The sequence below is a fragment of the Bacillus seohaeanensis genome, assembly GCF_042684945.1.
Taxonomy (GTDB): domain Bacteria; phylum Bacillota; class Bacilli; order Bacillales; family Bacillaceae_B; genus Rossellomorea; species Rossellomorea seohaeanensis.
Map to the genome: position 1 here is coordinate 1 of NZ_JBHUMF010000011.1, position 46,871 is coordinate 46,871.

The window sequence follows — 46,871 nt, forward strand, 5'->3', positions numbered from 1 at the left end:
AAGTTAAGCTCTTCAGCGCCAATGGTAGTTGGGGGATCTCCCCCTGCGAGAGTAGGACGTTGCCAGGCGATTATTATTTTAAATATTTAATATAGAAGATATTATATCGTCGCGGGGTGGAGCAGTCTGGTAGCTCGTCGGGCTCATAACCCGAAGGTCGCAGGTTCAAATCCTGCCCCCGCAATACCAGGTTTTCGTTAAAATGCTTTTAGCGAAAACCATTTTATTGGTCCGGTAGTTCAGCTGGTTAGAATGCCTGCCTGTCACGCAGGAGGTCGCGGGTTCGAGTCCCGTCCGGACCGCCATTTATATGTAAAACGCAAACGAAACCTAGTTTCGTTTTTTTATTTGCTTAAAACTAAGCATCTAAATAAAGAATTATGCTTTTAATCATATATGCAATTTTGTCATTTACTTTACTCCTAGATGGGAAACGGGTAAACTACATATAGACTTAATTCCTTAGGGTGCTATCATATCCTAAGGTTTTTTTATACTCTTATAAATTTGAGGAGATTACGATGAATCAGTTTGAAATCATAACATATAGCCCTGAAGAAACAAATTTGTTTGCTGATAAGTTAGCGCAGTATTTAATGCCAGGAGATGTATTGACATTAGAAGGAGATTTAGGTGCTGGGAAAACGACTTTTACAAAAGGGTTAGCGAAAGGACTAGGAATAAAGAGAAATGTGAACAGTCCTACGTTTACTATAATAAAGGAATACAAAGGAAGATTACCTTTATACCATATGGATGTTTATCGACTAGATGATTCTGCGGAAGATTTAGGGTTTGATGAATATTTTAACGGAGAAGGTGTGACGGTGGTGGAATGGGCTCATTTAATAGAAGAGCAGCTGCCAGAACAATTTTTGGGTCTGTCTATTTTACGAGAGGGAGATTCAGAAAGGAAAATTTTACTTAAACCGCATGGAGAAAGATATGAAAAGTTATGTAAGGATGTGTTATCGTGAAAATTCTAGCCGTTGATACTTCCAATTATCCACTTGGTGTTGCTCTCATTGATGGCGAAAGGGTGTTGGGGGAATACTGTACCAATATTAAAAAAAATCATTCTCTACGAGTGATGCCTGCTATTGAAATGCTTATGAAGGAATGTGAAACAAAACCTGAAGACCTTACAAAGATTGTTGTTGCGAATGGACCTGGATCCTACACGGGTGTAAGGATAGGAGTGACGATTGCTAAAACGTTAGCTTGGTCTTTGAATATTCCACTTGTACCGGTTTCGAGTTTAGCGACGTTAGCAGCATCTGGAAGGTATTTTAATGGCTATATTTGTCCAATCTTTGATGCAAGAAGAGGTCAAGTTTATACTGGTCTTTACTCATTTGATCAGGAGTTAGTGAAGCCAGTACACGATGACTGTAATATTCTTTTGACGGATTGGCTAGATAGTTTAAAGAAGTTCGACAAAGACGTTCTATTTGTAGGTAATGATGTTCGTCTACATCAAGAAACGATAAAAGAACATTTAGGTGATCAGGCTCAGTTTGCATCATTTGTTAGTCATAATCCCCGTCCTTCTGAGCTTGCTTTTCATGGACGGACGTTAGATGGGGTTCATCCTCATGAAGTTGTCCCTAATTATATTCGATTAGCAGAGGCTGAAGCTAAATGGCTAGATGCACAGAAGAAGTGATAAAAATGAAAAAGGAAAAAGTAAATATGGATATACGATTTATGACAATTGATGATCTGGATGATGTTATGGAAGTAGAAGAAAAATCATTTTCTGTACCGTGGAAAAGAGAGGCATTTATTAATGAGATAGAGAAAAATCACTTTTCCACGTATATTGTAGTAGAAGATGAGGGAAAAGTGATCGGTTACTGTGGTGTTTGGCTTGTTATTGATGAAGCGCATATTACTAATGTTGCGGTTCTTCCAAGCTATCGAGGTCAAGGCTTGGGGGAGCTATTAATGAGAAAAATTATGGAAGTATCTATTGAGTTTGGAGCGAGGGTAATGACGCTTGAAGTTCGTAAAAGCAATGAAACGGCTCAACAGCTATATCGCAAGCTTGGCTTCCAAAATGGTGGGATACGTAAGCGATATTACTCTGATAACCAAGAAGATGCTTTAGTTATGTGGGTGAATTTATGAATAAAGATATTTATGTGTTAGGTATGGAAACGAGTTGTGATGAAACGGCTGTTGCTATTATTAAGAATGGAACGGAAATTGTGACCAATATAGTTGCGTCTCAAATAGAAAGTCATAAGCGATTTGGTGGTGTTGTTCCTGAAATTGCTTCTCGGCATCATGTTGAACAGATAACATTGGTAATAGAAGAGGCACTTCAGGAAGCGGAGATGACAATGAATGACATTGATTGTATTGCAGTAACGGAAGGCCCTGGTTTAGTTGGGGCACTTCTTATAGGCGTTAATGCGGCAAAGGCACTTGCATTTGCACATAATAAGCCGCTTATTGGTGTTCATCATATAGCAGGGCATATTTACGCGAATCGATTGGTAAAAGAAATGTCCTTCCCTTTGCTTTCTTTAGTTGTTTCTGGTGGACATACGGAATTGGTTCTAATGAAGGAACACGGGAAGTTTGAAGTAATTGGTGAAACACGGGATGATGCAGCTGGGGAAGCGTATGATAAGGTAGCGAGAACATTGGATCTTCCTTATCCCGGAGGACCACATATTGATCGCCTTGCTCATATTGGGGAACCAACAATTGATCTTCCTAGAGCATGGCTTGAAGAAGGCTCCTATGATTTTAGTTTTAGTGGTTTGAAATCGGCAGTAATAAATACGCTTCATAATGCGAAACAAAAAGGAAATGTCATTGAGCCAGAAAATTTGGCTGCGAGTTTCCAACAAAGCGTAATAGATGTTTTAGTAACGAAAACGCTGAATGCAACGAAGGAATTTAACGTAAAACAAGTGTTACTTGCTGGAGGAGTAGCAGCTAATAAAGGATTACGTAGTGAGCTAGAGAGGGCTTTCAAGCAAGTAGAGGAAGTAGAACTTGTTATTCCTCCGCTAGCCTTATGTACAGATAATGCGGCGATGATAGGTGCGGTAGGGACTATTCTCTTTGAAAATGGAAAAAGAAGTGACTATTCAATGAATGCCAATCCGGGATTAGACATTGAACAGAATAATTAAGAAGAGTGTACCTAGATGCTTACTGTATAAGCACTAGGTACATTTTTGTGTTATACAAACGTTTTTACATTTGTGTCTAGTTCCGGTATCGAGGTCCAGCTGCTTTGGCTTTTCCTAATTAACAATGTGGATAACTATTGTTTTGGAACAAATTTCTATTATTTCTAGAGAGTAGAAGACGGATTCAGATCTTTTCTTACAATAAAAGGTAGTAGAACGTACGTTTTATACACAGGTTGTGAATAAGTTGTGTATAACATTTAATATATTGTGAAAAAGGTGTGAAAAAGTAACTATTAATTTTCACAGGTAATGTGCATAAGTTAATGTTTTCTTGTGGATATTGTGGGAAACTAATATAAATGACATAATAACAAGGTGGTATATGTGGATAAAGTTGTGGATATAAAAAAGGCAAATCCAAAAGTATTCTAACCACTTGTGGATATGCCTCTTTATTAAGCCTCTTCCTGTAAATATTCCTCTAATTCTGTCCATTCTTCTAAAAGTACATCTAATTGTTCTTTGGATGCTTCTAGCGTATTATTGATCTCTTGGACTTTCTCATGATCTTGGAAAATTTCTGGATCACATAATTCTTCTTCTTTTGTTTGAATGATGTTTTCAAGCTCTTCCATTAATTTTTCTATTTCTTCTACTCTTCTTCTTTTTTGCCGTTCAATTTTTTTTGCTTCTTTATCAATCCGATGGTTTTGCTTATCACTAGAGACCTTGGGAGTAGTTGTAGTTGTTTCTAATTGGGCTAATTCTTCTTTTTCTCTAAGTTTCTCCTGATAATAATCATAGTCACCAAGGTATTCTGTTGTCCCTTCTTTTGCTAGTTCTATTACCTTCGTTGCAATTCGATTGATAAAGTAGCGATCATGGGAAACGAATAGGATGGTTCCTGGATAATCAATTAATGCAGCCTCGAGTACTTCTTTGCTTTCTAAATCAAGATGGTTTGTAGGTTCGTCAAGGATTAGGAGGTTTGCTTTTTCCATCATTAATTTCGCAAGTGCTAGTCGAGCTTTTTCCCCTCCACTAAGTGCTGTTACTGGTTTAAGCACATCTTCACCGGAAAAGAGGAAGTTTCCTAGGACAGTACGTATTTCCTTCTCATTTTTCATTGGGTAGTCATCCCAGAGCTCATTTAGTACCGTTTTATTTGATGAGAGATTTGCTTGTTCTTGGTCATAATAGCTAATCGCTACATTAGAGCCGAATTGGAATTCTCCCTGAATAGGAGATAGTTTGTTTACCAATGTTTTAAGAAGTGTTGACTTACCAATCCCATTCGGCCCTACAAGGGCAATGCTATCCCCTTTTTGGGCATGAAGAGATATATTTTGAGAGATAACGTCTTCTGGAGTATAGCCTATCGATAGGTTTGCGATTTTTAATACATCATTCCCACTTTGTCGCTCAATTTGAAAAGAAAAATTTGCGGATTTTTCATCTCCTAATGGTTTGTCCATCATCTCCATGCGTTCTAATTTTTTTCTTCGACTTTGAGCCATTTTTGTAGTAGAAGCACGAGCGATATTGCGCTGAATAAAATCCTCCAGTTTAGCGACTTCTTGTTGTTGTCTTTCATATAATTTTACGTCTTTCTCATAGTTTTCAGCCTTTTGTTTTAAGTATTGACTATAATTACCATGAAATTTCTTTGATTTATTTCGAGAAACTTCATAGACAGAATTTACGACACTGTCCAAGAAATATCGGTCATGGGAGACAATTAGTACAGCACCTTGGTATCCTTGCAAGTAGCCTTCAAGCCATGAGAGAGTTTCGATATCCAGATGATTAGTAGGCTCATCCAAAATTAATATATCTGGTTTCGTTAATAATAGTTTTCCGAGTGCTAGCCTCGTTTTTTGCCCTCCACTAAGAGTGGAAATCTTTGTTTCATAATCAAAATTTGCAAAGTTCAAGCCATGCAGAACAGAACGAATATCGGCTTCATACTGATAACCGCCTGAATCTTTGAAAAGGACTTGAAGTTCGTCGTATTCCTTTAAAACCCTTTCGTAAACATCATTGTTTTCGTATACAGCAGGGTCAGCCATTTTTTGTTCAAGAAGGCGTAGTTGCTTTTCTTGTTTGCGTAGCGTTTCATATACAGTCAGCATCTCATCCCAAATAGAAAGGCTTGATTCCAACCCTGAATGTTGCTCAAGATAGCCAATGGAAACATCTTTTGGCTTCATTATTTCCCCTTCGTCATAGGAAAGGTGTCCAGCAATTATTTTTAATAAAGTAGATTTTCCTGCTCCGTTTCTCCCTACAAGAGCAACTCGATCCTTTGATTGTACCTCTAGTTTTATATTAGATAGAATTATTTCTGGACCAAAAAATTTTGTTACCTGATTCACTTGTAAAAGAATCATAACGTTTCACCTCAGTTTCTTACTAATAGTTTATCGTATTTTTTAGGAAAACAGCAATCTTTCAAGAAAAGGAAGTAATTAGGATGACTATTAATCAGGACAGATATAGTATAGAATATAGTGTAGGATAAAGATATCTAATTCCAGTGGATAAGCGCCTCAAAGTCATAAGTCAAGCGTCTTAAAAAGGTAAGCTCGCCTTATGTTTTGTCTGAGTCTGCTTAAGCCGCTTCCGCTTTTCAAGTAGTACGAGCTTTGCAAAAGAATTATTTGCTTTTGGAAGCGTTAACAGTGTGGTTTAATAGATAACATATAGAAATTGGTTTAATAGATGTGGGGGAAAAGGTATGAATCAAGAAACAGCAAAAATTCCACAAGCAACGGCAAAGCGCTTGCCGCTTTATTATCGCTTTATAAAAAATCTATCCTCTTCTGGGAAGCAAAGGGTGTCTTCTAAAGAGTTGAGTGAAGCAGTGAAGGTAGATTCTGCTACTATTCGCCGAGATTTTTCTTATTTTGGGGCGTTAGGAAAGAAAGGGTATGGATACAATGTTAATTATCTGTTATCCTTTTTTCGCAAGACACTCGATCAAGATGCTTTAACGAAGGTTATTTTAATTGGTGTAGGTAATTTAGGCACGGCATTTCTTCATTATAATTTTATAAAGAATAATAATACTAAAATAGAGATGGCATTTGATGTTGATCCGGGGAAAGTCGGCACAGATATTGGGGATGTCCCCGTTTATAGCTTAGACGAACTAGAAGAAAGGCTCGAAGGGGAGAATATAGAAGTAGCGATACTAACTGTTCCAGCAACTTCTGCACAAAATATTACCGATCGTTTAGTTTCATCCGATATAAAAGGAGTGTTAAACTTTACTCCTGCACGATTAAGTGTACCAAATCACATACGAATTCATCATATTGACTTGGCAGTTGAGTTGCAGTCACTCGTATATTTTTTAAAGCATTATACAGAAGAAGACACGGAAATGTCACAAGATGAATCGGTGACGGAATAGAAAAATAACTTGTAATAAGTTATGATAGTAAAGAGGAGGTGTCACATAATGCCAATAGGTCCAGGTAGCCTCATTTTAATAGCGATCGTTGCTTTACTCATCTTTGGCCCGAAAAAATTGCCAGAGTTAGGGAAAGCAGCTGGAAATACATTACGTGAATTTAAAAATGCAACAAAAGGCTTAGCAGATGATGATGATGACAATAAGAATAAAGACGCTAAGTAGAGTAGGATGAACGCCATGAGTCAAAATGACATGACGCTTTATGAACATATAGGTGAATTACGAAAACGACTCATGTTTGTAGTCGTTTTCTTCTTGTTAGCTTTCATTGCTAGCTTCTTTCTAGCAGAACCGTTAATAAGATATTTACAGCATGCAGATGAAGCAAAAGAATTGACGATGAATGCTTTTCGTATTACAGACCCACTTAAAATTTATATGGAAATGATGATATTTATATCACTTATTGTGACATCACCAATTATTCTTTTTCAGCTTTGGTCTTTTATTAGTCCTGGTTTATATGAAAAAGAAAGAAAAGTGACATTGAGTTACATTCCAATCTCACTTTTACTTTTCTTAGGTGGTCTATCTTTTGCTTATTTTATCCTTTTTCCATATGTAGTAGAGTTTATGATGGGGTTGTCGGATACGCTTGAAATTGAGCAAGTGATTGGAATTAATGAATACTTTCATTTTCTTTTTCAGCTAACTGTCCCGTTTGGGTTTTTATTTCAATTACCTGTTGTAATGCTGTTTTTGACTAGACTTGGGATTATTACGCCAATGTTTATGGGGAAAATGAGACGTTATGCTTACTTTGTGCTTTTTGTTATTGCAGCGCTCATTACTCCGCCAGATATTGTTTCTCATTTAATGGTTACTGTACCGTTATTTGTACTTTATGAATTGAGTATCTGGATTTCCAAAATTGGATATAAAAAGGTATTAGAAGCAGAACAAAAACGTGAAATTGAAGAAGTTGAAAATGAAAATAGGGATTGATCAAAATGATCAATCCCTATTTTTTATTATTCATTGCGTTTTTAATTTTAAAATGGATACCTATCATTCGAAATCCTGATCCAATATCAAGAGTCGCTAAAAATATCAACATATAAGTGAAAAATCCCCATCCGCTGTCATTCACTGTTTGAATGGCAATATACGTAAAAAGTACTCCAAGAAGGAGATAGATCACTCCAGAAAAAAGTGGTGATCTTCTCATAGTAATCCTCCTATAAATCCTTGTATTTGTTCTGCCTCTTTTATCATGTCTTCTAAATCATCTTTGAAAATACTTTGAATAAGAACAACCATGGAATTCATTGCAACATGAGCACAAATTGGAACAATAATCCGCTTTGTTTTCACGTATAGAAAAGCAAAGGTAAAGCCCATTGCAGAATATAAAAGGACATGTTCAGGTTCAAAGTGAGCTAGCGCAAAAATAACAGAGCTAATGAGACCAGATAAAAAGAAGTTTAGCTTTTCATATAGTGAACCGAAAATAATTTTCCGGAAAACAATTTCCTCTAAAATCGGTCCAATAATAGCAGCAACCATCATCATAAGCGGCACTTGTTCAATAATGCCGATAATATTCTTTGTATTTTGAGAGCCCATTTCAATACCTAGTGCCTGTTCAATTCTAATAGCGAGGGATTGGGCAAAGAAAGCCATAAATACACCTAGAATTGCCCAGATGAAAGAGTTGAAAGCATTTAATGGGGCAGAACGATCTAACTTTGTCGTTCTATCGTCTTTACGTAAAATCATCCCAACGATCAGAAGTGTCGCTGTAAAACTAATAACAAGCCAATAGCCTGGCACAACTGCTTTCACCTGTTCTTCAGGCTGAGCAAGGACATCCACACCTATTTTATATAGAAGCGGTACGCCAACAATGCTAGAAAGTTGCATTACTACGTAGGCAATCAGTATGTAGCCATAGTGTTTTTTCAATTTTATATCTCCTTTAAACGACTAGATATTAAAGTCTATTCTTTTAGAATACCTTATACAGTTCAACTAACAATCAGTGGTTTTACTGGTAGTTATCTCCCACTAATACTTCTTTGATGCCTTTAAGTCCTGAGGTGGGGATTACATCCAGTTAATGCAGGACAAACTACCTTTCAATTCTACTAGTAAACATCGGCACGTTCAAATATAAGGTCCCAGCAATGAAGTATAAGAATAGAGTAGGGAAGGTAATATAGAATAGTGCGAAAAAAAGGAGATTTTGACGAATATTTTTTGAGCAGCCCCCTTGCAAAATGAAAGCGAATTAATTATTATAATAATTGTGTTAGCACTCACAGATAAAGAGTGCTAATAAGAAAATCTTACATAATTTCGAGGAGGTTGTTTCACTTGTTAAAACCACTAGGTGATCGCGTCGTTATCGAGCTAGTAGAATTAGAAGAAAAAACAGCGAGCGGTATTGTGTTACCCGATTCAGCAAAGGAAAAACCACAAGAAGGTAAAGTTATTGCTGTAGGTTCAGGTCGCGTTCTAGACAGCGGTGAGCGCGTAGCTCTTGAAGTGTCTGTCGGCGATCGAATCATCTTCTCTAAATACTCTGGTACAGAAGTGAAATACCAAGGCACTGAATACTTAATTCTTCGCGATAGCGATATTTTAGCTGTTGTTGGTGAGTAATAATAGCTTTGGATAAAGTGAAACTTCCATCAGTGAGGTTTTTCCACTGATGGTTAGTTGAACCAATTGGGCGTTTACTGGCGGTGTTCGAAGAATAAGGGCTACCGACAGTTAATCCGGAATGAATTGATAATAAGAGGAGGACTTTGAAATGGCTAAAGAAATTAAATTCAGCGAAGAAGCTCGTCGTTCCATGCTTCGTGGTGTAGATCAATTAGCAGATGCAGTAAAAGTAACTCTAGGACCTAAAGGACGTAACGTTGTTCTTGAAAAGAAATTTGGTTCACCATTAATTACAAATGATGGTGTAACAATTGCAAAAGAAATCGAACTAGAAGATGCATTTGAAAACATGGGTGCAAAACTAGTAGCAGAAGTAGCTAGCAAAACAAATGAAATTGCTGGTGACGGTACAACAACTGCAACTGTTCTTGCACAAGCAATGATTCGTGAAGGACTTAAAAACGTAACTGCAGGTGCTAACCCTGTCGGCGTACGTAAAGGTATCGAAAAAGCAGTTCTTACAGCTATTGAAGAGTTAAAAACAATCTCTAAACCAATTGAAGGTAAAGAGTCTATTGCTCAAGTTGCATCAATCTCTGCAGCTGACGAAGAAGTAGGTCAATTGATTGCAGAAGCAATGGAACGCGTTGGTAACGACGGCGTTATCACAATCGAAGAGTCTAAAGGCTTCACTACAGAGCTTGATGTAGTAGAAGGTATGCAATTCGACCGTGGCTATGCTTCTCCATATATGGTAACAGATTCAGATAAAATGGAAGCTGTTCTTGAAAATCCATATATCTTAATTACAGATAAGAAAATTGGTAATATCCAAGAAATCCTACCTGTTCTTGAACAAGTTGTTCAACAAGGTAAACCACTATTAATTGTTGCTGAAGACGTTGAAGGCGAAGCGCTTGCTACATTAGTATTAAATAAACTTCGCGGTACTTTCAATGTTGTAGCTGTTAAAGCACCTGGATTCGGTGACCGCCGCAAAGCAATGTTAGAAGACTTAGCGATTCTAACTGGTGGAGGAGTAATTACAGAAGATCTTGGATTAGATCTAAAATCTACGAATATTGACCAACTAGGTCGTGCTGCAAAAGTTGTGGTAACAAAAGAAAGCACAACGGTTGTAGAAGGTTCAGGAGAAGCGGATCAAATCGCAGCTCGTGTAAACCAAATTCGTGCTCAATTAGAAGAAACAACTTCTGAATTCGATAGCGAAAAACTACAAGAGCGTCTAGCAAAACTTGCTGGTGGCGTTGCAGTAGTTAAAGTTGGTGCAGCTACGGAAACAGAATTAAAAGAACGTAAACTACGCATTGAAGATGCATTAAACTCTACTCGTGCAGCAGTAGAAGAAGGTATCGTTGCTGGTGGTGGTACAGCTCTAGTAAACGTATACAACAAAGTATCTTCTATCACAGCAGAAGGTGATGTTGCTACTGGTATTAACATCGTACTTCGTGCACTTGAAGAGCCAATTCGTCAAATCGCTCACAATGCAGGGCTTGAAGGTTCTATCATTGTAGAACGTTTGAAAAAAGAAGAGGTTGGTGTTGGGTTCAACGCAGCATCTGGCGACTGGGTAAACATGATCGATTCTGGTATCGTAGACCCTACAAAAGTTACTCGTTCCGCACTTCAAAACGCAGCAAGTGTTGCAGCAATGTTCTTAACTACAGAAGCAGTAGTTGCAGACATTCCAGAAGAAGGCGGCGCTCCTGCAATGCCTGATATGGGCGGCATGGGTGGAATGGGCGGCATGATGTAATAGGCTTTTAAGCCTTTAAATCATGAATGCCTGATTTAAATCTCATCATAAATAGCAAAAAGAGGCTTTCATAAGTTGAGTAAACTTTTGAGAAGCCTCTTTTTTATGGTTATATAAAATGGAGATACAAGACTAATATAAAAAACATTTTCTTGAATTAGGTGCGAATGGGGAAGTAGTTTTCAGTGTTACAGGCAGTCTCAAATGGGGTGACTCAAGGGCTATCACTTGTTTTGGTCGAGTTACTGGAATATAATGGCGTAGGTCTTATTTATTGGTTCCTTAGTCTGATTATTAATACTGTAAGGTTAAAATTCTCTTAGTGTACTTAAAGAATAGTATGCATCTAAGAGAAAGAAGGGAGAGTAGACATGATAGTCGTAGATAAAAAGAAATACAAAATGGAAATTGTGGAAGCTAAGCAGGAAGTACGTGTGCAGGTGCATGGGTTAATTAGAGAGGGAGATGCGGCAAGTTATTTAGCCGATTTACAGGAAACGATTAATAAAGTATCAAGAAGGGACTATGTGTTTGTTGTTGATGCAACTCATCAAACGCCGGTCCCATCAAAAGTCGTACCGCAGTTAGAGGAAACGATGCAATTTTATTCTGGCCTAGGCTTTAAGGAGGTTTTTGTAGTAAAACCTTCATCCAAGATTGCTCAAGTGCAAATTAGAAATGTGTTAGAAAGAATTCAGTTCACTGGTTCATTGGTGGATAATGTTCCTCATTCTAACGTGCATTAAACTTTAATAAGGAAACCTATATTTTATCGTTTGAAAGGAAGTCAACAAATGCAAGCAACAGAAGCGTTATATACTTATGAAATTTTAACAATGGAACAAACAGATTTAATTCATAAAGCAGCTGATTGTCTAACACGTTCGTTTGTTGGAATTGATGTTAATGGAAATTGGATACAGGAGCCGATGGTAGGGCAGCTAAATCTAGCTTATGAAGACTTTTATCAATTTACCAAGGATTATTTGGACTCGACAGTAGATCAAGGATATTGTGCAGTTGCTAAAGATGCTGACAATAATGTTGTTGGTGTACTTGCCGGAGATACAAATGCACCAGAGATTATTGGGGAGGATATATTTGAAGGGTCTTTTTATGATATGAATGTAATCTTGCGTGTTTTAGAAGATGTCGATAAACGTTTTATGGAAGATTATAAACAACGAAATGGAAAGGAATTAATAGACGGAGAGTTATTACATATATTCATGTTGGGTGTGACAGCCGAGCATGATCGTCACGAAGTTATTCAACAATTAGGGAATAAACTGATAACAAAGGCATCTTCACAAGGTAAGAAGGTCATTTTAGCTGAAGCAACAAATAATAAGTCCATTCGGGTAATGGGAAAATACTATGGTATGCAGAAATATAAAGATATAGAAGGAAATTTTATTGTTCATACCTATCAGGATAATAATAAGTTAAATAGTATTCCTTTAAACATAGCGGATGGAACATATATTATTATAAAAGAACTTTAATGTACTGAAATTGGATTTAATTAAATAATTAGTAGAAGTAGGAGTAGGAATTTTATTATGGAAGCTATTATGTTAGGTATTATTATTATTTTAATTGGAACAACGGTGTATTTTGCTTACAGGTATTTTGCGTTGAAACATCATCCTCATATGAGTAATGAAACGATAAATGGAATGAAAGAGCTATCAAAGGGTAATTTCGATAGTAAGATTGAAGAAAGAAGTTCGGAGCATTCTATATTTAATCAACTAGTTGAGTTTTTTAATCATGTAAGGGAGAATGTTCTTCTATTTATACAAAACGTACATAACAAAGGGGAACATCTAACAGAAAGCGGTGAGTACGCTTCTGAGAAAGCCGATATTGTAAGAGCAGCAATGGATGAGGTAGGAAGAGGCTTAAAGAAGCAATTAGTAGCTACTAAAGAAAGCTCTGCTTCTATGGAAGAAATGACAAAAGCTATCGAAGAGCTATCGGAGAGATCTACTCAAATTTCCGATCAATCGATTACAACATTAGAATTGACGGAAGAAGGAAACGAGAGATTAAAAGATTCTGTGGATAAAATGAATCAGTTTAATCAAACAGTGAATACAACCCATAATGCTATAAATAAATTAGGAGAAAAATCACACGAGATCGGTACCATTGTAAAAGTGATTACAGATATTTCAGAACAAATTAATTTACTAGCTTTAAATGCCGCAATAGAAGCTGCCCGTGCTGGTGAACATGGTAAGGGGTTTGCGGTCGTCGCTGATGAAGTTCGAAAATTAGCTGAACAATCTAGGCAGTCCTCCTCTGAAGTGTCAACTATTGTGAAGAGTATCCAAGGAGAAACAGAAGTGGTTGTAAAATCAATGGAGCAGGGGACAGTAGAATTAGAAGAAACAAATAAGAACATAGAAGAAGTTGGAACCATGTTTGAAAAGATTTTATCTACTACAAAGGTGATTGCGGAAAACAATACAAATTCTTCCGCAGCGACAGAAGAATTATCTTCTAGTTCTCAACAGATTATGGCAACGATTAAAGAGATAACGTTTATCTCTCAGGAGTCTGTTGAAATGTTTGAGGAACTAGTAGGAATTAGCGATGACCAACTAGATACAATGCAAGAACTAGTGCAGGAAGCAAAAAATCTCGTGGAGCTAAAAGACGGTGTAGATAAATTATTGTTTGCATCGAACCATGCTGTTAAAACAGAGGAAAATCAAGTGGATAAGGGTGTTGAAGAGGGGGGAAGTATAGCGGTATAAAGATATTCAATCCCATAGTAGTTGCTGGCTTAAACCTAAAAGGCTAGTCAATCGTTCACAAGGACGATTGACTAGCCTTTTTTCTTTAATCAAGACACTTCCTCAAGCTTAACTGTTACACTTTTACGATTTTCATAAACAGAATAGAAATAAATTATAAGTTCAAAAAATACAAGAGAGAAGATAATCCATATGCATGTTCTTTTTACAAAATGTTGAATAGTCGTGATCACGATGGAGTGGGTATCAATAAGGGTAAAAAAAGTATAAAACATCGAAAAGGTAAAAACCCTGCTCCATTGTGTAACATTGTAAGTAAATATTGCCTTCTTCACCCCGTAAAGTTTAATCCGCGTTATTAATCGATAGCCTTCTACCACCTCAACGAATAGCAGTATGGTGACTGTGCAGAACCATATAAATAAAATAACAGTCTGACTAACAGCATCTGAAACAATACATGCTAGGCCTGTTATGGAAATTGCTCCATGCAGGATGCAATTTGTATTATTCCAATCGTTTTCAATCGTCCAAGTATGACGGCAATAACGTTTGATAATAAAGAAAAGACTTATGAGATACAGGCATATACCAAATGAAATTAGTGCAATATCGAACAGGGCAGGAACCTGATGATAAATAGTATTAAATAATATAACGATTGATTGGGTGCTTACCGTTGTTAAAAGGAGGATACCGTGAACTTTTGGAAATTGATTTGTTTTATGTATTTCAATAAATCCTTTTAACGCAATGATGATAAAAACAAACCAAAGAAATAAATTTAAATAGGAAATAATAATAGCAACATACTCCCATTTTACTAATTGTTCGTATAGTAGTATTCCACAAAGAGAAGTTCCTGCAACCCATGTTCCAATCCCAAATCGATTAACCGGGTTAGTATAATGAAGCTGTTTAAACTTCCTTATATTAAAGCCAGAAATAAAAAAAGAGAAAGAAAAATAACCCCATAAAAGTAACGTAATCCACGATAGAAGCTTTCCATAGTTCCCATAGAAAAAATCCTCACCAAAACAATTCAATATTACCCCCTGTACCGTAATGCCAAACGCCATCACAATCGCCATACTAGAGGTTTTTATATGGCTTTTTTTAAAAAAATAGGAGAACATATAGTACCACCTTGCAAGTTAATAACTATGATTAATAGTAACATTACCAACTTCATTATGAAATAAGGGGAATAATACTTTCATTCGTTCTCAACACCAAAAGTCATTATAACTAGGAATAAAATCAAGATAATGGAAATGACCACACCTTTACGGAAGTGATTATTTCCTCGTTATTCTGTACCTATGTTTTCCAGTGAAAATGAAGAATTGTACTTAGTCAACCATGACAAATGATATTTTCTTTTTCGTTTTTTATAAGTCATTTGTAGCCTATCTATATAGAAAAAGGTTAGGGGAAAAGGGGTTGGTACATAAATTGAGCCAAAAGACTTACCAAATTTAATATTTGTAACATTTCCTCGAATTTACCACTATTAATTTTATATGCAATCAAAAACAAATCATATTAACCATTCTCAAATACCCATAAATAGACACAAATAAATTCCCATCATAGGTACAATTTAACAGACAAAATTCGACATGTTCTGAGCGCGATTGACGAAATTATTTTCCGATGATAGTAAATATATAGAAATAAAGTATGAATAATGTGTGAAAACGGAGATTTAAGAAGAAGGATGTACAAAACAGGCTCTTTCAATTTATTACAATCGAATCATTTTCAGATCATACTAACATCATCTTTATATGTTTTACGTGTCTAGTTTTAGTGATTAACCCCTCGAGGTTTCACTATTCGTATGTAAAGCAAAGGAAAGAAGGGAAGGACCAATAGATGCTGGAGTCAAAAAGGAAGGCTATTATATTTATTGTTTTATCGGTACTTTTGGCATTAACTGCAGGGTTTTTAGTGCTAAAGAAGGTGCAGGCACTGAATACGAACTTAGGAACATCTGTGCAGATTTATGTAGCAAGTAAGGAGATATCGTCGCGTATGCTTATTACGCCCGAGAATATTAAAACGGAGGAAATACCGAAGAAATTTTTAAAAGATTACCATATTACAGATGCGAAAGAGCTAGTGAATAAGGTGTCGGTAGTACCGTTATCTTCCGGTGATGTAATAACCAAGAATATTTTAAAGCAAGCTGCTTCGGTAGTGGAGGAGAATAACCGGCTCATTACATTGATGAAGTCAGAGCGAGTTTTCTTTGATGAACCATTGGAAGCATTGGATCGGGTAGATGTTATTGTTTCCCATCGTTTTAGTGGCAAAGAAGAAACTTCTATTTTCATGAAGGATGTAAAAGTCGCACGAGTTGCTAAAAAGGACGATGATTTTCAAGGTGTACAACTAGAAGTCCCACTAGAAAAGGCACCGGAACTAATACATATGCAAAATTATTCCGATAGTTTGCGAATTGTAAAAGCAAATGTCGGTAAAAAAGAAGAACAAGAAGCAGCTACTAAGGAAGAAAAGGCTCCAGCGAGGGACGAAAAGGAGCAAGTAAAAGAGCAGGAAAAGAAAGAACAAGAAAATAAGCCAGCAGAAAAAGAAACGAAACCAAAAGAAGAGCAGAAAAAGCAGCAATAGTAAGTTTCTAGAAGAAGCGGATCGGCCAAGTATGCGACTCAGTGAATAACGGTCCAAAGAGAAACACGGAGGTAATGTATGAGTAAAGAAAATCAACTTTTTCTCATTGGCGAGAAAAATGAACTATATAAGACTATCACCGGGACATTGAATTCCTATGAGTTAACTTTTATTCCAGCAGAGCAGTGGTCTACAGAGCTTCGAAAATATGAGCCAACGATGATCATTCTGTATACAGTGGAGGACAACATTTCGACAACCTCCATCATTCGAGAGATGAAAAACGAGTTTCCTAATGTATCTGTTTTATATGTTCATAATGAACAAGACTTTTCTCTTTTACGGGAAGTGACGCGTGCTGGTGCAGAGGACTTTCTTGTCGCACCGAATGAAATGGAAACGTTAGAGAAGAGAATTGACTTTCTATGGCAAGACCGTCAGTCCAAGATGGAAACAGCTGTTTCTTCTGGAAATTATAAAAAAGGGAAAGGGCAAATATTTGCTTTTTATAGTGGAAAGGGCGGAACAGGCAAGACGTTTCTCAGTACTTCTTTTGCCCAAACGCTAAAACTAGAATCTACTGCACAAGTTATACATATCGATTTTAACTTTCAATATGGTGGGGCAGAGACATATTTAGGGATTGAAAGTAATCGTTCTTTAGTTGATTTAAAACCGGTTATCAACGAGCTTAACGAACATCATATCCGGAATGTTTCCGAGAAAGAAGAACATTCTAAACTCGAACTTCTAGTCAGTCCGCGTGACGCAGAAATGGCGGAGAGCATTAATGAGGAATTTATTATTCGTCTCTTGCGGGCATGCAAAAGAAGCTATGACTTTATTATTGTTGATTTACCATCCGGGATGGATGAACAGACATTTACTGTTTTGGAAGAGTCGGACCGTATTTATTATGTCATGACAATGGATACGCCTGCTATTCGCGTACTCAAGCATGTAGAGGAATTGTTTAAAAGACTTGGATTACAAACGGAAGATAGGCTCGAGCTCATCATTAATTTTAAAGGTCGAGAAAATGAACTAACGAAAAAGGACTTGGAGCGATTTATCCATTTTCCAGTGTCAGTAGAAGTCCGAAGGGATATAAAAGGGGTTCAAGCGGCTGTCAATCAAGGGATGCCGTTAAGGAAAGAAACGAAAGAGAAGAAGTTAATTCCTCCTGCGAAGGATATTCAAAAATGGGTTACGTCGATGTTGAAATAGTAACCAAAAAAAGAAGGGAGTGATCCCATGTCGTTATTTCAAAAAAAAGCAGAGAAAAAGGTGGAACAAGAAACCTATTTTGAAAGCAGCGTTTCTACATCAAATCCATATATTGATGAGCTTGTTGAGCACTATAAGACAAGGTTACTGACGGAGACGAATTTAGAGCAATTAACCAACCTGTCTGATGGTGAGAGAAGGCTATCTATTGAAAGGTTAATCAATCAATTTATGTCCGAGGAGAAAGTGGTTATTCCAAGGCATGAACGAGATTCGATGCTATCACGCTTAATAGATGAGAGTGTTGGTTTCGGTCCTTTGGAGGCCCTATTGAAGGATGACGATATTACAGAAATCCTCGTTAATGGCCCAAAGGAAGTTTTTATTGAAAAAAGAGGCCAACTGCAAAAGTCGGATGTCACGTTTAAAGACGAAGAGCACGTAAGGCATATTATCGACCGAGTTGTTGCACCGCTTGGAAGAAGAATTGATGAAAGCTCCCCGATGGTGGATGCCAGGCTTCCTGATGGTAGTCGTGTGAATGCGGTTATCCCTCCTATTAGCTTAAACGGAACGCTCATTTCGATAAGGAAGTTTCGAAAAACACCTTTTGAAATGGATGACCTTATTAGCTATAGCACGCTTACCGAGGAGATGTCCGAATTTTTACAAGCTATCGTGGAAGCGAAAACGAATATTCTTGTTTCAGGAGGAACCGGTAGTGGGAAAACGACTTTTTTGAACGCAGTGGCGAAGGCGATTCCACTACGGGAACGGGTTATTACGATTGAAGATTCCGCTGAATTAAGGCTCAATAGATCAAGTGTTGTTGGAATGGAAGCTAGACCATCAAACGTGGAAGGGAAAGGAGAAATTAGCATTAGGCAGCTTGTAAAAAATGCTCTTCGTATGAGACCCGACCGTATTATTGTTGGAGAGGTCCGAGGTGCTGAGGCATTTGATATGTTGCAAGCGATGAATACAGGGCATGAAGGTTCTCTCACAACGGTCCATGCGAATACTCCGAGTGACGCGATCAGTCGTGTCGAAGGGATGGTTGTAATGGCAGGAATGGATTTACCAACCCATATTATCCGAGAGTATATTGTCGGGGCACTTGACTTTATTGTTCAAGTAGAAAGGTTAACCGATGGTACCAGGAAATTAATGAATATCTCAGAAGTGTACGTGGACCATGAAAGTAAAATACAAGTTCAGGATATTTTTAAATTCCAACGTACAGGTCTTGGGGAAAAGGGAGAAGTACTTGGAATGTTTACAGCAACAGGGATTCGCCCTCGATGTCTTGAAAAGCTGAAAATGTATGGAATTAATTTGAATGATGACCTTTTCGAGCCAAAGGAGGGAGCGAACGTTGACCATAAGCGTATCTATTCTGTATAGCCTAGCGGTACTTCTTTTATTATGGGGACTCTATTACCTATTAGGCTATCGAACGCAAAAACGTGAATGGAAACAAAAAATCCAGAAGTGGTATCCCGAAGAAAAAAGGAAAAGTGCCATAAGCGTGCTTGGAGATCGTTTTGATGAATCGAACTCTGCTAAACCATTAAGTAATAAACTGCAGAATGCGAATATTGCTTTGCTTCCTTCTGAGTATATTGGGATTCATTTGCTAGGTTTTCTGCTTTTATTTGTATTGTTATCCAATATTTTTAAAGTTCCAGCTAATATTACATTGCTAATCTCGCCACTATTGTTATTGGCATCCCATTATTTACTGTTCTTTATGCGGAAAAATAAATATGAGGAACGTTTCAACAATCAGCTAGCAGATATTTGTAGATTGCTAGGAAACTCAGCAAGGTCTGGTTTAACGATTAATCAGGGGATTGAAATGGTTGCTAGAGAAGTTTCCGCACCTGCAGGAGATGAATTTAAGCGAATCGCAAACGAATTGAAATTAGGTGTCCCGCTTGAGACTGCACTACGGTCCGTTCAAAAGCGAAATAAATCACGAGAATTTCAACTCTTTATTGCGACAATCCTAATTCAGAAGAAAACGGGTGGTAATTTGGCCACAACATTGGATACTATGTCCAATACGTTGGAAGACAGGAAGGTGCTCAATCAAACGATTAAAACGATGACATCCGAACAGCGATACATCTCTCTCATTGTTCCGGCACTTCCGATATTCATTCTGCTGATGATGAATAACATTATGGAGGGATTTACCGATTCTCTTTGGACTGGGCCAGGTATGGTCATACTTGTATTATTTTTAGGCGGAATTGTTTTATCGTTCTTTTTAATTAGAAAAATCACAAATATAAAGGTGTAATGTATGGATGCATTAATTATTCTCGCGGTTATTATCTTTTTGTTTACCTTTGTCCTCGCACTTCGTCATTACTCCGTATACATAAAAGAAAAAAGAATGCTACTTGGTCATATATCGGATGTCACGGAGATTGACGCATTTGAGAAAAAAGCGAAAAAGAAAAACCGGAAAGCAGAAATTGTACAGAAATTAACGAAATATGCAGATGAATTTGCAGACTTAGGACAACGAATTAACTTTTTTAGTGAAAATCACGATGTTAGTAATTGGCTTCGAAAGTCAGGGAATCCGTATCAATTAACAGTGGAAAGGTTTCAAGGATTGAAGATTTTCTTTGCTGTTGTTGGTTTTTTCGCTGGGATGCTTTCCTTTATCATTGGTCTGCCATTCTCACAATATGCAATTATCTTTAATCCACTCATTGGTTATTTTCTACCAATCATTGTGGTAAAACAGCAAGCAAAGAAAAGGCAAGAAGCATTAAGGCATGAATTGCCCGACTTCCTAGACACGATAAGTACCAGCCTTCAAGCTGGTGTCAGTCTAGATCAAGCCTTAAGGGAGGTAATCCGCTTCTTTGACGGCCCACTTAGAGAGGAATTCTCTCGATTCAACTATGAAATTGATCTAGGTGTCCAAAGAGAAACTGCTTATCGAAATTTACTAGAGAGAAATGATAATCCAGAGTTTCAAAGTTTAATAAAAGCTTTGCTTCAAGGGTTAAAACTTGGGGTGCCTATTGCGACTACTTTTAAAGTGCAGGCAGAGGACATGAGGCAATTCCGAGAAGAGCAAGTGAAAGAACTTGCCGCAAAAGCGTCGCCAAAAGTGACACTGGTTACAACCTTTGTCGTCGCACCAGTATCAATCTTAATGATTGCTGGACTTATGATACTTAATCTTATTTATGGGGAAAACAGTCTTTTTGACTTGTTAAAATAAAGAACTATTTTAGGAGGAAATGAAAATGATGAAAAAATTAAATGAAATGTATGTGAAGAGTTCTATGAAGATTCAAGGGATGATCAAGAATGAAAGAGGATCACAGACGTTAGAGTGGATTGGAATTGCGGCTGTTGTTGTTATTGTTGTTGGACTGATTTCTACTGCTTTTGCTAACGATGATACACTTGGTAAGGCTGTCTTGAAGAAGATTAAAGGCATGATCGAACAAATTGGTGGAGGTGGAGAGGGCTAAGCCACTCTTGAATAATGTTTGGAGGTAGTAGCGAAGAATGAAAAAAAAATTCTATTTACTAATTTTTATCGTATTTTCATTGTTGTTAGTAGGTTGTAGTGATACAGGGGAAACAACTAAATCAAAAGAACAGGTAAACGAGGAAGAGGAATTAGGAAAACAGGAAAAGGATAAAGTAAACGATAAAACATCCTTAGTTGATAATAAGGCTTTTGAAAATCTACCTAATCTTCCGGAAGATACGATGGGGTTAGTTCAGCAATTACCGGGAGAATACGCAAACGAAGATGTATTAACAGATGAAAATGAACAAGAGATTATTGAAAAAATAAAGAACTTACCTTCACTGCCTAAGAATGCAACAGAAGATGAGTACAACAAATACTTTCAATATATCTATTCATTGGCTGCAACAGATTTCCCTAATCCTGAAGACATAGTGAACAAATGGGAGTTTTCTATGTATGGAAACCCCGATTTGCCGGATTCAAAGTATCAATTTAAAGATAACTACAATATTGAAATTATTTTAGATTCTAGTGGAAGTATGGGGTTTCAAATTGATGGGAAAACACAAATGGAGTTAGCTAAAGAAGCTATCAATGAATTTGTATCCAATGTTCCAGAGGAAGCAAATATTTCTTTGAGAGTATATGGGCATAAAGGAACAGGGGACGACTCAGATAAGGCGATGTCTTGCTCGAGCACTGAGCAAGTGTACGGTTTTAAAAAATACAACCAAGAAAGCTTCAATCAAGCACTTAATCAATTTCAACCTAGTGGATGGACACCGATTGCAGGTGCGCTAAAAGAATCGATGAAGGAATTTAAGGACTATAACAAAGAAACAAATACAAACCTTATCTATTTAGTGAGCGACGGGATTGAGACATGTAATGGGGACCCAGTGGAAGTTGCGAAGTCATTTGCGACTTCTAACATATCACCAATTATCAATGTTATAGGATTTAATGTAGATTCAGAAGCCCAAGTACAATTGCAAAAAGTAGCCGAAAGTGCAAAGGGAATTTACACAACCGTTTCAAATGGAGAACAACTAAAGAATGAATTTGAAAGAGCACAAGAAATCCTTGAAAGATGGGAAAGTTGGAAAGGTGACGCTCTAAGCGACGCAGAAGCCGAAGAAATTGATAACAGTTTTGATATTTTGGGCTTTTCAAATGACTGGAACTACATAGCGGATGGGCAATCGTTAAATATTAGTTATTTAATTACCATTTTCAGAGAACAAGGAAAGTTAACCTTTGAACAGGCAGACCATTTAAAAGATAAGGCTAATCAAATGGAACAACTAATAGAGAATTCGAGGGAAGAAATACTAAAGGATTTGAACTCAGTAAATGATACAAAAATTGAAGAGTTAAAAAGACAAATCAACGAAAAATACAACACTAATACTCAAACATAATTATCGATAGGTAAAGAGGTTGAATAATAGAAAGGGAAAGAACGATGATAGAAAAACTACTGAAAAAAGGTTTGGTTATTGCAGCTCTAATCATCGTTCTTTTCCAATCATTTTCTGTTCCAGTACTAGCTACCATACAACCTTGGACAGGAAATCCTTGGTCCGGAGATAAGTGGGAAGGTAGTCCGTGGGATGGTGCTGACCTTGAGTGGAAAGGGGACTCATGGGAAGGCAAGCCGTGGGAAGGTTCTACAACAGAGGGAAATGATTGGGATGGAAACGGTACAGAGGGGAATGGTATCCAAGGACAGGATTGGAGCGGGTATGATTGGTCGAATGCACCTTGGTATATGGACCCTTGGTTAAATAATGGCTGGAGTCCAAATGGGTTCAGTGGAAACGGAACGACTGGAAATCCATTTAGCGGAAGTGGAACCAATGGTAATGATTTTACAGGTAATGGAACAAACGGGAGTTCATTTTCCGGTGATTACTGGAGTGAAAATCCATTTTTAAACTCACCATTTCCTCCATACTCACCCTTAGCATATAGCTATAACTACTCTCCAGAAGACTTTGAAGGAAACCCGACTGATATTAAATTGCCTATGGGGTTTGAAGTGGCCAAGTACATTTCAAATGATGTTATTGGTGGGCAAGTGAATATGATTGATGGGTATATGAAGTTTGATTTTGAGAATAATCCTAATGGATATAAGCCTGGGGGAACTTTCTATTCCACCCTATTACTAAATGGGGTAAAGGTAGGTTTAGGAGAGAAAACGCCGGGGTTTGTTAATGGGGTTTCGGGTGCGCATGATTTTGCATTAAAGTCAATTGATGCTGTAGGAGCGGTAAAGGATTATAAAATACTTAAGGATTTTAGAGATGCTTCTAGAGCAGCGGGTGGAGTAAGAGGAGCCGCAGAAGTTGCAGACAATGCCAGCGATGCGTTGTCTGGTTTAACAAAAGTTGGAACTATCTCAAAGCTTAATGTAGCAACAGCAGCCTTAGGAGCTGGGTACTCAGCCGTCGAGTTGGGGTTTAATGGTGCAAAGGCATATGAAGTATTAAATTCAAACGCTGCTGGGAATGAGAAGGTTTCTGCGGTAGCAGAGGCAACTGGCAATTTTGGTGACCTTTTAATGAATGCCGGAGTTATTACAGCAGCTGTTCCAGGTGGTCAAGCGGCTGGTGCTATAATGATTGCCGGCGGAGCAGCTGTTTGGGGGGCATCGAAGCTTACAAAATTAGTAGCTGATAATTGGAATGGAATTAAGAAATTTGCTAAAGATCCAGTTGGTAATTCGAAAAAAGCAATAAAAAAAGGTTGGAATAAGATTAAAGGTTGGTTTGGGAAGTAATATAAGCTAGATACGTAATAAAAGGGGGGTACTCCCCCTTTTTATCCTTGAATTTAGAAAAAAGGACGGTTTTATATGGATGTAAAGGCATTGTCCAAGAAAGCAAATAAGTATAAAAAGTGGTTAGAAAATTCTGTCCTTATTAACCCATTTAGTTATGAAGTTAATGGAGTTGATTACTATATAGTTATCTATAAAAGAAATTCAAATGTAAAAGGGTACTCTGTAATATCAGAAGGATTTTACTCTAGTAAGGATGCTATAAAGGCATTTGAAACCTTAGTACTGTATACAGTCTTTGCGAATAATTTTTTTGAAGGTGAAGAAACAAAAATGAAACTATCACCGGACTATTTTTTTGAAATAGCCGACAAGATAAATCATTTTTTACAGAGCAGTACCGAGAAGAATAAATTTCTTTTGAAAGGAAAAAACACTTTAATTGAGCTTGGAGATATACTAAAAGATTTACAAAAATATATTAGAGATTACTCTAATCATTATGATGAACATATTTTAAAAACCAATAGAATTGATGAACGAGAATATGAATCCATTCTTGAAACGCTATCCCATCTAAACCGCCTTCAATACCTACAGGGTAAAGTATTTTTAGATTCATTTGAAGATTTAAAGGGCATGGAAAGGGAAATGAAGAAACAAAAAATTGATCAACAACTTTCACGTGATCAACAGATTGTATTAAAAGAATTATTGAATGGAACGAAAGAAACGAAACAAAGTATAAAGGCTTTAGACATCGAGAAAAAAATCGCTCATCTACCAGTGGAAGAACAGATTAAAATTTTAGTTGAGGAATTTAAAAAGGCTGGAAGAAATAATCTCGATCGTCATAAAAGGAATTTGCGCTACCCGAAGCTATAAGATACAAAGGTATATAGCTGATTTTGGAGTGGGAATATAATGGATTCAAAAACTTTATGAAGGAATGCTGAAAAGTACAAGAAATGGTTTGAGAATGTATTCATTAATCCTTTCGGCTATGAGGTTAATGGCACTTTGTATTACTTATCCATTTACAAAAAAATCCAAAGTAAAAGGCTAATCGGTTGTATCTGCTGGAGATTATTCTAATGTTGATGCATTAAAAGCCTTTGAGAAACTAATACTCTTCACTGCTTTTTCTAATAAATTTTTTTCAATAGGGGAACAAAGGGCAAAGATTAGTGAAGATTGTTTCTATACTCCTGCCAATTACATAGCAGATTATTTACAAAATGATAATCACAATATTTATCTCTCGAAAGGTAGAGAGATTTTAGTGGAGTTTGGGGATATACAAAAAGAATTAAAGGAACTAATTAAAGAATATTCTCATCATTATGATCACCATATATGCAAGATAAACAGGATAGACGATAAGAAGTATGAACGTTTAATTGAAGCTCTTGTACATCTAGATAGAATTCAATATCTACAAGGCCATAAGCTTGTAGAAAACGTTCAAGATTTAAAACTGGTGAAAAAATGAAATGGAGAAGACAAAAATCTTGTCATTAATTCCTAAAGATAATGAAATTTTCCTGACAGAATTTCTGAGTGGAACAAAAGACATGGAAAGGTCAATGAAGGATTTTGAAGATCTAAAAACAACCTCTCATTTGCCTATAGAAAAGCAAGTGGAACAATTAAAGCAGTCGTATTATGAAAAAGGATTAGTAAAACTTCCTAGGTACAAACAAGATCTACGTTACCCAAAACCCTGAGGTGAAATCATGGATAAACCATTAAAATACACCTTTTCCTTTATTGCGGAAAGGTTTGAAAAGCTTCTTATTATTGTTCTTTGCGTTCAACTACCATTGTTGATTCTGCACTCTATCATAACAAACTATACTTATGCGATTACTCCCAATGTTGGAACCATCTATTCTGTAGCAGATATCTATTACGCTCTCTTCACGATTTTGTTCTTTCTATATGCTCAAATTCCATTTGTAAAATATACATTCAATGAGCTTGAAGGGCGAGAAGGTTCTTTGAAGAATGCCTTGTATACATTTGTAGTTCAAGGGTTTCCGATTTTTGTGTTTTCTTGCCTGATAAGTATATTAATTATTATCGGTTTTTCCTTTTTTGTTGTTCCAGGAATTATTATTCTTTCTTTATTTATAACAGCTCCTATTATTTCCATCATCGATAATAAATCAGTCTGGAAATCTATTAAAGAAGCACGATTATTATTTAAAAAGCATTTTATTAAAATTATTCTATTAATCTCCTTGTGGGGAACAGTTGAAATGGTGATAGGAATTATAGTTAATTCCTTTATTTTAAATATTACTAGTTCTTATGCTGCGTTAGCAGGAGTTCAAATTTTAACAAATATGTTGTTCTATCCATTATTTATTGTGCTTTTAACGACAAGCACGTTGAAGTGGAGAGAAGGGCTTAGGAAACTTACATAGTTGGCAAGTGGGGAAGACAACCTACTTTTGTAGTCTTGAGAGAAAAATAAATAGATTTAGAAAGGAAAAGAGCGATGACGGAAAAACTACTGAAAAAAGTTTTTGTAATGGCTGCCTTATTTATCATTCTTTTCCAATCATTCTCGATTCCAGCGTTCGCGGCTATTCAACCGTGGGAAGGGAAGTCATGGGAAGGGAACCCATGGACTGGAGACCCATGGGATGGAGCGGATCTCAAATGGGAAGGGGACTCATGGGAGGGCAATCCATGGGAAGGTTCCAATACCGAAGGGAATGATTGGGATGGAAAGGGTACTGATGGAAATGGTACAACAGGAGAAGGTTGGAATGGATACGATTGGTCTAGTACACCATGGTATTTGGATCCTTGGCTAAATAATGGCTGGAGTCCGAATGGATTTACTGGTAACGGAACAAATGGCAGTCCATTTACTGGTGATGGAACAAGTGGTAACCCTTTTTCCGGGAACGGTACAAATGGGGAGGCTTTTACGGGTGATGCCATAAATGGTAGTCCGTTTTCCGGCAATGGAACAAATGGTAATCCATTCACGGGCCTTGGCACAAATGGATATCCCTTTTTAGGATATGGAACGAATGGTCAGCCATTTCTTGGTTATGGATCGAACTATAAATTAACAGAAGTGTCACCGTCGGATAGCCCAACTGCCGATGATCCAATTTATTCAGGGTATGATTGGATGAAATTTGCAGTGAATGACCTTGGGATAGCGGGGCTTCAAACACTCGGTCAGAGTAATATTGACCTAAGTGATTTAGGGACATGGAATACGAAATCAAAAACATTTTATTTGAAAATGTTAGAATCAACGTTTAAATTTTCTTCTAAAGATATTGCCATGTTAGAGTTAGGGGCAGATTCCTTAGATGTAGGGAAAAATGTTAAAGACTTTAGAAATAACATGCGGAACCTACGAGATACATCTGTTTTATTAAGAAATGGAGTATCTCCGTATTTGTCAAATCCTCAACTTCTACTAGATGGGGTTAAAAATATCAAATTATCAACCATTGCTACTTCCACCGCACAACTTGGATCTAATACTTACAACGCATTTAAGTCAATGGCTCCGTTAGGAAAATTAAATGTCATCGGGGCAACTGTTGGGGCAGGTTTTTCTGCGGTAGATACTTTTCAAAATACAGTAAAACTTTTTAATGCGGATACTGGAAAAGAAAGAGTTGCTGCTGGAGCAGATTTAGGCCAAAGCACAGGAAGTTTACTTATGAATGTTGGGACAGGGGTTGCGGCTTTCCCAGGGGGCCAAGTAGTTGGTGGAGCATTGATTGCAGGTGGAGCTGCTTTATGGCTTGGTGGAACAGTAGTAAAACATTGGGGAACAATAAAAAATGCTGTCAAACATCCTGTTAAAACGGTTAAAAAGTTAGGAAAAGGAATAGCGGACAAAGCGAAGAAAGGTTGGAAAACAGTAAAAGGATGGTTCTCATAAGGGAGAGAGCCATCTTATCCTAGGTAGTAAGAGTATTTAAAAAGCGTATTACATAAACGTAAAGTGAAACGCGATTCCTTGGGACTAGTTATACAATGGAGGGTAAATAATGAGCACAGAAGAAATTTCAAAGATAGCTCAAAAACATAAAAAATTCGCAGAAAGAATCGATATTTTTCCATATGAATATAGAACGGAAGATACAACTTATCGAATGGCCCATTTTTATAGACTGACGTCAAAGTTATACGGGAGTTATGTTTATACTCCATATGACCTTTCTTATCAAGAAGTGAAATCTGTGTTTTATAAATTTATTTTGATGGAGGAATACCTCAAAAATAAATTATCAAAATTGAACGACTATGCTTCGCAAGATTTAACGAAAAGTTACTTTGATTATAGAGATCTTTTAACGGAATTAGATCCTATCGTGTTTTCCGATGTTCAAAATGAAATAGATAAAATTCTTGAGTCCATTGTCTTTATTGACAATTCTTTAAGAGAAGTAAGAGAGAGATATCAGGAATTTCAACAGATTTGCAAGACTATTAAATCAGAAAAAGCCTTTACTAATGAACAGCTAGAAAGAATAAGGAGAATTCACGGTGAATCACAAGCCATTCTATTTAATCAAACATTAGAGCAAAAGAAAATATTAGAACCCGCTAAAAAACTATTTAGGTTTATGAAGGAAAAAGACTTACATAAAAATCCAACATACAAAGAGGAGTATGAAAAGACAGATGTTATTGTAAACGATCAATCTGTTTTAACCTTAGATAATTCTTTAAGAAAGTTTGGAAAAGTAGAAGAAATGAAGGCTCTATCATATGAGCAACTAGTTCTAAAACAAATTGAGTGGTTTGAAAAGGCCTTTTTTAAAGCATTAAACGAAGATTTTATTAAGAGAAGAGTTAGAAATCCATCTGTTCAGGGGAGTTAGCAATGATTAATTCATGGAAAGAAGCAATGAGAATTTATACAGGAAAGTTTGAGGGGGTATTATTACTCTCTCTCACTATTCTTCTTCCTTTGCTGTTAATCGATTGGTTCATTATCAATATTGTTTACCTTTTTGTATTTAATGATTTTACATCATCACTAGCAGATTTTTACTATATCTTTTTAACGTTTATTTTTCTCGTTATCGCGCAAATCCCATTTGTGCAGTTTGTAAAGTCATACGAGAATTCGGGGGAAATCGAGTATAAAGATATTTATTATGTTTTTATCACGAATGCATTCTCGTTATTTGTTTTTGGTGTATGTTTTTCGTTCGTAACATCTTTAGGGGTACTCCTTTTTATTGTACCTGGGCTAATTTTCTTACTGTTTATGTTTGTTGCTCCATATGAAGCAATCCTAGAAGAAAAGTCGGTTTGGAAATCAATGAAGACATCTATTTTCTTTGCGAAGAAAAAGTTTTTTCCATTATTCTTTGTTATTTTAATTATTAGCTTGACTGAAATTATTATCGGTTGGGTAAGCATGTTTCTTATTCATACGGTAACATCGTCGTTGTTGGCCCAAATAACAGTCCAGATGCTGTTGAATCTATTAATCTTTCCTTTTCTAGCAATATGGGTTACATACTTTTATATTGATTGGAAGAAAAAATACCAACTTTCTTAGAGAGGACTTAAGCCCATGGGGAGAGGTGAATGAAATGCTAAATATTATAAAAAAAATAAAAAATGAAGAAGGCTCATCGACAATAGAGTTTCTTGGTATTTTGCCTTTAGTGTTCATTGTCCTAATGATTATGTGGCAGCTAATTGTCAGTGTGCAGGCTGTAATAGTGGCGCAGTCGGCAGCAAATGAAGCTGCTAAGGTTTACTCTGTAACAGAAAATAGCAGCGAAGCAGAAGCTGCTGCATCTAAGATTGTATCAGCTGGTGGGTCTTATCTGACATTTCAAGGAGCATCAGGTATGAATGCGAAAGACTTTACAGCAACCGTTAATGTCAATATAGATTTTGTCTTTTTACCAGAGAAATTGTTTGCCAATAATCAAGCTCCTTCTTACTCCTTCTCTTCAACTGCTAGCGGTAAGGTGATTAAAAATGAAATTGAAGGTTAAAGAGACTCTTCAAAATGAACGTGGGAATATTGCTCTCTTTGTTATTGGAATATTAGCTGTAATGATGATTTTATTTGTTTTTGTGTTGAATCTTTCAAAAGTATTTGCCGTAAAGGAACAGGCAGACTCTACAACTCAACAGGCGAGTATAGCTGCTACAGCGGTAATGTATGAAGAACTGGAGGGTGTAATTGCGGAATATGAGACGTGGCTTATCGGTAAACTAGATTCCTATCCAGAAACGATCGGTGAAAAGGTAGATGAAAAAATAATTGATTTAAATAGCGATCCTGACTATAACGATTATTCAGCAAACGAAATATCCATTGAGGCATTGGATATGGTACTTATAGAAGAACTAGAGCATGGGTTTGGAAAAAAAGAGCTGGCTGAAAAGCTTGAAGATGAAATAGAACACGATATCGTAAAAAAAATGAAGAATAAAGCCAGACAAACAATAGTAGAAAATGGCGGTAATCTAGAAGGTGCAACACTTGAAATAGAGAATGGGCAAGTATATATAAAAGCTTCTAATACAGTAGAAGGTACGAGTTACAAAGGATTTTTTGATAACTTTTCTGATGAGTTATTTCAGCAATCGGGTGGCCCTAAAATGGACTTTCTGGAGCATATTCCCTTTTTTGATGTAGGGGTGGAGTCGTTGGAAAGTTAAATTCTCTGATAGTTTAATCAAACGTTTGTTTAATAGAAAGAACGTTGATTTAGCAATATTTCTAGGATTTGTTCAAACGTTTGTTTACATCGTATCTAGTAGTCTTGTGCTTGTTTTTTTGGGGGGGGGGGAGGTTTGTCCAAAAAGTAAAGACAGTGCTGTCCAGCTTTAACAAAAATTGCACCAACATTATATATGGAGGGATAGTATGTCGAAGAAGGAAAAGCGCTGGAGAAGGTTTTATTTAATTTTGATGATTTTTTTTCTATGTTATTTTTGTTCCTGTATCTGTTTTAGAATGGATCGGAGCAGATGGAGGGTTCCCAATAACTGCGATTGCCGTGGGAGTTGCACTTCCTTATATGCGGAAAAATCATTTAAATCAAATTCAGGTGAGAGAGGGTACGAAAGCTTGAGGAAACTCAGGCTTTCTTTTATATGGGGGAATTTTGAGGAAAGGCTTAATATCGGAGAAGGAAGGCTCAATAAAAAGGGTGTAAAGATACTCACTATACCAATCCAGGTCTTTGATAGTCTCTAACGACTAATTTATTCCTTTAATCTGCTTATTGCAGCGAAAAAATAGCCCTCGCTTTATTTAAGCGGGGGCTTTTGAATGGGGGAATACGTTATCATTATGGTCAATCCTCTAAAATAATATACATCTAGTTTTAAATATTGATAGTCAGCTCTTGTATGAAACCCTACTAGAATTATCCTTCTACATTTATATAATCCTGTTTACTATTTATAGGAGAGTATCAACAAAATGCAAGCATTTAGAAAAAGTACAATAAAGTTCAATCAAACGTTTGTTCAAACTTATTTTAAAATGGAGCGGAAATATATTACAATAGGTGGAAAAGTGTTAATTCTGTAGTAATCTTGACTAGAGGTCTTTTATAAAAGAGATAAAGAAGTAGCATGTGTACAGTTGCTTTCACATTTTAAGGGGAAAGTTCCCAACAAACGATTGCTAAAGAGAGGGATTCCAATGTCTATTGTAACAGAAAAAGGTGAGCATACGGAGGCTTCAGAAGAGATAAATCCATGGCTTACCATTTGGGTTCAGCCTAGGAAAACAATTCGTTTTATGATGGAAAACAGTAAATTTGGTTGGGTATTTCTGTTAGTGTGTCTGGCGGGAATTTCAAATGTATTGGATATTGCCTCTAATGCAAACATGGTTGATAAAGTTTCTACATCCATCGTAGTCATTGTGCTTACTGGTATTTTTATAGGAGCCATTCTAGGGTTGGTCGTTTGGAGCTTGTCTTCTCTTCTGTATTGGTCTATTGGCAAGTTATTTAAAGGAACAGGAACACTTAAAGAAATAATGACTGCATCTGCGTGGGCATTTATCCCGATAGTTCTATCTTTGATTTTGTGGATTCCAGACCTTCAAATTTTAGGAGAGGGTGCTTTTTCAGCAATCCCTTCAGCCATTACGCCATTTGAAGGAATAGTAGTCATTTTTTCTGCAATTGTAGAATTAGTGTTTTCAATTTGGTATGTGGTTATCTTGGTAAAAGCAATTGCGGAAGCTCATCAGTTCTCCGCTTGGAAAAGCGTTGGAACGGTATTTATTCCTGGGTTTACTATTTTCTTTTTGATGGTTTTTACTATAGTTATCCTGCATTAACGGGCAGGGCCCCTGCGTTCCCCACTTTAAATTCGGAATTTCCCCCACAATTGGTTAAAATAAGAAGTAAATCATCTAGAAACGACTGTTGGATAGTTAAAAGGAGCGAGTGTTGTGAGAAGATATGCAGATGATAGTTTGGCGTTACATACAGATTTGTATCAAATAAATATGGCGAAAGCGTATTGGGATGATGGTGTTCATAATCGTAATGCGGTGTTTGATTTGTTCTTTCGGAAGTTACCATTTGGGAATGGGTATGCTGTTTTTGCAGGGCTGGAGCGGATTATTCAGTATCTTGAGGGTTTCGGTTTTTCGGAAAGTGATATTGAATACTTGCGAGAAGAAGTTGGATATGAAGAAGAGTTTCTTCACTTTTTAAAGGATATGCGTTTTACTGGTACGGTTCGTTCAATGAAAGAGGGAGAGTTGGCATTTGGAAATATGCCGATGGTTCGGGTGGAAGCACCATTGGCACAAGCACAGATTTTAGAAACGGCTTTACTAAACATTGTGAATTACCAAACATTAATTGCGACGAAAGCAAATCGTATTAAGCATGTGGTAGAAGATGGTGTGGTAATGGAGTTTGGATCAAGACGTGCTCAAGAACTGGATGCCGCTGTTTGGGGGACGAGGTCTGCTTATATCGGGGGATTTGATGCAACAAGCAACGTCCGTGCAGGAAAGATATTCGGTATTCCTGTTGCAGGTACTCATTCTCATGCAATGGTACAAGCCTATCGAGATGAGTATAAAGCTTTTCATAAATATGCAGAAAGTCATAAGGATTGTGTTTTCCTTGTGGATACGTACGATACGCTAAAGTCTGGCGTTCCTACCGCAATTAAAGTAGCAAAAGAGCTTGGAGATAAGATTAATTTTACAGGGATCCGTCTTGATAGTGGTGATATCGCGTATTTATCCAAAGAGGCACGGAAGATGCTCGATGAGGCAGGCTTTACAGATACGAAAATAATTGCGTCTAACGATTTGGATGAGTATACGATTCTTAACTTAAAGGCCCAAGGAGCCGAAATTGATATATGGGGAATAGGGACAAAGTTGATAACTGCCTATGACCAACCAGCATTAGGTGCAGTATATAAACTAGTCTCTATCGAAGGTGAAAATGGAGAAATGATTGATACAATCAAAATTTCAAGCAATGCGGAAAAGGTCTCCACTCCTGGTAAGAAAAGAGTGTATAGAATAGTTAATACCATTAATCATAAATCAGAGGGAGACTATATTGCACTAGAGCATGAAGATCCGCAATCAGAACAAAGATTGAAAATGTTCCATCCTGTGCATACCTATATTAGTAAGTTTGTCACTAACTTTGAGGCGAGAGAACTGCATGAAGAAATCTACTCAAATGGAGAGCTTGTCTATAAGATACCTGATTTAGTTAATATCCGGAAATTCGTGGATGAAAATCTTCAGTTATTATGGGATGAATATAAGCGGTCGTTGAACCCGGAAGAATACCCAGTTGACTTAAGTGATGAATGTTGGACAAATAAGGTGGAACTTATTAAGCAAGTGAAGGAAGAAGTGAAGGACCGGTTTAACCAGAAGCAAGCATAAATATTGGTTGTATTGTGAAAGAATCGCTATAATGTTATGTAATAAATTCTAACATGGAGTGTGAAATGATGGATGCTTTGCAAAAACAAATAGTAGATGAGTTGCTTGTAAAACCAACTATTGACCCTAAGGAAGAGATTCGCCGCAGTGTAGACTTTTTGAAAGCGTACTTAAAAAAACATTCGTTTCTAAAAAGCTTTGTACTTGGTATTTCTGGCGGACAGGACTCCACATTAGCTGGTAAGCTTGGACAAATGGCTGTGAATGAATTAAATGAGGAAACAGGGTCCAATGATTATGCTTTTTATGCAATTCGACTCCCCTATGGTAAACAAGGGGATGCACAAGATGCGATTGACGCTGTAGAGTTTATTCAGCCTTCTGTTTCCCTTACAATCAATATTCAACCCGCGGTGGATGCTAGTGTAGATACATTGAAGCAAAATGGTATTGAGCTAACTGATTTTGTGAAGGGGAATGAAAAAGCACGTGAACGAATGAAAGTGCAGTACAGTGTAGCGGCAATGCGAAACGGTGTTGTACTCGGAACGGATCATTCGGCAGAGGCATTAACAGGTTTTTATACGAAACACGGTGATGGCGCAGCAGATCTTGTACCACTTTTCCGCTTAAATAAACGGCAAGGGAAAATGCTTCTAAAAGAGCTTGGTGCCCCAGAGCACTTATATAATAAAATCCCAACAGCGGACCTAGAAGAAGATCGTCCACAGCTTCCTGATGAAGTAGCACTCGGAGTTAGTTATGATGAAATTGATGATTATTTAGAAGGAAAAGACGTCTCATCTGAATCAAAGAAAACGATTGAAAGTCTTTATTTAAAATCACAACATAAACGTCATTTACCAATCACTGTCTATGATGATTTTTGGAAATGAATGAAGCAGCCGGCCCTCTATAGTAAAGAGGCTGGCTTTTTATTTTTCCAAACTCCGAGATTAACTAGTTGTACTAGGATGGAGTGTTTAAAACTTGGATTGATTATCTTAATTTTAGACCATTTCCTACTCCTGTTGGATCACTTTTCTTTCCATCCGGACTGACTTCTAATCATCCCGAATCACATTATCTTCCTGTCCAGACCAATTCTATCTTTAACAGATTTAGTATCTTTAGAAAGAAAGGAGCAATCGTTCATAAAAGACAAAATTCCTAATTATTCTATTAATTTTTTGGGATTCTTAAAGGTATTTTAGCGATATAAAACGAAAGTATTAGTAGTTGATTAGAAATATTACAGGGTATGAGGTTGGTGCAAATCGATTGTTCCCGTTCACATCAAAATAAATAGAAAAGATAGATAGGGAGACTTTCCTGTTTCTCTTCTAACACCAAGATTCTAGGAGGGTGAAAATGACTAGTGAATTAAAGAATTCGAAGTTACAAGAGGTACTTGAGAATATAGATAAAGTAATGATAGGAAAGCGTAAGTCGGCAGAGCTTAGTATCATCGCTCTCTTGGCAGGGGGGCATGTTTTATTAGAAGATGTGCCAGGTGTAGGGAAGACAATGATGGTAAAGGCACTTGCAAAGTCAATTGGTGCTAGCTTCAAGCGAATTCAGTTTACACCTGACTTGCTTCCGTCGGATGTTATTGGTGTATCGATTTACAATCCGAAAGAGATGGAATTCGTTTTCCGTCCGGGTCCGATTATGGGAAACATTATTTTAGCGGATGAAATTAATCGAACTTCTCCTAAAACACAATCAGCACTACTAGAAGGGATGGAAGAAAGCAGTATTACGATTGATGGGGTAACGAGAAAATTAGAACGACCTTTCTTCGTTATGGCTACTCAAAATCCCATAGAATATGAAGGGACCTATCCGCTTCCTGAGGCGCAACTTGATCGCTTCTTGTTGAAAATAAAAATGGGTTACCCTGAGCCTTATGAAGAGATGGAAGTATTACAACGTGCCCAAAAGACTCCGCCGATTGAAAACTTGCAGCCGGCTATCACTATCGAAGAATTAAAAACTATACAACAGGAAGTGAAAGAAGTTTTTGTAGACGATACGATAAAAAAATATATTGTCGATATTGCTAATAAAACGAGAATTCATACGAATGTTTATTTAGGTGTAAGTCCTCGTGGTTCCATTGCTTTAATGAAAGCTTGTCAAGCTTATGCGTACATACAGGGAAGGGACTTTATTATTCCAGATGACGTTCAGTATCTAGCACCATTCATTTTTGCTCATCGAATAATTCTTAAGTCGGAAGCAAAATATGAAGGGATTACAACAGAAGAAGTGATAGATCGTGTTATTGCTAGAATTCCAGTTCCTGTTCAAAGGCTTGTGAAATAAATGAAGGATAAATTACAGCTGTTTTTTCAAATAGGGAAGTTTCTCTTATTGCTATTGTTAATAGGGGTAACCTTCTGTTTTGCTATGTTTCAAGGTGGTTTTCTAAGTTGGTTTTTATTCTACAGCTTCCTTCCGTTCGCTCTTTACTCTTTAGCTGTATTCCTATATCCTATGTCCGATATAGTGGTGGAAAGGGCATTTGAAGCAGTAGATTTTAAAGCGGGAGACGAACTGAAAGTCACAATCACCATGAATAGAAAAATACCTATTCCAATATTTTACATGGTATTGGAAGATGTTGTGACAGAGTCTGTTTTTCATCATACAACTCTCCAAAAAGCGAAAGCGATGGTTTATCCAGGGTTTAGGAAGCAGATTAAACTGACCTATTCTATTAAGGAGCTTCCGAGAGGAGAACATATTTTTTCAGCCGTTCGATTTCGTATGGGGGACTTTTTCGGTGTTTTTGAAAAAAGTGCGACCGTTACATGCGAAAATCAATTATTAGTGTATCCGTCATTTGTTGATGTTGCTTATCGCCCATTAGAGAATCGCTATGATCAAGGTCTAACTTCTTCTACTGTAAAAATTCAAAAGGATACGACGATGGCAACAGGTGTAAGGGAATACCAACCAGGAGATCGCTTTTCTTGGATACATTGGAAATCGTTTGCCCGCACAAATAGTTTAATGACGAAAGAATTTGAAGAAAGGCAGTCTCATGATGTCCTTCTTGTTTTAGACCGAGAAACATCTGCTACCTTCGAACCGATGGTCACGTTCACTGCATCTGTTATCCGTTCTATTATAAAAAAAGGCGCGCAAGTAGGGCTCATATCTATTGGGGAGGATCATGTTTCCTTTCCAATTAGAGGCGGAGAGGAGCATCAGCGGCATCTGTATTACCACCTTGCAAAAGTGCGTGCAGATAGTCCCTTTGCATTAGGAAAAGTACTTCAAGGAGAAGGGATAAATTATCAACAATCAGCGACTGTAATATTTATTACCGCCACGCTTTCGAAACGGATGGTTATGAGCATCAGTAATTATGCAAAGCGAAACAGCGCCGTTGTTATTTTTCTTATAAAAGCAAAAGGGGCAAGCTTTACACAAGAAGAGAAATCGCTTAAGGCGTATGCCGCTGCAAGAGGAATATGGGTAAGACCTTGTTTTGAAGGAGAGTTTGGGTCGGCCTTTACGGAGGTGAAGCGAGCGTGATAGAAAATACTCCGACACATAGAATACAAACGATCATTTTGTATGTATTAGGCTTCCTTTTACTATGGGAATGGTTAAGGCCATTACAAGTAGTCACGGATACTAGTAGCCTGCACTATTTTCTTGTTTTTATAGCACTAGCAATGATTCTATCTTATTTTAGAGTAAAACCTTTTATTTCGGGATCTATTAAAGTAGTATTTATTCTTTTTTCACTACAATCACTCTACTTCGAAGGCTCTTTTTTTAGCCTACTATGGATTGGTCCTTTTTTAAAAGATCTCACCTACAATTTAGAATTAACTTTAGGTAGGGAATGGTCAAGTCTGTCCTTTATGTATCGAAGTCTTTTGTTTTTCGTCTTGCTTTGGCTTATGACCTATCTCTTATATTACTGGTTAAGCGTGAAGAAAACGATTCTACTTTTCTATATCATGACAATTGCTTATATTAGTGTGTTGGATTCTTTCTCAAATTACGATGGCGATCAAGCAATTATTCGGGTTGTTATTTTTGGTTTTTTACTACTTGGTTTGCTTGCCTTTGAACGGATTGTTATGAAAGAAAGAATTCTTCCGACAAAAACGAATAAGCAGCGTTGGATTATCCCGCTAGTAGTAATGGTCGGGGCCAGTTCTTTTTTTGCATTTGTAGCACCGAAAGCAGATCCGCTTTGGCCAGACCCTGTTCCATATTTTAAGTCCTATGCGGAAGGGGCAGGAGGCAGTGTTAGTAAAATAGGGTATGGTACAGATGACTCCGAGCTTGGAGGTCCTTTTATCGGTGACCCCACTGTCGTATTTAAGGCTGAAATTGAGAGTGAACATTATTGGAGAATTGAAACAAAGGATGTGTATACAGGGAAAGGTTGGGAACAGTCGCTTACAGAGGATCAATCGTTGATGAGGTTCCAATCTGGGGAGCCAGTGCCATTAATGCTAAACTTGCAAGAGTCGGAAAGAGAAGCGACAGAAGAAAGAATTCTTATTGAACAGCCGTATAATCATGTGGTCTATCCCTATGGTGTAGAGACGGTTACTGGAAACGAAGATGGCTACTTTATGCTTAGCAATAATAATGAAAAAATCAAGAGTTATCGGAATCAAGAAGAAGTGGAATTGGATGAGTATAGTATAACGTACCGAAAACAGGTATATTCCCAGAAGGCAATGACAGCGGCGAATGATACTGTTGATTTATCTCAGTTGGATCCGTATTTAGATCGTTACACGCAACTGCCGGAGGCTCTTCCAGAAAGAGTAAAAGTTCTTGCGGCGGAAATAACGGAAGGTAAGGAAAACTGGTATGACAAGGCAAAAGCGGTAGAGCAATATTTTGCACAAGAAGGATTTATGTACGATCAGTTTGATGTCCCTGTACCGGAGAAAGGTCAGGATTATGTTGATCAATTCCTTTTTGAAACACAAAGAGGTTATTGTGATAATTTTTCTACTTCGATGGTTGTAATGATGAGGTCTTTAGGAATTCCTGCACGTTGGGTGAAAGGATACTCAGAGGGAGAATATAGCAGTCAAATTGATAGCGATACAATGCTGTATGAGGTGTCTAATAATAATGCCCACTCATGGGTAGAGGTATTTTTCCCGGAAGTTGGTTGGGTACCATTTGAGCCGACTGTAGGTTTTAGTAATAATGTTATTTATGACTATGATTTTGAACTGCCAGAGACAGAAGAAACGCAGGTTTCAGAAGTATCGGAGCAGGAAGAACCAAAAAAAACATTTCAGCCTGAGGAGGATGTGGCTACTTCAAGTGAGGAGGAGTTTTCCTTCGAGCAGTTCTGGGGAGATACAAAAGTATTTTTTAAGAAAAATTGGGGGAAGGTGCTAGTTGGTTTCGCTTTGCTTCTCGCTTTAGTAGCAGTGCTTTATGGAATACGTAGGCGTTGGTTGCCATACTTTCTCATCTTTTATTATCGCAAGAAAAATGAGGAGCGTATTTTCTCTAGTGCTTACATTTCGTTAGTGAAACAACTAGAAAGATATGGATTGAAAATAGAAGATGGGCAAACATTACGAGCGTACGCTAGGTATATCGATTCGTTCTTCGGAACCAGTGAAATGACTAGACTAACAAGAAATTATGAAAGCATTTTGTACGGTCAAAAACTTTCAGAAGAAGACTGGGAGAAGATGAGGGAATTGTGGGAAAATTTAATTAAAAAGACAACTGGTTGACCCACAAGTAAACAAAGTTTAAAATAATGTCAACTTAATAGAGTTCGTTAGCATCCTTCGTATATCCTCGATAATACGGTTCGAAAGTCTCTACCGGGTCACCATAAATGACCTGACTATGAAGGCAGCGTTTCTACTTCTATGACATTATTTATGTTTTAAAAAGCTAGAATCCTGCCTTTTTTATAGGCGGATTCTAGCTTTTTTTATTATTTATGGACCGAAGAAGGGAATACTGCTGTTTATAGGTTCTCTATAGGATGCTAATAATAGGTAAAAAATATGACCAATGAGGTGACCGAGAATGACTGGAAAACAAGAACTGCACAATCAGGAAATGATCCTTGTGCTGGACTTTGGAAGTCAATACAATCAATTAATTACAAGAAGAATTCGTGAATTTGGTGTGTATAGTGAACTTCATCCCCATACAATCACATTGGAAGAGATTCAAGAAATAAACCCTGCCGGAATTATTTTTTCTGGGGGACCAAATAGTGTTTATGGTGATGATGCGTTCCGTTGTGATGAGCGTATCTTCGATTTAGATGTTCCGATATTTGGTATTTGCTATGGGATGCAGCTAATGACAATGCACTTCGGTGGCAAAGTAGAGCGTGCTAAGCATCGCGAATATGGAAAAGCGGCTATTAATATCGATAAGACTTCTAAGTTATTTGGTGGTTTGCCAGAAGAGCAAGTAGTGTGGATGAGCCATGGCGACTTAGTAATGGAAGCGCCAGAAGGGTTCGACGTCAATGCCACAAATCCTTCTTGTCCAATTGCATCAATGAGTAACGAAGAAAAAGGTCTATACGCTGTTCAATTCCATCCAGAAGTCCGCCATTCTGTATATGGAAATGAAATGCTTAAGAACTTTGTCTTTGATGTTTGCGGCTGTAAAGGTGACTGGTCGATGGAGAACTTCGTTGAAATAGAAATGGAGAAAATCCGTAAAACTGTTGGAGATAAACAAGTTCTTTGTGCATTAAGTGGTGGAGTGGATTCTTCTGTTGTAGCTGTTCTTATTCATAAAGCAATAGGAGATCAGTTGACATGTATTTTTGTTGACCATGGACTTCTACGTAAAGGTGAAGCAGACAGTGTAATGAAAACTTTCGCTGAAGGTTTCAATATGAACGTTATTAAAGTGGATGCTAAGGATCGTTTCTTGGATAAGTTAAAAGGTGTTTCCGATCCTGAACAAAAGCGTAAAATTATCGGTAACGAATTTATTTACGTCTTTGACGATGAAGCGACAAAACTAAAAGGTATCGATTACCTAGCTCAAGGTACACTTTATACGGATATTATTGAAAGTGGGACGGCTACTGCACAAACAATTAAGTCCCATCATAATGTTGGTGGCCTACCAGAAGATATGCAATTTAAGTTAATTGAGCCACTTAATACTTTATTTAAAGATGAAGTAAGAGCGTTAGGATCCGAGCTTGGCATTCCTGACGATATTGTTTGGCGTCAACCTTTCCCAGGACCAGGACTTGGTATCCGCGTGCTTGGTGAAATCTCGGAAGAAAAACTAGAAATTGTACGTGAATCAGATGCCATTTTACGTGAAGAGGTAAAAAATGCAGGTTTAGAACGTGACATTTGGCAATACTTCACGGTACTTCCTGATATCCGCAGTGTAGGAGTGATGGGAGATGCTCGCACATATGATTATACAATTGGTATCCGTGCTGTTACTTCCATAGATGGAATGACATCTGACTGGGCAAGAATCCCATGGGATGTACTAGAGAAAATTTCGACTCGGATTGTAAATGAAGTCGACCACATCAATCGTGTTGTGTATGATGTTACGAGTAAGCCACCAGCAACAATTGAATGGGAATAACTACAGAAACGAACGATTTGTTAGATGTAAATAAATAATGTTCGTGTTTTCTGTTGACGATGGTTCTATATACTGATAAAATAGTACTGTAATTATTAATAGATACTATTTTCACATTACGTCGTATAATTTCGGGAATATGGCCCGATAGTTTCTACCAAGCTGCCGTAAATGGCTTGACTACGAGATAATGGGTGTATAGACCTCTCTTTTTCTTTTTTATGGTCTTTTCCCTTACCTAATAGTCAACGCTCTGAACTTCGGCAGTTCAGAGCGTTTTTATTTTGCCAGGAGAAATGGTTTAAGAAACTGTGATTATATTAATGGAGGGAAAAGGAGAAATGAAGAACTTCTTTCAGTTTGAACAACTAGGAACGAATTATCGCCGTGAATTCATCGGTGGATTAACAACATTCTTATCAATGGCTTATATTTTGGTTGTGAACCCTATTACGCTTTCCTTGCAGTCTGTACCAGATCTTCCGGATAGCATGCGTATGGATTATGGAGCGGTATTTGTTGCCACTGCACTAGCTGCTGCGTTAGGTTCCCTCATTATGGGCTTAATTGCAAAGTATCCAATTGGGTTGGCACCTGGTATGGGATTAAATGCATTCTTTGCCTATACGGTTATTTTAACAATGGGAATCCCTTGGCAAACAGCGTTAACAGGGGTTTTGATGTCAGGACTTATTTTTATTTTACTAACAGTTACTGGTCTTCGCGAAAAGATAATTAATGCGATTCCCGCTGAATTGAAGTTCGCGGTTGGAGCTGGTATTGGTTTATTTATTACTTTTGTAGGTTTTCAAAATGCAGGAATCATTGTTAATAACGATGCTACACTAGTAGGTTTAGGAGATTTAACGGACGGAAATGTTTTATTAGCTATCTTTGGGATTTTTATAACAGTAATTTTGATGACAAAAGGTGTTAAGGGCGGTATCTTTATCGGAATGGTAGTAACGGCAGTAGTTGGGATGATCTTTTCGCTAGTTAATGTCCCAACGCAGGTAGTTGATGCGGTGCCTAGTTTAGAACCAACATTTGGAGCGGCGCTTTCTCCGCTATTAAATAGCCCTTCTGACATTTTCACAGTACAAATGCTTGTTGTTATTTTAACATTCTTATTCGTGGATTTCTTTGATACAGCGGGAACGCTTGTAGCGGTTGCCAATCAAGCGGGCCTAATGAAAGAGAATAAACTTCCGCGCGCGGGAAAAGCGTTATTTGCAGATTCTGCAGCAACGGTAGTAGGAGCGGTACTAGGAACATCTACAACAACATCTTACGTTGAATCTACAGCAGGTGTTGCAGCTGGAGCTCGTTCCGGATTTGCCTCTGTTGTTACAGCAGGATTCTTCTTGTTATCTCTTTTGTTTTTCCCATTACTAGAAGTGATTACAGCTCCGGTAACAGCACCAGCACTTATCATTGTCGGGGCATTAATGGTTTCTTCTCTTGGAAAGATTGAATGGGCGAAGTTTGAAATTGCGGTTCCGGCATTTTTAACCATTGTGACGATGCCGTTGACGTACAGTATTGCAACGGGGATTGCGATCGGGTTCATTTTTTATCCAATTACGATGATAATGAAAGGTCGCGTAAAAGAAATTCACCCAATTATGTATTTCCTTTTTGTAATCTTTGTTTGTTACTTTATTTTCTTAATATAATAACTTTTCTACTAAAGGCTGGTTTTCGCGGGGTTCCAACTGCGAAAACCAGCCTTTTTTCTGCTTTGAATAAGGGATTAAGAGGACGATTCGTTAAATAAATTTCTTGTATGAACCCCGGTCACGCTCTTTCTAATAATGTGTGAGGAAAAAAGCTTATTAATTAGAATTCCTATAAATAAATTGAAAAAATCGCTTTCTTTCGTTAAAATCAAGGGATAACGCTTCGAAATTGGGGATTATAGGGAGTAAATGGTATGGCAACTTTAATAGTGAAAAAAGTACTAAATAACAATGTAGTAATTGCGGTGCATGATAGCTATGATGAAGTCGTTTTAATCGGCAAAGGAATTGGGTTTAACCGTACAAAAGGAGAAGCGCTTCAAAATGATATCGCAGAAAAAATGTTCGTGTTAAAGGGAGAGAAAGAGCAAGAACAATATAAAAAGCTTCTTCCTCATTTAAATGATGAAACATTAAGTGTAATCATTTCTGCAATAGAGCTGATTAGAGAGAGGACAAATTCCTTCCTAAATGAGCATATTCATATTGCCCTTACAGACCATATTTTATTTGCGATTAATCGTTTAATGAGGGGATTAGAGATTCGTAATCCTTTCCTAATTGAAACGAGAGCTCTTTATCCTTTTGAATATGAAATCGCAAGAGAAGTTGTCGATATGATTAATATTGAGGCAGATGTCAAGCTACCAGAAGGGGAAATTGGATTTATAGCACTTCATATTCACAGTGCTATGACAAATAAAGATTTGTCTGAAGTTAATCAACACTCCCAACTAATAGCCAAACTGACGCAGATGATAGAAGAACAACTAGAAGTAGAGCTGAAAAAAGATAGTGTTGATTATATGAGACTTGTTCGTCACCTTCGTTACACAATTGAAAGGGTTTTAAAGGGAGAACAAGTAGAGGAACCAGATAAAATTGCAAAACTGTTGAAAGAAGAATATCCGCTATGCTATAATCTTTCATGGAAACTAATCAAGGTGATGCAGCAAACGTTATGGAAGCCAGTATATGATGCTGAAGCAGTTTACTTAACGATGCATCTTCAACGCATACAAACAAAAATAAAATAACGCACTTATCTTATAAACGTGTTACTGATTCGATCAGGCATGAGTGAAGAAGATAATTGAAACGTATTAATTGGGGTAGTCTATCCATATACGTTCATTATCTTCTTTCCTCATGCCTTTTTTGTTTGTTGTGGACACCTTGATTAGAAAAAAATAATAAGGAGGTACCTTTTATGTTTAAAAAGGCTTTTGGTGTTTTGCAAAAAGTCGGTAAAGCATTAATGTTGCCTGTGGCGATTTTGCCTGCAGCGGGTTTATTGCTTGCACTTGGTAATGCTTTGCAAAATCCGACATTATTGGATATAGCTCCATTCCTAGATAATGGTGGAGTAGAGATGGTTGCAAGTGTAATGGAAAAAGCGGGTGGAATAATATTTGATAACCTTCCATTACTCTTTGCTGTTGGTGTTGCCATCGGTTTAGCGGGAGGAGACGGTGTTGCAGGTTTAGCAGCGATTGTCGGATTCTTGATTATGAATGTAACGATGGGAACGGTTGAAGGGTTAACCATTGCGGATGTAACTGGTCCGGATAAGGATCCAGCGAATGCATTAGTGTTAGGGATTCCGACCTTACAATCTGGTGTGTTTGGCGGTATTATAGTAGGTATTTTAGCCGCTTACATGTACAATAGATTCTTTAACATTGAGCTTCCATCCTATTTAGGGTTCTTTGCCGGAAAAAGATTTGTTCCAATTGCAACAGCAGCATCTGCTGTCGTTCTAGGGCTAATAATGTTATTAATTTGGCCTACAATACAAAATGGTTTAAATACTTTCTCTAACTTTATGCTTGGAGAAAATAGAACCTTTGCTGCATTCGTCTTTGGTGTTATAGAAAGGTCGTTAATTCCATTTGGATTACACCATATTTTCTATTCTCCTTTCTGGTTCGAATTTGGCCAATATACTTCTGCAGCAGGAGATATTGTACGTGGAGATCAGGCGATTTTCATGAAACAAATTCAGGATGGTGTACAAGACCTTACTGCCGGTACATTTATGACAGGTAAATATCCGTTCATGATGTTTGGTCTTCCGGCTGCGGCGCTTGCTATTTACCATGAAGCTCGTCCGGAAAGAAAGAAATTTGTTGCTGGTATTATGGGATCGGCGGCGTTAACATCTTTCCTAACAGGTATTACAGAACCGCTTGAGTTCTCATTCTTGTTCGTGGCACCAGTTCTATTCGGTATCCACGCTGTCTTTGCTGGTCTTTCTTTCATGACGATGCATCTTCTAGACGTAAAAATTGGTATGACGTTCTCTGGAGGATTAATTGACTATATCCTTTTTGGGGTTATCAACCCACAAACAAATTGGTGGTTAGTTATTCCGGTTGGACTAGTTTTAGCTGTGATCTATTACTTCGGTTTCCGTTTTGCAATTCGTAAGTTCAACCTTGCTACACCTGGACGTGAAGAAGTAGAGGATGACGAAGATGATCAACCAGCTGGAACTGCAGGCGAACTACCGTACAACATCTTAGAAGCGATGGGTGGACAAGAAAACATTGCTCACTTAGATGCGTGTATTACTCGCCTTCGTGTATCCGTTAATGATGTGAAAAATGTAGATAAAAACCGTCTGAAAAAACTTGGAGCATCTGGTGTCCTTGAAGTAGGTGACAATATCCAAGCGATTTTTGGACCTAGATCTGATTCGATAAAATCACAAATGCAAGATATCATTAGTGGAAAGGCACCACGTAAAGTGGCAACAAATGCTGATGAAGAAGTAGAACAACAAATTGAAGAAGTGAATCCTGATGCTCTTCAAAATGAAGATGAATTTAAAAATGAAAAATTCATTTCTCCAATAAAAGGGGAGATAAAAGAAATTACAGAGGTCCCGGATCAAGTATTCTCTGGAAAAATGATGGGGGATGGATTTGCCATTCTGCCTGAAGAGGGAACAATTGTATCTCCGGTAGACGGTAAAGTCGTTAATGTATTCCCTACTAAACATGCACTTGGTCTTGAATCAAAAGCTGGACGTGAAATCTTAATCCATGTAGGTATTGATACAGTTAAACTAGAAGGTGAAGGTTTTGAAGCGCTAGTAAAAGAAGGCGATCAAGTAGAAGCGGGACAACCACTATTAAAGGTGGATCTGGCTTACATTAAAGAAAATGCTCCTTCTATTATCACTCCAATTGTATTTACTAACCTTAAAGAAGGTCAGCAAGTTACGGTTGAAAAAACAGGTAGTGTTAATAGTAAAGAAGAGAATATTATTTCTATTGATTGATGAAACAATGCACCAGCTGGATTTTTATTCGGCTGGTGTTTTTTTAGGTGCATGGAGTGATCTTCCAATAATAAAGGAATGCTATTTTTGTGATTATTCCTTAATATAGTAGAAAAGAAAAAGGTAATAGAACTATTGTGTGTTAAGTATGAAAAAATGATAAAAAAAGTGTTGACGATTTTGATGTGGGTTGTTATACTTATAAAACCGTCGCGAAAGGCGGTGGTCAACATACGAAACTTTGAAAAAAGTTTTAAAAAAGTGTTGACTTGAACAAAGATACTTGATAAGATATTAAGGTCGCTTAAAACGAGTGGCAAACACATTGAACTTTGAAAACTGAACAAAGCAAAACGTCAACGTTAATTCAAGTTTTATTTTAAAAGAGCTAA

General features: G+C 37.3%; 43 protein-coding genes, 2 tRNA genes and 2 riboswitches. Of the genes, 41 read left to right on the top strand and 4 right to left on the bottom strand.

Annotation, left to right across the window (positions count from 1 at the left end):
- The first annotated feature begins 110 nt into the window (after nucleotides 1-110).
- The 6 genes from ACFSUL_RS04590 (at nucleotide 111) to tsaD (ending at nucleotide 3,149) form a co-directional block, all read left to right on the top strand.
- Nucleotides 111-184, top strand: a tRNA-Met gene (locus ACFSUL_RS04590).
- A 44-nt stretch (nucleotides 185-228) separates the two neighbouring features.
- Nucleotides 229-305: transfer RNA gene (locus tag ACFSUL_RS04595), tRNA-Asp, on the top strand.
- A gap of 216 nt (nucleotides 306-521) precedes the next feature.
- Complete coding sequence (tsaE, locus tag ACFSUL_RS04600) at nucleotides 522-977, top strand: tRNA (adenosine(37)-N6)-threonylcarbamoyltransferase complex ATPase subunit type 1 TsaE (RefSeq protein WP_377933133.1); 456 nt, start codon at nucleotides 522-524, stop codon at nucleotides 975-977.
- Nucleotides 974-1,666 carry a tRNA (adenosine(37)-N6)-threonylcarbamoyltransferase complex dimerization subunit type 1 TsaB gene (gene tsaB, locus ACFSUL_RS04605; protein WP_377933135.1) on the top strand — a complete coding sequence of 231 codons (693 nt, stop codon included), beginning with the start codon at nucleotides 974-976 and terminating at the stop codon, nucleotides 1,664-1,666. The genes tsaE and tsaB overlap by 4 nt, the downstream gene beginning before the upstream one ends.
- Nucleotides 1,667-1,671: 5 nt before the next feature.
- Nucleotides 1,672-2,130, top strand: a complete 459-nt coding sequence (gene rimI, locus ACFSUL_RS04610) for a ribosomal protein S18-alanine N-acetyltransferase (RefSeq protein ID WP_377933137.1) — start codon at nucleotides 1,672-1,674, stop codon at nucleotides 2,128-2,130.
- On the top strand, nucleotides 2,127-3,149 hold the full coding sequence (gene tsaD, locus ACFSUL_RS04615; RefSeq protein ID WP_377933139.1) for a tRNA (adenosine(37)-N6)-threonylcarbamoyltransferase complex transferase subunit TsaD: 1,023 nt from the start codon (nucleotides 2,127-2,129) through the stop codon (nucleotides 3,147-3,149). The genes rimI and tsaD overlap by 4 nt, the downstream gene beginning before the upstream one ends.
- A gap of 458 nt (nucleotides 3,150-3,607) precedes the next feature.
- Here the strand turns inward: tsaD and ACFSUL_RS04620 are convergent, their stop codons facing one another.
- Nucleotides 3,608-5,542 (bottom strand): ABC-F family ATP-binding cassette domain-containing protein, encoded by a 1,935-nt coding sequence (locus ACFSUL_RS04620; protein ID WP_377933141.1) that lies wholly within the window; start codon nucleotides 5,540-5,542, stop codon nucleotides 3,608-3,610.
- Nucleotides 5,543-5,889: 347 nt separating this feature from the next.
- On the opposite strand from ACFSUL_RS04620, the gene ACFSUL_RS04625 reads away from it, so the two are divergent.
- The 3 genes from ACFSUL_RS04625 to tatC are packed head-to-tail and all read left to right on the top strand — an operon-like array spanning nucleotide 5,890 to nucleotide 7,575.
- A complete protein-coding gene (locus ACFSUL_RS04625; RefSeq protein WP_071413776.1) occupies nucleotides 5,890-6,567 on the top strand; it encodes a redox-sensing transcriptional repressor Rex in 678 nt (225 codons plus the stop codon).
- A 48-nt stretch (nucleotides 6,568-6,615) separates the two neighbouring features.
- Nucleotides 6,616-6,792, top strand: a complete 177-nt coding sequence (locus tag ACFSUL_RS04630; protein WP_071413775.1) for a twin-arginine translocase TatA/TatE family subunit — start codon at nucleotides 6,616-6,618, stop codon at nucleotides 6,790-6,792.
- A gap of 15 nt (nucleotides 6,793-6,807) precedes the next feature.
- Nucleotides 6,808-7,575 (top strand): twin-arginine translocase subunit TatC, encoded by a 768-nt coding sequence (gene tatC / locus ACFSUL_RS04635; protein WP_377933144.1) that lies wholly within the window; start codon nucleotides 6,808-6,810, stop codon nucleotides 7,573-7,575.
- Nucleotides 7,576-7,591: 16 nt separating this feature from the next.
- On the opposite strand, the gene ACFSUL_RS04640 is transcribed toward tatC, so the two are convergent.
- Nucleotides 7,592-7,798, bottom strand: coding sequence for a YdiK family protein (locus ACFSUL_RS04640; RefSeq protein ID WP_071413773.1), 207 nt, complete (start codon nucleotides 7,796-7,798; stop codon nucleotides 7,592-7,594).
- Nucleotides 7,795-8,535: a CPBP family intramembrane glutamic endopeptidase gene (locus ACFSUL_RS04645; protein WP_377933146.1), complete on the bottom strand. Its 741-nt coding sequence runs from the start codon at nucleotides 8,533-8,535 to the stop codon at nucleotides 7,795-7,797. Before ACFSUL_RS04645 ends, ACFSUL_RS04640 begins: the two co-directional genes overlap by 4 nt.
- 411 nt (nucleotides 8,536-8,946) lie before the next feature.
- Here ACFSUL_RS04645 and groES point away from each other — a divergent pair, with 411 nt between their 5' ends.
- The 5 genes from groES to ACFSUL_RS04670 all read left to right on the top strand — a co-directional run bounded on the left by groES (nucleotide 8,947) and on the right by ACFSUL_RS04670 (nucleotide 13,782).
- A complete protein-coding gene (groES, locus tag ACFSUL_RS04650) occupies nucleotides 8,947-9,234 on the top strand; it encodes a co-chaperone GroES (protein WP_071413771.1) in 288 nt (95 codons plus the stop codon).
- A gap of 151 nt (nucleotides 9,235-9,385) precedes the next feature.
- Nucleotides 9,386-11,017, top strand: a complete 1,632-nt coding sequence (groL, locus tag ACFSUL_RS04655) for a chaperonin GroEL (RefSeq protein WP_071413770.1) — start codon at nucleotides 9,386-9,388, stop codon at nucleotides 11,015-11,017.
- 371 nt (nucleotides 11,018-11,388) lie between these two features.
- Nucleotides 11,389-11,763: a hypothetical protein gene (locus tag ACFSUL_RS04660; protein WP_071413769.1), complete on the top strand. Its 375-nt coding sequence runs from the start codon at nucleotides 11,389-11,391 to the stop codon at nucleotides 11,761-11,763.
- A 48-nt stretch (nucleotides 11,764-11,811) separates the two neighbouring features.
- Complete coding sequence (locus tag ACFSUL_RS04665) at nucleotides 11,812-12,522, top strand: hypothetical protein (RefSeq protein ID WP_377933149.1); 711 nt, start codon at nucleotides 11,812-11,814, stop codon at nucleotides 12,520-12,522.
- Between the two features lie 567 nt (nucleotides 12,523-13,089).
- Complete coding sequence (locus ACFSUL_RS04670) at nucleotides 13,090-13,782, top strand: methyl-accepting chemotaxis protein (protein ID WP_377933202.1); 693 nt, start codon at nucleotides 13,090-13,092, stop codon at nucleotides 13,780-13,782.
- Nucleotides 13,783-13,871: 89 nt separating this feature from the next.
- Here the strand turns inward: ACFSUL_RS04670 and ACFSUL_RS04675 are convergent, their stop codons facing one another.
- Nucleotides 13,872-14,918, bottom strand: a complete 1,047-nt coding sequence (locus tag ACFSUL_RS04675; RefSeq protein WP_377933151.1) for a hypothetical protein — start codon at nucleotides 14,916-14,918, stop codon at nucleotides 13,872-13,874.
- Nucleotides 14,919-15,660: 742 nt separating this feature from the next.
- On the opposite strand from ACFSUL_RS04675, the gene cpaB reads away from it, so the two are divergent.
- From cpaB to ptsG, 27 genes are all read left to right on the top strand, one after another.
- Nucleotides 15,661-16,419, top strand: coding sequence for a Flp pilus assembly protein CpaB (gene cpaB / locus ACFSUL_RS04680; protein WP_377933153.1), 759 nt, complete (start codon nucleotides 15,661-15,663; stop codon nucleotides 16,417-16,419).
- A gap of 78 nt (nucleotides 16,420-16,497) precedes the next feature.
- Nucleotides 16,498-17,646 (top strand): AAA family ATPase, encoded by a 1,149-nt coding sequence (locus ACFSUL_RS04685; RefSeq protein WP_377933155.1) that lies wholly within the window; start codon nucleotides 16,498-16,500, stop codon nucleotides 17,644-17,646.
- Between the two features lie 27 nt (nucleotides 17,647-17,673).
- A complete protein-coding gene (locus ACFSUL_RS04690) occupies nucleotides 17,674-19,050 on the top strand; it encodes a CpaF family protein (RefSeq protein ID WP_377933157.1) in 1,377 nt (458 codons plus the stop codon).
- Nucleotides 19,022-19,951 carry a type II secretion system F family protein gene (locus ACFSUL_RS04695; protein WP_377933159.1) on the top strand — a complete coding sequence of 310 codons (930 nt, stop codon included), beginning with the start codon at nucleotides 19,022-19,024 and terminating at the stop codon, nucleotides 19,949-19,951. Before ACFSUL_RS04690 ends, ACFSUL_RS04695 begins: the two co-directional genes overlap by 29 nt.
- 3 nt (nucleotides 19,952-19,954) lie before the next feature.
- The gene (locus ACFSUL_RS04700; RefSeq protein ID WP_071413762.1) at nucleotides 19,955-20,893 is read left to right on the top strand and encodes a type II secretion system F family protein; all 939 of its coding nucleotides are present in this window, start codon (nucleotides 19,955-19,957) and stop codon (nucleotides 20,891-20,893) included.
- Nucleotides 20,894-20,918: 25 nt separating this feature from the next.
- Nucleotides 20,919-21,149: a hypothetical protein gene (locus ACFSUL_RS04705; protein ID WP_377933161.1), complete on the top strand. Its 231-nt coding sequence runs from the start codon at nucleotides 20,919-20,921 to the stop codon at nucleotides 21,147-21,149.
- A gap of 37 nt (nucleotides 21,150-21,186) precedes the next feature.
- Nucleotides 21,187-22,578, top strand: a complete 1,392-nt coding sequence (locus ACFSUL_RS04710; protein WP_377933163.1) for a VWA domain-containing protein — start codon at nucleotides 21,187-21,189, stop codon at nucleotides 22,576-22,578.
- Nucleotides 22,579-22,622: 44 nt separating this feature from the next.
- Complete coding sequence (locus ACFSUL_RS04715; protein WP_377933165.1) at nucleotides 22,623-23,942, top strand: hypothetical protein; 1,320 nt, start codon at nucleotides 22,623-22,625, stop codon at nucleotides 23,940-23,942.
- Nucleotides 23,943-24,017: 75 nt separating this feature from the next.
- The gene (locus ACFSUL_RS04720; protein WP_377933167.1) at nucleotides 24,018-24,827 is read left to right on the top strand and encodes a hypothetical protein; all 810 of its coding nucleotides are present in this window, start codon (nucleotides 24,018-24,020) and stop codon (nucleotides 24,825-24,827) included.
- A gap of 397 nt (nucleotides 24,828-25,224) precedes the next feature.
- Nucleotides 25,225-25,434: a hypothetical protein gene (locus ACFSUL_RS04725; RefSeq protein WP_377933169.1), complete on the top strand. Its 210-nt coding sequence runs from the start codon at nucleotides 25,225-25,227 to the stop codon at nucleotides 25,432-25,434.
- A gap of 1 nt (nucleotide 25,435) precedes the next feature.
- A complete protein-coding gene (locus tag ACFSUL_RS04730; RefSeq protein WP_377933171.1) occupies nucleotides 25,436-25,669 on the top strand; it encodes a hypothetical protein in 234 nt (77 codons plus the stop codon).
- Between the two features lie 9 nt (nucleotides 25,670-25,678).
- Nucleotides 25,679-26,371 carry a hypothetical protein gene (locus tag ACFSUL_RS04735; RefSeq protein WP_377933173.1) on the top strand — a complete coding sequence of 231 codons (693 nt, stop codon included), beginning with the start codon at nucleotides 25,679-25,681 and terminating at the stop codon, nucleotides 26,369-26,371.
- 74 nt (nucleotides 26,372-26,445) lie between these two features.
- Nucleotides 26,446-27,864, top strand: a complete 1,419-nt coding sequence (locus ACFSUL_RS04740) for a hypothetical protein (RefSeq protein WP_377933175.1) — start codon at nucleotides 26,446-26,448, stop codon at nucleotides 27,862-27,864.
- Between the two features lie 109 nt (nucleotides 27,865-27,973).
- Entirely contained in the window at nucleotides 27,974-28,810 is an 837-nt protein-coding gene (locus tag ACFSUL_RS04745) for a hypothetical protein (RefSeq protein ID WP_377933177.1), read from the top strand.
- A gap of 2 nt (nucleotides 28,811-28,812) precedes the next feature.
- Nucleotides 28,813-29,499, top strand: a complete 687-nt coding sequence (locus ACFSUL_RS04750) for a hypothetical protein (protein WP_377933179.1) — start codon at nucleotides 28,813-28,815, stop codon at nucleotides 29,497-29,499.
- 34 nt (nucleotides 29,500-29,533) lie between these two features.
- Nucleotides 29,534-29,947: a TadE/TadG family type IV pilus assembly protein gene (locus tag ACFSUL_RS04755; RefSeq protein WP_377933181.1), complete on the top strand. Its 414-nt coding sequence runs from the start codon at nucleotides 29,534-29,536 to the stop codon at nucleotides 29,945-29,947.
- On the top strand, nucleotides 29,931-30,620 hold the full coding sequence (locus ACFSUL_RS04760; protein WP_377933183.1) for a Tad domain-containing protein: 690 nt from the start codon (nucleotides 29,931-29,933) through the stop codon (nucleotides 30,618-30,620). Before ACFSUL_RS04755 ends, ACFSUL_RS04760 begins: the two co-directional genes overlap by 17 nt.
- A gap of 994 nt (nucleotides 30,621-31,614) precedes the next feature.
- Nucleotides 31,615-32,262, top strand: a complete 648-nt coding sequence (locus ACFSUL_RS04765; protein ID WP_071413753.1) for a YIP1 family protein — start codon at nucleotides 31,615-31,617, stop codon at nucleotides 32,260-32,262.
- 114 nt (nucleotides 32,263-32,376) lie between these two features.
- The gene (locus ACFSUL_RS04770; protein ID WP_377933186.1) at nucleotides 32,377-33,852 is read left to right on the top strand and encodes a nicotinate phosphoribosyltransferase; all 1,476 of its coding nucleotides are present in this window, start codon (nucleotides 32,377-32,379) and stop codon (nucleotides 33,850-33,852) included.
- A gap of 68 nt (nucleotides 33,853-33,920) precedes the next feature.
- Nucleotides 33,921-34,748: an ammonia-dependent NAD(+) synthetase gene (gene nadE, locus ACFSUL_RS04775; protein ID WP_071413752.1), complete on the top strand. Its 828-nt coding sequence runs from the start codon at nucleotides 33,921-33,923 to the stop codon at nucleotides 34,746-34,748.
- Nucleotides 34,749-35,223: 475 nt separating this feature from the next.
- Complete coding sequence (locus ACFSUL_RS04780; protein ID WP_377933188.1) at nucleotides 35,224-36,180, top strand: AAA family ATPase; 957 nt, start codon at nucleotides 35,224-35,226, stop codon at nucleotides 36,178-36,180.
- Nucleotides 36,181-36,228: 48 nt separating this feature from the next.
- On the top strand, nucleotides 36,229-37,398 hold the full coding sequence (locus tag ACFSUL_RS04785; protein WP_377933190.1) for a DUF58 domain-containing protein: 1,170 nt from the start codon (nucleotides 36,229-36,231) through the stop codon (nucleotides 37,396-37,398).
- Nucleotides 37,395-39,596 (top strand): transglutaminase TgpA family protein, encoded by a 2,202-nt coding sequence (locus tag ACFSUL_RS04790; RefSeq protein WP_377933192.1) that lies wholly within the window; start codon nucleotides 37,395-37,397, stop codon nucleotides 39,594-39,596. The genes ACFSUL_RS04785 and ACFSUL_RS04790 overlap by 4 nt, the downstream gene beginning before the upstream one ends.
- Before the next feature lie 37 nt (nucleotides 39,597-39,633).
- Nucleotides 39,634-39,735, top strand: a riboswitch (purine riboswitch).
- 165 nt (nucleotides 39,736-39,900) lie between these two features.
- Nucleotides 39,901-41,454, top strand: a complete 1,554-nt coding sequence (gene guaA / locus ACFSUL_RS04795) for a glutamine-hydrolyzing GMP synthase (RefSeq protein ID WP_377933194.1) — start codon at nucleotides 39,901-39,903, stop codon at nucleotides 41,452-41,454.
- Between the two features lie 101 nt (nucleotides 41,455-41,555).
- A riboswitch (purine riboswitch) is annotated at nucleotides 41,556-41,657 on the top strand.
- Between the two features lie 138 nt (nucleotides 41,658-41,795).
- The gene (locus ACFSUL_RS04800) at nucleotides 41,796-43,130 is read left to right on the top strand and encodes an NCS2 family permease (protein ID WP_377933196.1); all 1,335 of its coding nucleotides are present in this window, start codon (nucleotides 41,796-41,798) and stop codon (nucleotides 43,128-43,130) included.
- A 257-nt stretch (nucleotides 43,131-43,387) separates the two neighbouring features.
- Complete coding sequence (gene glcT / locus ACFSUL_RS04805; RefSeq protein WP_377933198.1) at nucleotides 43,388-44,230, top strand: glucose PTS transporter transcription antiterminator GlcT; 843 nt, start codon at nucleotides 43,388-43,390, stop codon at nucleotides 44,228-44,230.
- Nucleotides 44,231-44,403: 173 nt separating this feature from the next.
- Nucleotides 44,404-46,479, top strand: a complete 2,076-nt coding sequence (gene ptsG, locus ACFSUL_RS04810; protein WP_377933200.1) for a glucose-specific PTS transporter subunit IIBC — start codon at nucleotides 44,404-44,406, stop codon at nucleotides 46,477-46,479.
- Nucleotides 46,480-46,871: the final 392 nt, after the last annotated feature.

What these genes read in the sequence shown, in the direction of transcription:
- tsaE (WP_377933133.1), top strand. Translation starts at nt 522, where the DNA reads ATGAATCAGTTTGAAATCATAACATATAGCCCTGAAGAAACAAATTTG.
- rimI (WP_377933137.1), top strand. Translation starts at nt 1,672, where the DNA reads ATGAAAAAGGAAAAAGTAAATATGGATATACGATTTATGACAATTGAT.
- tsaD (WP_377933139.1), top strand. Translation starts at nt 2,127, where the DNA reads ATGAATAAAGATATTTATGTGTTAGGTATGGAAACGAGTTGTGATGAA.
- ACFSUL_RS04620 (WP_377933141.1), bottom strand. Translation starts at nt 5,542, where the DNA reads ATGATTCTTTTACAAGTGAATCAGGTAACAAAATTTTTTGGTCCAGAA.
- ACFSUL_RS04625 (WP_071413776.1), top strand. Translation starts at nt 5,890, where the DNA reads ATGAATCAAGAAACAGCAAAAATTCCACAAGCAACGGCAAAGCGCTTG.
- ACFSUL_RS04630 (WP_071413775.1), top strand. Translation starts at nt 6,616, where the DNA reads ATGCCAATAGGTCCAGGTAGCCTCATTTTAATAGCGATCGTTGCTTTA.
- tatC (WP_377933144.1), top strand. Translation starts at nt 6,808, where the DNA reads ATGAGTCAAAATGACATGACGCTTTATGAACATATAGGTGAATTACGA.
- ACFSUL_RS04640 (WP_071413773.1), bottom strand. Translation starts at nt 7,798, where the DNA reads ATGAGAAGATCACCACTTTTTTCTGGAGTGATCTATCTCCTTCTTGGA.
- groL (WP_071413770.1), top strand. Translation starts at nt 9,386, where the DNA reads ATGGCTAAAGAAATTAAATTCAGCGAAGAAGCTCGTCGTTCCATGCTT.
- ACFSUL_RS04660 (WP_071413769.1), top strand. Translation starts at nt 11,389, where the DNA reads ATGATAGTCGTAGATAAAAAGAAATACAAAATGGAAATTGTGGAAGCT.
- ACFSUL_RS04665 (WP_377933149.1), top strand. Translation starts at nt 11,812, where the DNA reads ATGCAAGCAACAGAAGCGTTATATACTTATGAAATTTTAACAATGGAA.
- ACFSUL_RS04670 (WP_377933202.1), top strand. Translation starts at nt 13,090, where the DNA reads ATGAATCAGTTTAATCAAACAGTGAATACAACCCATAATGCTATAAAT.
- ACFSUL_RS04675 (WP_377933151.1), bottom strand. Translation starts at nt 14,918, where the DNA reads ATGTTCTCCTATTTTTTTAAAAAAAGCCATATAAAAACCTCTAGTATG.
- cpaB (WP_377933153.1), top strand. Translation starts at nt 15,661, where the DNA reads ATGCTGGAGTCAAAAAGGAAGGCTATTATATTTATTGTTTTATCGGTA.
- ACFSUL_RS04685 (WP_377933155.1), top strand. Translation starts at nt 16,498, where the DNA reads ATGAGTAAAGAAAATCAACTTTTTCTCATTGGCGAGAAAAATGAACTA.
- ACFSUL_RS04690 (WP_377933157.1), top strand. Translation starts at nt 17,674, where the DNA reads ATGTCGTTATTTCAAAAAAAAGCAGAGAAAAAGGTGGAACAAGAAACC.
- ACFSUL_RS04700 (WP_071413762.1), top strand. Translation starts at nt 19,955, where the DNA reads ATGGATGCATTAATTATTCTCGCGGTTATTATCTTTTTGTTTACCTTT.
- ACFSUL_RS04705 (WP_377933161.1), top strand. Translation starts at nt 20,919, where the DNA reads ATGATGAAAAAATTAAATGAAATGTATGTGAAGAGTTCTATGAAGATT.
- ACFSUL_RS04710 (WP_377933163.1), top strand. Translation starts at nt 21,187, where the DNA reads ATGAAAAAAAAATTCTATTTACTAATTTTTATCGTATTTTCATTGTTG.
- ACFSUL_RS04715 (WP_377933165.1), top strand. Translation starts at nt 22,623, where the DNA reads ATGATAGAAAAACTACTGAAAAAAGGTTTGGTTATTGCAGCTCTAATC.
- ACFSUL_RS04720 (WP_377933167.1), top strand. Translation starts at nt 24,018, where the DNA reads ATGGATGTAAAGGCATTGTCCAAGAAAGCAAATAAGTATAAAAAGTGG.
- ACFSUL_RS04730 (WP_377933171.1), top strand. Translation starts at nt 25,436, where the DNA reads ATGGAGAAGACAAAAATCTTGTCATTAATTCCTAAAGATAATGAAATT.
- ACFSUL_RS04735 (WP_377933173.1), top strand. Translation starts at nt 25,679, where the DNA reads ATGGATAAACCATTAAAATACACCTTTTCCTTTATTGCGGAAAGGTTT.
- ACFSUL_RS04740 (WP_377933175.1), top strand. Translation starts at nt 26,446, where the DNA reads ATGACGGAAAAACTACTGAAAAAAGTTTTTGTAATGGCTGCCTTATTT.
- ACFSUL_RS04745 (WP_377933177.1), top strand. Translation starts at nt 27,974, where the DNA reads ATGAGCACAGAAGAAATTTCAAAGATAGCTCAAAAACATAAAAAATTC.
- ACFSUL_RS04750 (WP_377933179.1), top strand. Translation starts at nt 28,813, where the DNA reads ATGATTAATTCATGGAAAGAAGCAATGAGAATTTATACAGGAAAGTTT.
- ACFSUL_RS04755 (WP_377933181.1), top strand. Translation starts at nt 29,534, where the DNA reads ATGCTAAATATTATAAAAAAAATAAAAAATGAAGAAGGCTCATCGACA.
- ACFSUL_RS04760 (WP_377933183.1), top strand. Translation starts at nt 29,931, where the DNA reads ATGAAATTGAAGGTTAAAGAGACTCTTCAAAATGAACGTGGGAATATT.
- ACFSUL_RS04765 (WP_071413753.1), top strand. Translation starts at nt 31,615, where the DNA reads ATGTCTATTGTAACAGAAAAAGGTGAGCATACGGAGGCTTCAGAAGAG.
- nadE (WP_071413752.1), top strand. Translation starts at nt 33,921, where the DNA reads ATGGATGCTTTGCAAAAACAAATAGTAGATGAGTTGCTTGTAAAACCA.
- ACFSUL_RS04780 (WP_377933188.1), top strand. Translation starts at nt 35,224, where the DNA reads ATGACTAGTGAATTAAAGAATTCGAAGTTACAAGAGGTACTTGAGAAT.
- guaA (WP_377933194.1), top strand. Translation starts at nt 39,901, where the DNA reads ATGACTGGAAAACAAGAACTGCACAATCAGGAAATGATCCTTGTGCTG.
- ACFSUL_RS04800 (WP_377933196.1), top strand. Translation starts at nt 41,796, where the DNA reads ATGAAGAACTTCTTTCAGTTTGAACAACTAGGAACGAATTATCGCCGT.
- glcT (WP_377933198.1), top strand. Translation starts at nt 43,388, where the DNA reads ATGGCAACTTTAATAGTGAAAAAAGTACTAAATAACAATGTAGTAATT.
- ptsG (WP_377933200.1), top strand. Translation starts at nt 44,404, where the DNA reads ATGTTTAAAAAGGCTTTTGGTGTTTTGCAAAAAGTCGGTAAAGCATTA.